Below are 42,712 nucleotides of genomic sequence, written 5' to 3'. Positions count from 1 at the left end.
GCCCCCGCCGGCTGGAGCACCGCCCGCCACGGCGACTGGCTCCACGTCTTCCCCGCCGGGGAGGACGGCGGTCCGCGCCCCGGGCAGCCCCTCCAGGGATGGAAGATCCACGTCTCGGCCACCGCCGACACCGCGGACAAGACCGCCGCCGACGTCTGGGACTACTGCGTCGCCCGGGACATCCCGTTCAAGTTCGTCCCCGGCGCGCACCTGCTCCACCTGCGCAACAGCAAGTACGCGGAGCGAGGCCACAGCGGGAAGTTCGTCACCGTCTACCCCTCCGGCGAGGAGGAGCTGCACGCCACCCTCGCCGGGCTGCAGGAGATCGTCGGCGGCCGCCCCGGTCCGTACATCCTCACCGACCTGCGCTGGCACGAAGGCCCCCTCTACGTCCGCTACGGCGCCTTCACCCGCCGCTTCTGCATCGACGGCCGCGGCGCCCTCGTGCCCGCCGTCGAGGACGGGGACGGCAAGCTCGTCCCCGACTCCCGCAACCCCGCCTTCCAGATCCCGCCGTGGGTGACGCTGCCGGACTTCCTGGCACCGCACCTCGCCGCCCGCAACGCCACCACCGTCGGCGACCTGCCCTACCGCATCGAGAAGGCCCTGCACTTCTCCAACGGCGGCGGCGTCTACGCCGGCACCGACACGCGCGACGGCCGGAAGGTCGTCCTCAAGGAAGGCCGCCCCCACGCCGGGCTCGCCGCCGACGGAGCCGACGCCGTGGCCCGCCTGGAGCGCGAGAAGGACGCCCTGGAGCGGCTCGCCGGCCTCGGCGTCGCCCCCGAGCCACGGGACTGGCTCACCATCGGCGACCACCGCTTCCTCGTCATGGACTTCATCGAGGGCAAGCCCCTCAACTCCTTCTTCGCCCACCGCCACCCGCTGCTCGCCGCGGAACCGGAGCCCACCGCCACCGCCGACTACACCGCGTGGGCGCTGCGCATCCACCGCGCCGTCGAGGAGGCCGTCGAGAAGGTCCACGCCCGCGGCGTCGTCTTCAACGACCTGCACATGTTCAACATCATGGTCGCGCCCGACGAACGCTCCGTCGTCCTCATCGACTTCGAGGCCGCCGCCCCCGCCTCCGAGCACGGTCGGCAAGTCGTCGCCCACCCCGGCTTCTTCGCCCCGCCGGACCGCCGCGGCGCCGACGTCGACCGCTACGCCCTGGCCTGCCTGCGGCTCGCGCTCTTCCTGCCCATCACCACGCTGTTCGTGATCGACCGGGCCAAGGCGGCCCACCTGGCCGAGGTGATCGCCGAACAGTTCCCGGTGCCGCGGGAGTTCCTCGACGAGGCGGTGGCGGAGATCATGCGGGGGGCGGGGAGCGTGCCGGCCGAAGGAGCCGTACCCGCCGTGCTCGCCGAGGGAGCCGTATCCCCCGTGCTCGCCGAGGGGGCCGAGCCCGCCGTGCTCACCGAGGGGGCCGAGCCCGCCGCCTCCGAAGCCTCGGGAGCGCCCGGGCGGCGCACCCACACCCTCGCCCCCGGCGCCGGCCGCGCCCTCCCGCCGCACGAACTGCCCGACCCCGCCGAGGACTGGCCCCGCGCCCGCGCGTCCATGGTCCGCGCCCTCCTCGCCTCCGCCACGCCGGAGCGCGACGACCGCCTCTTCCCCGGGGACATCGCCCAGTTCGCCGAGGGCGGCGGCCTCGGCCTCGCCCACGGCGCCGCCGGAGTCCTGCACGCCCTCGCAGAAGCCGGCGCGGAGCGCTACGAAGAGGGCGAGCAGTGGCTGCTGCGGCACACGGACCCCGTGCCGTCCGGAACCCCGCTCGGCCTCTACGACGGGCTCGCCGGCGTCGCCTGCACCCTCGACCGCCTCGGCCACACCCGGCGCGCCCTGGACCTGTCCGGGCTCATGCTCGGCGAGCAGTGGCAGCGCCTCACCTCCGACCTGCGCAGCGGCCTGGCCGGCGTCGGCCTCGCCCTCGACCACCTCGCCCGCACCACCGGCGAGCGCCAGCTCCACGACCAGGCCGTCGAGGCCGCCCAGCTCCTCGCCGACCGGCTCGCCGCAGACGCCGCCGACCGGTCCGCTCAAGGGGAGGGCGGCAGCGCGCCCCGCAAGCGCGCCGGGCTCCTGCGCGGCGCGAGCGGCCCCGCCCTGCTCTTCCTGCGGCTGTACGAGCGCACCGGCGCCCCCGCCCTCCTCGACCTCGCCGAGCAGGCCCTGCGCACCGACCTCGCCCGCTGCACCCGCACGCCCAGCGGCACCCTCGAAGTCGACGAGGGCTGGCGCACCATGCCGTACCTCGGTGACGGCAGCGCCGGCATCGGCATGGTCCTGGACGACTTCCTGGCCCTCGCCCCGGACCCCGACCCGTACTTCACGGACGCCCGCGACGGCATCCTCACCGCCGCCCGGTCGCGCTTCTACGCCCAGCCCGGGCTGTTCCAGGGCCGGGCCGGGATGATCCTGCACCTCGCCCGCACCACCGCGCCCGGCGCGAGCGCGGAACACCTGTCCGCGCAGGTCCGCGGGCTGTCCTGGTACGCCATGTCCTACCGGGGCGAACTCGCCTACCCCGGCAGCCAGATGATGCGGCTGTCCATGGACCTCGCCACCGGAACGGCCGGCTGCCTGCTCGCCCTCACCGCCGCCCTCGACGGCGCCCGGCCCGCCGCAGGGCCCGCGCAGCTGCCGTTCCTCCCGCCCCCTCCGGGGCCCCGAAGCCGGCTCCATGCCGTTGTGGAGCCGTAGCAAGAAAACGCAAGAGAAACCCAATCCCCGTCCCCACGGGAATCCCACGAAAGGAACACGACCATGGCGCTCCTCGACCTGCAGAGCATGGAGTCCGACGAGAACACCGGCGGTCACGGCGGCGGCGGTCAGAGCACGGTCAGCCTGCTCTCCTGCGTCAGCACCGCGAGCGTGCTGATCTGTCTGTGATCCGGCACCGGATCCGACGCTGATCCGGCACCGGGCGGGCCCTTCCTGCGACGAGGGGCCCGCCCGGGTCCGCCGTTTCCCCACGGACCTTCCCCACGGATGGTACGGACACGAGGGCCCCCGACCCATGGCACACACCCGCACCGCCACGGCCGCCGCCGGAGACCGGCTGCTGCTCGCCACCGCCCGGCACAGCGCCGCCCGCGCGGTCGCGCTCGCCCTCCTCGCGGTCGCCTCCACCGGAGCGGCCCTGCTGCTGCCCGTCACCCTCGGCCACACCCTCGACCTGCTCCTCGCCCGCCGCGGCGCCGACGCCGGCCGCTGGGTCGTCCTGTGCGGGCTCCTCGTCGCCGGGCCGGCCGCCCTCGACGCCCTCACCGAACTCCTCACCGGCACCACGGCCGCCCGCGCCACCGCCCGGCTGCGCCACCGGCTGCTGGGCCACGTCCTCGCCGCGGGCCCGCAGGTCACCGGCCGCTTCCCGCCCGGCGACCTCGTCACCCGCCTCGTCGGCAACGCCGCCGACACCGGCACCGCGCCCGCCACGCTCGCGCACGCCGCCGCCTCCGTGGCCGGCCCCGTCGGCGGGATCGTCGCCCTCGGTCTCATCGACCCCTGGCTCGCGCTCGCCTTCCTCGCCGGCGCCCCCCTGCTCGCCGTCCTCCTGCGGGCCTTCACCCGCGCTTCAACGGACTGCGTCGCCCGCTACCAGCAGCTCCAGGGAGACATCGCCGGGCGTCTCGTCGAAGCGCTCGGAGGCGCCCGCACCGTCGCCGCGGCCGGCACCGCCGCCCGCGAAGAGGCCCGCATCCTCGAACCGCTGCCCGCGCTCTCCCGCGAAGGGCACCGCATGTGGCGCGTCCAGGGCCGCTCCACGGCCCAGGCCGGCACGCTCGTGCCGCTGCTGCAGATCACCGTCCTCGCCGTCGCCGGCCTCCGGCTCTCCCAGGGGCTCCTCACCGTCGGAGACCTCCTCGCCGCCTCCCGCTACGCCGTGCTCGCCACCGGCGTCGGCATGCTCGTCGGCCACCTCAACGCCGCGGCCCGCGCCCGCGCCGCGGCCGCCCGCTCCGCGGAGGTCCTCGCGGTGCCCGAAGTCCCTTACGGCGAGCGGCGTCTGCCGCCCGGGCCCGGCACGCTGGAACTGCGGGGCGTGAGCGTCGTGCGGGGCGGGCGGACGGTCCTGCGCGAGGTGAGCGTGACGGTGCCCGGGGGAAGTTCCCTGGCCGTCGTCGGACGCTCCGGCAGCGGCAAGTCCGTCCTCGCCGAAACGGCCGGCCGGCTCGCCGACCCCGACGCCGGCACCGTCCTTCTCGACGGCGTCCCGCTGCCCGCCCTCCGCCGCGGCGAACTGCGCCGCGCCGTCGGACACGCCTTCGCCCGGCCCGCGCTGCTGGGCGGCACGATCGGCGGCACGATCGGCTTCGGGGCGGTCGCGCCGGGGCGCGAGGCGCGGGAGGCCGCGGCGCGGGAGGCGTGCGCGCACGACTTCGTCCGGCGCCTCCCGCGCGGCTACGACACGCCCTGCGCAAAGGCCCCCCTCTCGGGCGGCGAGGCCCAACGTCTGGGCCTCGCCCGCGCCTTCGCCCACGCGGGCCGGCTTCTGATCCTGGACGACGCCACGTCCAGTCTGGACACGGCGACGGAACGCCGCGTCACCGCGGCCCTCCACGCCTCGTCCGCCCCCACCCGCGTCCTGATAGCCCACCGCGCGACGACGGCCGCAAGCACGGACCGCGTCCTGTGGCTCCACGAGGGCACGGTCCGGGCGGTGGCTCCGCACACCGCCCTGTGGGAAGACCCGGAATACCGGGCGGTCTTCGATGCGTGAGCGCAACCACGACCGCCGGGCCACCCGGCCGCGGCAGAGCCGCCGCCCTTCTTCCCGCCGCAACGGCGAGTTGTTCAACGGCGCGTTCCGGCGGTGCCGAGCTGGCCGTTCCCGCCGCGGCGGGAGTCGTTCGGCGGCGCTGAACCGTCTGTCGAAGGCCACCCGGCTCCCACCCCTTCCCACCCGCCGCGACGGCGAGTCGCCCCGCGGCGCATCCCGGCGCTGCCCAGCCCACCGCGACCGTCCCGTCCGTTCAGGCCGCCTCAGGAGGTCACCGTGACACCCGTTGAGCCCGGGCTCCTCCGGCGAGGCACCCGGTACCTCGCCGGCCGGCGGCGCGTCGTCGCGGTGCTGCTCGCGTGGTCCGTCGTGGAGGCCGGGCACACCTTCGTGCTGGGGTACGCCCTGGCGCGGGCGCTGGACGGCGGGTTCCTCGCCGAACGGCCCGGCGCCGGGTTCGCCTGGCTCGCACTGGCCGCCGTGGCCGTGGTCGTCGGGGCGTACGGGACCGGGCGCACGTACGGCGGGGTCGCCGGGCTCGTGGAGCCCTTCCGGGACCGCCTGGTGCGGACGGTCGTCGCCCGCGCCCTGCACCGCGGCGACACCGCGGCCGTGTCCCGGCTGACGCACCAGGTGGAGATCGCCCGCGACGCCTTCGCCGGTCTGGTGATGGTCTCGCGGTCGTTCGTCTTCACCGCGGCCGGCGCGCTGACGGGCCTGTTCCTGCTCGCGCCCGCGCTGCTGGCGGTCGTCGCGCCGCCCCTCGTCCTCGGCCTCGCCCTGTTCCTGGCGACGCTGCGCCCGCTCGCCCGCCGCCAGGAGGCGTACCTCGCCGCGGACGAGGCCCTCGCCGCGGCCCTCGGCGAGGTCTTCTCCGGCCTGCGCGACGTCACCGCGGCGGGCGCCGAGCCCCGCGTCCGCGCGGAGGCGGGCGCGCTCGCCGACGCCGCGCTGCACGCCTCCCGCTCGCTCGCCCGCTGGTCCGTCGTGCGGGTCGTGGCCCTGGCCCTGGCCGGGCAGCTGCCGGTGGTGCTGCTGCTGGCGGGGGCGCCGTGGCTGCTGGACCGGGGCGTCACCGCGGGCGGTCTCGTGGGCGCGCTGGCCTATCTGACGCAGTCCCTGATGCCCGCGCTGCAGAACCTCGTCCACGGCCTGGGCACGAGCGGCTCCCGCCTGGCCGTGGTGGTGCGCAGGCTCACGGCACCGGGCCCGCCCGCCGGAGCGCCGCACCTGCCGGAAGCAGCAGGAACACCCCGGGACGACGACACGCCCGCCCTCGAACTGCGCCGCCTCACCTTCGCGTACGGCGAGGGTGCCGACCCCGTCGTCCGGGACCTGGACCTGACCCTGCCCCGGGGCGGGCACCTGGCGGTCGTCGGCCCCAGCGGTGTCGGGAAGTCGACGCTGGCCGGGCTGGTCGCGGGCCTGCTGAGCCCGTGCGGCGGCGAGGTCGTCGTGGGCGGCGCCCGGGCCGGCACGGCGGCCGCCATGGCGCAGCGGGTGCTGATCCCGCAGGAGGCGTACGTGTTCTCGGGGACGCTCGCCGACAACCTGGGCTATCTGCGGGCCGGCGCCGTCCCGGAGGAGGAGATGCGGGCCGCGGCCGAGGCGCTCGGCATGGCGGAACTCGTCCGCCGCGTGGGCGGCTTCGCGGCGCCGCTCGCCCCGGCGGAGCTCTCGGCTGGGGAGCGGCAGCAGATCGCCCTGGCCCGGGCCTACCTGTCGCCCGCTCCCCTCGCCGTGCTGGACGAGGCGACCTGTCATCTCGATCCCGTGGCGGAGGCCCGCGCGGAGCGGGCCTTCGCGCGCCGCCCGGGCGGCACCCTCGTCGTCATCGCGCACCGGGCCGCCTCCGCCCGCCGCGCCGGGCGCGTCCTGGTGATGGACGGCGCGGACACGGTCTGCGGGGAGCACCACGAGCTGCCGGCGCGCTCCCCGCTCTACCGCGACCTCATGGGTGCCGCGGAGCCCGTGAACCGCACCCCCTCACACCCACCCGGCCACCTGCGAGATGCGGATCGCGTCGACCCGGTTGCGCGCCCCGGTCTTCCGGGTGATCGCGGCCATGTAGTTGCGCACCGTGCCGTTCGACAGGTGCAGGCTGTGGGCGATCTCCCCGACGGACGCCCCCTCCGCCGCGAGTGACAGCACGCTCAGTTCCCGTCTCGTCAGCGGGATCTCCGCCGCCTCCAGGAAGCCGAAGCCGAGCGCTTCGTCGATGTACCGTTCGCCCTGCGCCACATGCCTTATTCCTTCCACCAGGCGGTCGGGAGAAGCGTTTTTGCTCAGGTATCCCAGAGCCTTCTCCTCGTACGCCCGGCGCAGTGGCCCCGGCCGTCCCGCACTGGCCAGGGCGAGCAGCGCGGCCCTGCCGTCGCGCGCGTCACCCTGCCCGCACAGCTCCCTCAGGCCGCGCGGCCCGCTCGCCTCCGGGCTGTCCATGTCCACCACGCACACGTGCGGCCGCACCGAGTCCGACAGGGCGGGCGCGCGTTGCCACGACGCCGAGGAGACCTCCAGGTCCGGCTCTCTGCCGATGAGAGCCGCCAGCGCCGCTCGCAGCAGATAGGTGTCATGCACCAGTAGAACCCGGATCACGGTCCCCGCCTTCCCGCTCCCCCGCGCAGCGAGTGCTGCGCCGGACACCGACGCTCATTCATACCGGCGTGTGCCACCGCTCCGGGCGCGTATACCGGACATGGAGGGGGCGCAAGGGCGCATGGATTCCGCCACGTGCGCCCCAAGTTCACTCGAAAGCGCCCCCCATGAATCGGGTGCCGGGGGTAGCGCGTCAGGCCTGTTGTGGGGTAGTGAGCCGGATGAGTCGGCAGACGGTCTCGATGTCGATCCGCACCTGTGCGATGGAAGCGCGCCCCGAGAGCCAGGTGATGAGCGCCGAATGCCAAGTGTGCTCGATGACGCGCACGGCGGAGAGCTGCTCGGGGGAGGGCGGCCCGGCCGGGCCCATGGCGTCGAGGATGATCGCCGTGGTGAGCCGGGAGACGGTGTCGACCTCGGCGCTCACCGAGCGGTCGGCGAAGGTGAGGGCGCGCACCATCGCGTCGGCCAGGTGCGGTTCGCGCTGCATGGCGCGGAAGGCCCGCATCAGCGTCTGCGCCACGCGCGCGGACGGGTCGGCGTCCGTCGGCGGGCGCTTGCGCAACGTCCCGTGCAGGGCCTGCAGCTGGTCCTGCATGGTGGCGACCAGCAGGTGGACCTTGGAGGGGAAGTAGCGGTAGAGCGTGCCGAGCGCGACGCCCGCCGCCTCGGCGACCTCGCGCATCTGCACCGCGTCGAAGCCGCCGCGGCCCGCGAGCTCCGCGGTGGCCTGCAGGATCCGGCGGCGGCGGGCCTCTTGACGCTCGGTCAGGGGCAGGCTGGGCCCGGCGGGCACGGCCCGCGCGGTCGGCGACTTGGGTTCCGTCGTCATATGTCCCATTCCGTGGCAATCCATCCAGGGGTGTCTGTACGGCCCGGACGGCACAGCATGGCAGGGGTCGGGCCGTGGCGCGAATCACCCGATCCGGTCCTGGCGACCGCCTTTCCGGCCGGTAGATTCGAGGCTTCTGGACGACCCAGTCTGAAACTTGTTCTAGATTAGCGCGACCGGTTACGCTCCGGCCGGAACAGCAGCCAGAAGGAGGCCGGGGGAGTGACCGCTGAGGCCACTGAGGCAGCTCTCGCACATGCGGCGCGCGAGGCGCACGCGCGGCAGGACGTACGCGACGCGGGGCCCCGGGACGGGGACGGCGACCGCCCCCTGCGGATCGCACTGCTCACCTACAAGGGCAACCCCTTCTGCGGCGGCCAGGGCGTCTACGTCCGCCACCTCTCCCGCGAACTCGCCCGCCTCGGGCACAGCGTCGAGGTCATCGGCTCCCAGCCGTACCCCGTCCTCGACGAGGGCGTGACCCTCACCGAGCTGCCGAGTCTCGACCTCTACCGCCAGCCCGACCCCTTCCGCACGCCCGGCCGCGACGAGTACCGCGACTGGATCGACGCGCTGGAGGTCTCCACGATGTGGACGGGCGGCTTCCCCGAGCCGCTCACCTTCAGCCTGCGCGCCCGGCGCCATCTCGCCGCGCAGCGCGGCCGGTTCGACGTCGTCCACGACAACCAGACCCTGGGCTACGGGCTCCTCGGCGGCCCCGAGGCGATCGGCGCGCCGCTGGTGACGACCATCCACCACCCCATCACCGTCGACCGGCAGCTCGACCTCGCCGCCGCCGCGGACTGGAAGCGGCGGGCCTCCGTGCGCCGCTGGTACGGCTTCACCCGGATGCAGAAGCGGGTCGCCCGCCGGCTGCCGTCTGTGCTCACCGTCTCCGGCTCCTCGCGCCAGGAGATCGTCGACCACCTCGGCGTGCGCGCCGAGCGGGTGCACGTCGTGCCGATCGGGGCCGACACCGACCTGTTCTCGCCCGACCCGTCCGTGCCCGAAGTCCCGGGCCGCATCGTCACCACCTCCAGCGCGGACGTCCCCCTCAAGGGCCTCGTCCACCTGATCGAGGCGCTGGCCGTGGTCCGCCGCCGCCACCCCGCCGCGCACCTCGTCGTCGTCGGCAAGCGCGCCGAGGACGGGCCGGTCGCCACCGCGATCCGGCGCTGCGGGCTGGAGGGCGCCGTCGAGTTCGTCAAGGGCATCACCGACGCCGAGCTCGTCGACCTCGTGCGCTCGGCGCAGGTCGCCTGCGTGCCCTCGCTGTACGAGGGCTTCTCGCTGCCGGCCGCCGAGGCCATGGCCACGGGGACGCCGCTGGCCGCCACCACCGGTGGTGCGATTCCGGAGGTCGCGGGGCCCGACGGGGAGACCTGCCTGGCCGTCCCGCCCGGCGACCCCGGAGCCCTTGCCTCCGCGCTCGACCGGCTCCTCGCCGACCCCGGACTGCGCCGCCGCCTCGGCGCCGCGGGCCGCGAACGCGTCCTCTCCCGCTTCACCTGGCGCGAGGCCGCGATCGGCACGGCCCGCCACTACCGCGAGGCGATCGCCCTCGCGGGCACCCGGCCCGCCGGACGGCGAGGCTAGTGCGGCGCGGCCCGGCACCCGGCCTCCCCGCCACGCCCCGGCACCGCCACACTCCGCCGCGGGGCGTGCTCGCCGTTGCGGCGGACCGATGTGCCTGCGGCGCGCAGGGGGCCACGGACGTTGCGCTCCGGTGCGGGCACGAACTTTCCGCCGCGGCGGCGCTCAGCCCCTACGGCGCGTCCCGGCGGTGCCCAACCGAGCCCGCCCGGCACCGCCGGATTCCGCCGCGGGGCGTGCTCGCCATTGCGGCGGACCGATGTGCCTGCTGCGCGCGGGGGCTCACGGGTGCCGCGCTCCGGTGCGGGCACGAACTTTCCGCCGCGGCGGCGCTCGCCCCCTACGGCGCGTCCCGGCGATGCCGAACCGAGCCCGCCCGGCACCGCCACACTCCGCCGCGGGGCGTGCCCGCCGTTGCGGCGGACCGATGTGCCTGCGGCACGCAGGGAGCCACGGGCGCCGTGCTCCGGTGCAAGACGGCCGTCGCCGTGGCGAGGAATCCCCGTGGCGCGGCCCGGCGGTGCCCGGCGTGCCGTAATCCGTACGTTCCCGCGAACAACCAAACCGTCCCGCCGGCCGAAGGCAAACACCCGTGCTGACCGTCGATTTCTCCCGCTTCCCGCTCGCCGCCGGCGACCGCGTCCTCGACCTGGGCTGCGGCGCGGGCCGGCACGCCTTCGAGTGCTACCGGCGCGGCGCGCGCGTCGTCGCGCTCGACCGCAACGGCGAGGAGATACGCGAAGTCGCCAAGTGGTTCGCCGCCATGAAGGAGGCCGGTGAGGCCCCCGCCGGGGCCACCGCGACCGCCATGGAGGGCGACGCCCTCGCCCTGCCCTTCCCCGACGACAGCTTCGACGTCGTCATCATCTCCGAGGTCATGGAGCACATCCCGGACGACAAGGGCGTGCTCGCCGAGATGGTGCGCGTCCTCAAGCCCGGCGGCCGCATCGCCGTCACCGTCCCGCGCTACGGCCCGGAGAAGATCTGCTGGGCGCTCTCGGACGCCTACCACGAGGTCGAGGGCGGCCACATCCGCATCTACCGCGGCGACGAGCTCCTCGACCGGATGCGCGAGGCCGGCCTCGTCCCGTACGGCACCCACCACGCCCACGGCCTGCACAGCCCCTACTGGTGGCTCAAGTGCGCCTTCGGCGTCGACAAGGACGGTCAGGACGCTCCGCTGCCCGTCCGCGCCTACCACAAGCTGCTGGTGTGGGACATCATGAAGAAGCCCATGGCCACCCGGGTCGCCGAGCAGGCCCTCAACCCGCTCATCGGCAAGAGCTTCGTGGCGTACGCGACCAAGCCGCACCTGCCCGCCGGGGCGGACGCGTGACCCTCTTCAACCGCGGCTCCGGCCGCACCGAGCGCCTCGTCCTGCCCGGCGTCCTGACCGCCGAGCAGGTCACCGCCACCGTCGCGGGCATCGCCGCCGTCCAGCGCGAGGACGGCGCCATCCCCTGGTTCCGCGGCCACCACCTCGACCCGTGGGACCACGTCGAGGCCGCCATGGCCCTCGACGCCGCGGGCGAGCACGACCGCGCCGAGGCGGCCTACCGCTGGCTGGCCCGGCACCAGAACGGTGACGGCTCCTGGTACGCCGCCTACGCCGACGGCGCCGCCGACGAGCCCACCGACCGTTCCCGCGAGTCCAACTTCGTCGCCTACGTGGCCGTGGGCGTCTGGCACCACTACCTCGCCACCGGCGACGACGCCTTCCTCGACAGCATGTGGCCGACCGTCTACGCCGCCGTCGAGTTCGTCCTGGGACTGCAGCAGGCCGGCGGGCAGATCGGCTGGAAGCGCGAGGACGACGGCACCCCCGTCACGGACGCGCTGCTGACCGGCTCCTCCTCCATCCACCAGGCGCTGCGCTGCGCCCTGGCCATCGCGGAGCACCGCGAGGAGCCCCAGCCGGACTGGGAGCTGGCCACGGGCCTGCTCGCGCACGCGATACGCCGCCACCCCGAGCGGTTCCTCGACAAGGGCCGCTACTCGATGGACTGGTACTACCCCGTCCTCGGCGGCGCCGTCACCGGCGTCGCCGCCAAGGAACGCATAGAGGAGGGCTGGGACCGCTTCGTGGTGCCGGGCCTCGGCGTGCGCTGCGTGCTGCCCAACCCGTGGGTCACGGGCGGCGAGAGCTGCGAGCTCGCCCTCGCGCTGTGGGTGATGGGGGAGTCCGACCGCGCCGTGCAGATCCTGCAGTGGATCCAGCACCTGCGGGCCGGGGACGGCATGTACTGGACGGGCTACGTCTACGAGGACGACGCCGTCTGGCCCGAGGAGCGCACCACGTGGACGGCGGGTTCGCTGCTCCTCGCGGCGGCCGCGCTCGGGGGCGACGAGGCGACGACCGCCGTGTTCGGCGGCGAACGGCTGCCGGCGGGGCTGGAACCGGACTGCTGCGGGTAGCGGCGGGTAGCGCCTCCGGCGGGCCCGGGGCCGGCGGGATGAACCGGAATGCGAACCTCCGGGCTGGTCGGGGGAGTTGTCAGTGGTCGGTTCTACAGTGAGGCCATGACGACGATGCTGAGCCACGACCGCTACTGTTCCGAGATCCTTCACCAGACCGAGCTGCTGCGGGGTGCCCTGGGCGAGGGCGCGGACGTTTCGGTCACGGTGCCCACCTGCCCGGAGTGGACGCTCGGGCAGCTCCTGCTGCACGTGGGGCAGGCCCACCGGATGGCCACCGGGCTCGTGCGCGAGCGGGCCGAGGAGTTCGTGCCGCCGTCCACCGCGGCCCAGGGCGGTCCCCGTCCGGCCCCGGGCGAGCCCTCCGTGGAGGACCTGCCCGCTCTCACCGCCTGGCTCGCCGAAGGTGCCGAGGCGCTGGTGGCCGTCCTGCGCGAGGCGGGGCCCGACAGCCCGGTGTGGACGTTCTCCGAGGACCACCGGTCCGTCTTCTGGGCCCGCCGGCAGGCGCACGAGACGCTCATGCACCGCGCCGACGCCCTGGGCGCCCTCGGCCTCCCCTTCGAGGCGGAGCCCGAGATAGCGGCGGACTGCCTCGACGAGTGGCTGGACATCCTCACCTACCCGGCGGCCCTCGCGTTCAAGCCGCGCCTGGCGGAGCTGCCCGGCCCCGGCCGCACCCTCCACCTGCACGCCACCGACACCCCGGCGGAGCTCGACGCGGAGTGGTTCATCGACCTCACCGGCGAGGGCGTCTCCTGGCGCCGGGCCCACGAGAAGGCCGCCGTGGCCGTGCGCGGGCCGGTGACCGACCTGCTGAGCGTCCTCTTCCGGCGCCTTCCCGCCGACACCGACCGCGTCGAGGTCCTGGGCGACCGCGGCCTGCTCGACTTCTGGCTGGAGCGGGCCGTCTTCTGAGGCGCCGTGAGACCGCTGCGGCCGCCGGCACGGCCCGGGGGCATGTCCTGACGGGGCGCCCGGCAAGTCGGATGAGAGCATGACCGTATGACCGTTGTGCCCAGATCCCCGGTGCCCCGATGGCTGCGGCGGGCCGTGCTGCCCGTCGCCCTCGTGCTCCTCGCGGCCTGCGGTGGTTCCGGTGACGCCGCCTCCCGCGGGGCCGGCGCCCCCGGGGTGGGGGACCCGCTCTTCCCCCGCCTGGGCAACGGCGGTTACGACGTCCGGCACTACGGCCTGACCCTCGACTACGACCCCGAGGGCAACCACCTGAAGGCCACGGCCGTCATCACCGCGCGGGCGACGCAGGACCTGGCGGCGTTCAACCTCGACCTCGACGGGCTGAAGGTCCGCAGCGCCCGCGTCGACGGGCGGCCCGCGCGCACCTCCAGGAAGGGCGCCGAGCTGACGGTCACCCCCCGGGCGTCCATCGGCAAGGGCCACGAATTCGAGACGGTCGTCGTCTACGACGGCACGCCGAAGGAGCTCAAGGACGAGGACGGCGACGTCGCGGAGGGCTGGGTCGAGACCGACGACGGGGCGGTCGGCCTCGGCCAGCCCACCGGCTCGACGACCTGGTTCCCCGGCAACCACCACCCCTCCGACAAGGCCTCCTACGACTTCACGGTCACCGTCCCCAAGGGCTACACCGCCGTGGCCAACGGCGAGCTGCAGCAACAGCGGACCAAGGGCGACCGGACCTCCTTCACCTGGCACAACGCCGAGCCGATGGCGAGCTACCTGGCCAGCGTGGCCGTCTCCCCGTTCAACATCACCACCACCCGCGCCGGCGACCTGCCCGTCTACATCGCCACGCACCCCAAGGAGGCCGCGGCCGCCCCCCGGCTGGAGAAGCTCCTGCCCGAGGCCATCGCCTGGGCGAGCGAGCTCTTCGGGCCCTACCCCTTCTCCTCCGCCGGCGCCGTCGTCGACCACAACCCCTACATCGCCTACGCCCTGGAGACCCAGACCAAGCCGTACTTCGACTCCGCCCCGGACGACGTGACCGTCGTGCACGAAGTCGCCCACCAGTGGTTCGGCAACTCCGTCACCCCCCGCACCTGGCGCGACATGTGGCTCAACGAGAGCTTCGCCGCCTACTCCGAGTGGCTGTGGGAGGAGAAGCAGGGCGGCCGCTCCACCCAGCGGATCTTCGACGACTACTACAGCGGCAAGGATCCGCTGAGCGAGGGCATCTGGGCCTTCCCGCCCGCCGATCCCGCCCCGGCCACCGTCTCCGACCCGCCCGTCTACGGCCGCGGCGCGATGGTGCTGCACAAGCTGCGCCAAGCCGTCGGCGACGAGCGCTTCTTCACCACCGTCCGGGCCTGGGTGAGGGAACACCGGCACGGCAACGCCGACACCGCCGAGTTCGAGCGGTTCTGGCAGGAGCGCACCGGCAAGAACCTCGGCGGCGTGTTCGGCCCCTGGCTCCACGGGCAGGGGCGGCCGGACCGGCCCTGACCGCGCCCCGGGGCCGCCCCGGCGCTCACACCAGCTCCGCCAGCACCCGCAGCGTCTGCGGGTCCGGCGCGGTCACCAGCAGGTCCGTCACCGGCCCGGCCCGCCACAGCTCCAGCCGCTCCGCGATGCGCCCGCGCGGCCCCACGAGGGAGATCTCGTCGGCGAAGGCGTCCGGCACGGCGGCGACGGCCTCCTCCCGCCGCCCCGCCAGGAACAGCTCCCGCACCCGCTGCGCCTCCTCCTCGTACCCCATGCGCCCCATGAGGTCGGCGTGGAAGTTGCGGCGCGCGTGCCCCATGCCGCCGATGTAGAAGCCGAGCATCGCCTTGACCGGACGCAGCCCCTCGGCGACGTCGGCGCACACCCGGGCCTGGGCCAGCGGCGCCACCAGGAAGCCCTCGGGCGCACCGGCGAGGGCCGCCGCGTGCAGGTCCGTCCGCAGCGGTGACCAGTACAGCGGCAGCCAGCCGTCGGCGATGCGCGCGGTCTGCGCGACGTTGCGGGGCCCCTCGGCACCGAGCAGGACGGGCAGGTCCGCGCGCAAGGGGTGGGTGAGGGAACGGAGGGGCCTGCCGAGTCCGCTCGCGCCGGGGCCGCGGTAGGGGAGGGCGTGGTGGCGGCCGTCCAGCGTCACCGGGGCCCGGCGGTGCAGCACTTGGCGGACGACGTCCACGTACTCCCGCGTCGCGGTGAGCGGGCTGGACGGGAACGGCCGCCCGTACCAGCCCTCCACGACCTGCGGGCCGGACAGCCCCAGGCCGAGCAGCATCCGGCCGCCGGAGAGGTGGTCGAGGGTGAGGGCGTGCATCGCCGTGGCGGTCGGGCTGCGGGCGGCCATCTGCGCGACCGCGGTGCCGAGCCGGATGCGGGTGGTGTGCGCGGCGATCCAGGTGAGCGGGGTGAAGGCGTCGGAGCCCCACGACTCGGCCGTCCACACGGAGTGGTAGCCGAGGCGCTCCGCCTCCCGGGCGAGGCCGAGGTGGCGGGGGTCGGGGCCGCGTCCCCAGTAGCCGAGCGCGAGACCGAGTCGCACGCGTGCCCTCCCGGCGGGTCGACTGAGCTGACGGTGCGTCAGGTAAGGGTGCCCCGACTGTAGGCCCGCACCGGGCCCCCGGCAAGACGGCGGGGACCGGACGCCCGGCCACGTGGGCGCCGGCCACGGGGACCCCGGACGCGCAGGCGCCCCGGACACGGCGACGGCCCGCCGGGAAACCCCGGCGGGCCGTCATCGGCTCACTGCGCGCGTCAGCCGCGCTGGATGCCCGTCGTGTCCTGCAGGACGCCGCGACGGCCGTCCTGCGTCTGGGCGACGAGGGCCTGACCGCGCTGCTCCACCGCCAGGTACCACGTACCGGGTGCGAGCTCGGCGATCTGCGACGGCGAACCGTCCTCGCCGTACAGCGGGCGGGGCACCGGCACCGCGAACCAGAACGGGGCGAAGTCCCCGGCCGGAGCGGCCGCGGCCTGACCGGTGGCCGGCTGCGGCGCCGCGGCGGCACCGCCCAGGCTCGCGTCCGGCTGGGCCGGCTGCTGCCCGCCGAAGGACTGCTGGGCCTGGGCGCCGTACGGACCGGCGGCACCGGGCTGGGCACCGCCCGGGCCCGGGTAGCCGTAGCCCGGGTTCGGGCCGGCGCCGTACGGGGACGGCGCCTGCGGGCCGGGGCCGCTGACCAGAGGGGCCTTCAGGGCCGGGATGCGCGGGGTCATCAGCGCCGCGGCGGCCAGGGCCGCGTTGGCGAGGAGGCCGAGGATCTGGCCGACGCCCGGGGACACACCCTGGGCGCCACCGATGATCGTCCACAGCGAGGACCAAGCGGCGAACACGGCGAACGCGGTGCCCCACTGGCCGAGCTCCAGGCCCACGAGCTTGCGCCCCTCGGGCTGGAAGCGCGCGGCGACGATGAGCGCGGCGCCGATGATCCCGGCGAGGAAGATCGACGGCAGGACCGGGAAGAGGCCGGCCTTCCAGCCGTTGGGCTCCGTCGGGCAGATCGTTCCCGCGCAGTCGTACGAGTAGAAGCTCAGGAACGAGGCGATGAACAGCAACACCGCTGCTCCGATCACCACGCCGTCGCCTCGAGTGAGGGAGCGGATGTTCACCTAAAGTCCTTTGTCAGTGTGATCATTAACGTCGCTGTCGCCGGCACGCGAGCATGCGGGGGCGCGGGGGTGGCCCCCCATCGTACGGGTGAACCTATCGCCTGCACGGTCGGGGCGTCCTCTTCGTATCTGCCTCGTGACAAGCGCGCCGCCCCCGGACGCCGCTACGGCCCGTTACCGCCCGCGGAGCCCTACCCGTCCAGGAAGTCCGTGATGCCGTCGGCGATCCCTTGCGCCGCCTTCTGCCGCCACGCACCGTCCGTGAGCAGCGCGGCGTCCTGGGGGTCGCGCATGTTGCCGCACTCGATGAACACCTTGGGGACGGTGGAGAGGTTGAGCCCGCCGAGGTCACCGCGGGTGTCCAGGCCCGTACCGCCGCCGATGTAGTTGGACGCGGCGCTGCGCGTGCTCCGCACGAAGTGGCCCGCGATGCGCACCCCGAGATCCTTCGAGGGGCCGGCGATGGACGAGGTGTCGGCCCGCCCGCCCTTGACGGAAGCGGGCAGGATCACATGGAAGCCGCGGTTGCCGACGGCCGAGCCGTCGGCGTGCACCGAGACGGCGGCGTCGGCGTGCGCGCGGTTGCCGATCGCGGCCCGCTCGTCCACGCACGGGCCGTACGGGCGCTCGCCGTCGTGCGTGAACACCACCTTGGCGCCCTGCGCCCGCAGGAGCGTCCGCAGCCGGTGGGCGACGTCGAGGCTGAACGTGGCCTCGGCGTAACCCGCGTCCGTGGACGTCCCCGTGGTGTCGCACTCCTTGCGGCCGGTGCCGATGTCGACGGAGCGGTTGATCTCGGCGGTGTGCTCGCTGTTGCGGATGTTGTGGCCCGGGTCGACCAGGACCACCTTGCCCTTGAGCGGGCCGTCCGGCAGCGGCCCCTCGTCGGCCGCGGCGGGCGACGCGCCCGACGGCTCGCCCGACGGCGCGGACGATGCGGAAGACACGGACGCCGAGGGCTGCCCGGCGGACGCGGACGGCTGCCGGGACGGGGCCTGCGAGGCGGGGGAGCCGCCGGGCGACGCCGACGACGCGGCGGCCACCGGGGCCTTCTGCCCGCCGTCCGCGTTCGCGTCCCACAGCAGCCAGCCCGCCAGGCCGGCCGGCACCAAGGCCGCGACCGCCACGACGACGGGCGTACGGAGGCCGCCCGGACGGCGGGTCACACGGGAGAAGCTGCCTTTGGACACCCGGCGATGCTACGCCGCCGCCGCGCCGCGCAGGTGCCCTACGCGGTAACCGGTACGCGCCGCAGCACCCGCAGCGAGCGCGTCACCGACACTTCGGTGAACTCCCCGGACTCCAGTGCCCTGCGGTACACGCGGTACGGCGCCTGCCCGCCGTCCGCCGGATCGGGGAAGACGTCGTGGATGACCAGCAGGCCGCCCGGGGCCAGGTGCGGCGCCCAGCCCTCGTAGTCCGCCGTCGCGTGCTCGTCGGTGTGCCCGCCGTCGATGAACACCAGTCCCAGCGGCGCCGCCCAGAGGGACGCCGCCAGCGGCGAGCGCCCCACGATCGCCACCACGTGCTCCTCCAGCCCCGCCTGATGCAGCGTGCGCCGGAACGACGGCAGCGTGTCCATCCGCCCCACGGCCTCGTCGACGAGCGACGCGTCGTGGTACTCCCAGCCCGGCTGCTGCTCCTCGCTGCCCCGGTGGTGGTCCACCGTCACGGCCGTGACCCCCGCCTCGCGCGCGGCGGCCGCCAGCAGGATCGTCGACCGGCCGCAGTACGTGCCCACTTCGAGCAGCGGCAGCGCGAGCCGCGCGGCCTCCTCGGCGGCGGCGTGCAGGGCGAGCCCCTCGTCGAGCGGCATGAACCCCTTGGCCGCCTCGAAGGCGGCGAGGATCTCGGGCTTGGGCGGCATGGTGCGGTCCTCCTGGGGGTACGCGGTGGTCGGCTCATTGTCCTCGCGGCCGCCGTGCGCGGTGCGTGAGGGGTCGATACCGTGGGAAAGCACGTCCGGGGGACGCAGCACGCCGCTGCCCGAACCTGCCGAAAGGGGCGGAAGATGTCCTTCGCCGTATCGCTGCTCGCCGCTTCCCTGGCCGTCGTGTCCCCCATGAGCGGGACCCCCTGCCAAGGGGCCGACGTCAGAGCCGTCTTCGCGGAACCCACGGCCGACGTGCTGCGCGCCGTGACGTTCGACGACGCCGCGGTCCCGCCCGGCGCCCGCGTCGCCGTCGTCGAGCGGACCGGCCACGGCCGCGGCCACCACGGCACGGCCGTCCGGCTGCGCGTGCAGGGCCTCCAGCCGGGCCGCACGTTCGGCGCCCACGTCCACACCAAGCCGTGCGGCACCCGTCCCGACGACTCCGGGGCGCACTACCAGCACGTCAAGGACCCGAAGCAGCCCTCGACGAACCCGGCGTACGCCAACCCGCGCAACGAGGTCTGGCTCGACTTCACCACCGACCGGCGGGGCGACGGCGCGTCCTTCGCGGCGGTCTCCTGGCGCTTCCGCGCCGGCGAGGCCCGCTCCGTCGTCATCCACGAACACGCCACCGAGACGGGCCCGGGCCGGGCGGGCATGGCCGGGGCGCGGCTGGCGTGCGTCAACGTGCCCTTCGAGTAACAGTTCGAGGCACTCGCAAGGGTGATCGTGTGCGCTGCGGGCCCCGGGGACCGTCCCCCGCGCCATAGCCTGCTGCCGCCATGAACGATTTCGTTGACGAAGCACGCTCACGCGTCGCACACCTGCTCCGGATGGCCAACACCACGGACGACCGGGTCAGGGCACGGATCATCGAGTACGCGGACACCACCCCGGAGCCGCCTGTCATGAGCCGGGCCGGGATCGTCACCACCGGATGCGCGCAGTGCCTCAGGACCGCGTGGAGGCAGCAGGACGCCGAAGGGCCCGTATGGGTCTGCGCGTCCTGCGGCCATGTCGAAGGAGTGACCGTGAACTGCCCCCACTGCAAGGTGCCCATGACCCCGCCGCCGCTCGGCGCGCCCGACCGCTGGCAGTGCCCGCGGTGCCCGCGGGTCGCCGCGACGGGTGAGAGTGCGCAGGACATCGAGGAACGGGAGCGGCAACGGGTCGCGGCCGTTGCCGCGTTGGACTCGGCCATGGCCCTGCGGGCCGGCGAGTGAGCGGTTCGCTCCGTGCGGGTGCCCCCGCAGACTGCGCGGTTCTCCGGCTGCGGGCCGTCCGCGGCTGGTCGCGCAGTTCCCCGCGCCCCTTACGGGGCGCGATGCCGCCGGCGATCCGGCCGTGCCGGCGGACGCGCGCAACGCGGTGGTGGTATCGCGCCGCCGCGCGCGGCATGTTCTTCCGCCGCAGCGGCGGGTTGCCACCGCGTGGCTCATCGGCGGTGCCGAACCGGCGCGCGGCAAGCCGCCGCACCCCGGTTCGCCTACCGCAGGTGCGCGGTGTCGTTCAGCAGGCGCAGGGACGCGTTGCCGTCGGAGTAGTAGGCCACCGCGGACAGGGACGCCGCCGAGAGTTCCATGCGGAACAGGGACTCCGGCGGGGCGCCGAGGGCCAGGCGGACGAGGGTCTTGACCGGGGTCACGTGCGTGACCAGCAGCACCGTGCGGCCCGCGTAGCGGGCGAGGAGCTTGTCGCGGGTGACCGCCATGCGGCGGGCGACCGTCGCGAAGCTCTCGCCGCCGCCGGTCGGGGCCGCCTTGGAGGAGGCGAGCCAGGCGTCGAGGTCGGCGGGGTGGCGCTCGCGGACCTCCGCGAACGTCAGGCCCTCCCAGGCCCCGAAGTCCGCCTCGCGCAGCCCCTCCTCGACGCGCACCTCCAGGCCCAGGCGCCCGGCCACCGCGGCCGCGGTCTCCCGGCAGCGCCGCATCGGCGAGGAGACGACCGCCTGGATGGTGCCGCGGGCGGCGAGCGCCGCGGCCACGTGCTCGGCCTGGCGGAGACCGACCGGCGAGAGTTCCGGGTCGCTGCCGCCACTACCGGAGAATCGCTTCTGCGGAGTGAGGGCCGTCTCGCCGTGCCGCAGCAGCACGAACGTGGTCGGCGCCCCGAGGTCGGCGGGGGCGGCCCAGCCCACGGGAGCGGCCTTGGGCTCTTCCAGCGGCTCCGCGACGGGCTCCGCCGCCCGCGCGTCAGCCGTCTGCGCGAGCGCCGCCGAGGAGGCGCCGGCCTCCCACTGCCGGCCCGCCTTGCCCGCGTCCATCGCCTCGTTGGCGAGCCGGTCCGCGTGCTTGTTCCGCTCGCGCGGGATCCACTCGTAGGCGACCTGCCCGGCGGGGTAGAGCGCCCGCGCCCGGGCGGCGAGCGGCCGCATGTCCGGGTGCTTGATCTTCCAGCGGCCCGACATCTGCTCCACGACGAGCTTGGAGTCCATCCGCACCAGGACCTCGGCGCCGGCGTCGAGGGTCTTCGCGGCCTCCAGGCCGGCGATGAGCCCCCGGTACTCGGCGACGTTGTTCGTGGCGGTGCCGATGTACTCGGCGGCCTCGGCGAGCGCCTCGCCGGTCGCGGCGTCCAGCACGACGGCGCCGTAGCCGGCGGGGCCCGGGTTGCCCCGGGAACCGCCGTCCGCCTCGACGATGAAGCGAGGGGCCACGGGGCTTACAGGCCGGACTCGGAGGTGCGGACCAGGATGCGGCTGCAGTTCTCGCAGCGGACGACCGTCTCCGGCGCGGCGGCCCGGACCTCGTTGAGCTCGGTGATGTCCAGCTCCAGGCGGCAGCCCTCGCAGCGGCGGTGGCTCAGGCGCGCCGCGCCGATGCCGCCCTGCTTCTCCCGCAGGCGGTCGTAGAGCTTCAGCAGGTCGGCCGGGACGGAAGCGGCGACGATCTCGCGCTCCTTGGTGACCGAGGCGGCCTCGGCGTCGATCTCGGCGACGGCGGCGTCGCGGCGCGCCACGGCGTCGTCGGCCTTGGCCTGGACGGACGCGACGCGGGCGGTCAGCTCGGTGACCCGCTCCTGCGCGGACTCGCGGCGCTCCATGACCTCGAGGACGACGTCCTCCAGGTCGCCCTGGCGCTTGGCGAGCGAGGCCACCTCGCGCTGCAGGTTCTCCAGGTCCTTGGCGGACATGCCGACGCCGGTGTCCAGGCGCTGCTGGTCGCGGGCGGCGCGCTGGCGGACCTGGTCGACGTCCTGCTCGGCCTTGGTCTGCTCGCGGGCGGTGTCGCTCTCCTCGGTCTGCGCGGCGACGAGGAGGTCGCGGTGCTGGGTGAGGTCGGCCTCGAGGGAGGCGATCTCGGCGTGCTCGGGCAGGCTCCGGCGCTTGTGGGCGAGCTGACCGAGGCGGGTGTCCAGCGCCTGGAGGTCGAGGAGGCGGATCTGGTCGGCGGGCGCGGCGTTCAGTTGGGGGCTCCTGTTAGTGGTGGTGAGTGGTGGACGCCGCGTGGGCGGTCCAGGGGTCGGTGACGATCTTCGAGACGTGGGTGCGCAGACCCCAGCCGTGCCGGTCGGAGACCTCGTCGAGCTGGGCGGCCGCCTGCTCGGCCCAGGGCCACTCGGTGGCCCAGTGCGCCGCGTCGACGAGCGCCAGCGGGCTGTGCTGCTGGGCCTCGGACGCGGGGTGGTGGCGCAGGTCGGCGGTGACGTAGGCGTCCACGCCGGCGGCGCGCACCGCGTCGAAGAGGGAGTCCCCGGAGCCGCCGCAGACGGCCACCGTGCGGATGGTGCGCGCGGGATCGCCGGCGACCCGTACGCCCTGGGCCGTGGCGGGCAGCCGCTTGGCGGCGTGCTCGGCGAAGTCGGCCAGGGACATGGGCGGGTCGAGCTCGCAGACGCGGCCGAGGCCGCGGCGGCCCGCGGGGTCGTCCGGGTCGGGCACGAGCGGGCCGGTGACGCGCAGGTCGAGCGCGCCGGCGAGGGCGTCGGAGACGCCGGGGTCGGCGCGATCGGCGTTGGTGTGCGCGACGTGCAGGGCGATGTCGTTCTTGATCAGTGTGTGCACGGCGCGGCCCTTGAAGGTCGAGGCCGCGACCGTCGTCGTCCCGCGCAGGTAGAGCGGGTGGTGCGTGACCAGCAGGCCGGCACCGAGCTCCACGGCCTCCTCGACGACCTCCTGGACGGGGTCGACCGCGAACAGGACCCGGTCGACCGGGGCCTCGGGGTCGCCGCAGACCGTGCCGACGGCGTCCCACTGCTCGGCCCGCTCGGGCGGCCAGAGGGCGTCGAGGGCGGCGATGACTTCAGACAGTGCGGGCACGGAGGAAAGGCTACCTGTCCGCCGTGCCCGCGCGGCCATCGCTCAGCGGACGGCCGCGCCGGAGGCGCCCGGCCGGGGCGCCCCACCCGTCACCGGGCTACTTCACGAGGAAGCCGCGGAGGTCGTCCAGGACGCTGTTGGCGGCCGTGACGCCCAGGCCCAGGTACCAGGTCTCGTCCTTGACGTCCTTCGCCCGGTCCTCCTTGACGGCCTTCAGGCTCTTCCACAGCGGGTTGCCCTCGGCGGCGTCGCGCTTGGTCTTCTCCGGGGCGCCGTAGACGCCCGTGAAGATCCAGTCGCCGTCGGCCTTGTCGATCTGCTCCGGGCTGATCTCGACGGCGAGCTTGTCCGCCTGCTGGATCTTCGGGCGGGGCAGGCCGGCGTCCTTGAGGATGGTGCCGATGAAGGACTGCTGGGCGTACAGGCGGGTGAACTGCGGCAGGTAGCGCACCATGCTGATGGTGGGCTTGTCGCCGCCGAGGTCCTCGCCGAGCTTCCTGGCCTTGGCCTCGTAGTCCGCGATCTGCTTCTTGGCGTCGTCCGTCTTGTCCAGGGCGGCCGCGTTGAGGAGGTAGTTCTCCTTCCACGTGAAGCCGGGGCGGATGGAGAAGACGGTCGGAGCGATCTTGGCGAGCTCCTTGTAGTTCTTCTCCGCGCGCAGCTTGCTGCCCAGGATCAGGTCGGGCTTGAGCTCGTTGATCGCCTCGAGGTCGAGGTTGTTGATGGTGCCGACGCTCTTGGGCTCGCCGACGTCCTTCTTCAGGTACTCCGGTATCTCCTGGCTGCCCTCGCTGGGGGCCCAGCCGACCGGCTTGATGCCGAGGGAGACGACGTTGTCGAGCTCGCCGACGTCGAGGACGACCACGCGCTTCGGGCGCTCCTTGAGCTCGGTCTTGCCGAGCGCGTGGGTGACGGTGCGCGGGAACTGGCCCGGCTTGGCGTCCGTGCCGAGCTTGGCCGTGTCCTCGGCGGCCTTGCCGAAGTCCTTGCCGCCCTGCGCCACGGACTTCGAGCCGCTCCCGTTGTCCTTGCCCGCTTCGTCCTTGGCGTCCGACGAGCCACAGGCCGCGAGGGAGAGTGCGGCGGCTACGGACAGGGCGACGGCGGCCGGGCCGCGGCGGCGAAGGGACATCACGTACTCCAGGGGTCGGGTCCGCCCGGCCGTACGGGGCCGGCGGGGGTGGTCAAGAGCGCCTGTTCAGCCACCCCCCACGGCAACTTAGGCGCGCCTTACCTTACGTGAACCCCCGCGGCCCGCAAGCACAGCCTGTCCGCCCCTCTCAGGCGAATCGGACATCCGCCACCCATACGCGTGAAGCGGGCCGACTCTCATTGTTCGGCTGGAAGTGCGATAACTACGTTCTGTGCCGGAGGTGACGTTTCTCATGACGGTCTGTGCCCCCCAGAGCACTCCACAGAGCACCCCGCGGAGTGGCTCGATGGACATGAGACGCGCGGCGTTCACGGTCACGGCGAACGGCTCGTACGCCGCCCGGCTGGCCCTCGACGGCGGCACGGGCGGCTGGTTCCCCGAGCGCTGGACGCTCGACGGCCCCGAGCCGTACGCCGTGCCGCTGCCCGGCAGCCAGCCCGAGGAGCCCGACAGCGAAGTGCAGCCGCTCGCCGACGGGCGGGTCCTCATCCGCCGCCGGGTCGCCGAGCGCCACACGCTCTCGCTGCTCTACCCCACCGGGCCCGGCACCGGAGAGCTGGCCCTCGGGGCCGTCGAGTGCGCCCGGCTGACCCTGCTGCCCCCCGCGCCGGGCGGCGCCTCCGCCTACGGGCTCGTGCACGCCGAGCGGACCACCGCCCTGTGGCGGCTGCACGGCGGCGGCTTCGGGCCCGAGCGCGTCGTGGAGGTGCCCGGCCGCTGCGCGGGCGGCGCCTGGCTCGACCGCACCGGCCGGCTCCTCGCCCTCGACCGCGAGCTGGACGGCCGCACCAAGACCGTCGTGGTGGACCTGGAGCGCGGCGGCGAGACCAGCCCGCTGCTGCAGATCACCGAGGAGAGCAACGACCGCCTGCTGCTCGCCGACCCGTACAGCGGCCTGCTGCTCGTCCGGTCGGACGCCCCCGGCCAGGACCGGCTCGGGTGGGGCGTGCTCGGCTCCGCGCGCCCCGTGCGCTTCCCGGAGTGCCTGCGGCCCGCGGGCGCCGCGCTCACCCCCTTCGCCGCCCAGCCCGGACAGGAACTCACGCCCGAAGGATGCGCGGTGGCCTTCCGCGTCGAGGGCGCCACCGGCAGCTGGGTGGGCGTCTGGCGCCCCGCCGGGAAACAGCTCCAGCAGTTCCCGGCGCCCGCCGGCTGGCTCGTCGGCGCGGGCCTGTGGACCACCGGCGGCGAACTGCGCCTGCCGTTCGTGACGCCCTACGTCCGCTGCGGCCTGGCACGGCTGCGGCTGCCGGAAGGCGAGCGGGGGGAGACCCGGGATACCGGCGGGCGCGGTGCGGCGCGGGACGCGGCCTCCGGCGGGCCGCGCACCGCGCCGGGTCAGTCACCGGCGTCTCCCCTCGACCAGGTGCGGCAGCCAGCGCCCCCGCCGGCGGGCGGCCGGCAGCCCCAGGTGCCCCTGCTGCAGCCGCCGCCGGCCGAGGAGCGGCCCACTGCGTCTGCGGCCCCCGCCCGGCAGCCGCTCCTGCACGAGGCCCCCCACCACACTGCAGCGCCGGCAGCAGCCCCTGCTGCACGAGGTGCCCCGCCCCGCCCCGGAGCACCTGCCGCCGGCTCATGAGACGGCTCGTCCGGCGCCGGAGTCCCCGGCGCCCGCGGCGTCGCAGCAGTTGCAGCCGTTGCTGCAGGAGGCCCTGCGCCGGGGGCCGGAGCGGCCGGTTCCTGCGGCGTCGCATCAGGCGGCGCCGCCGCTGCAAGAAGTCCCTCGTCCGGCGCCGGAGCCGGTGTCCGGGGGCGGGGCGCAGGTGCAGCCGCCGTGGGCGCAGGAAACCGCCCGTCCGGCGCCGGAGCGGTCGGCCGCTGCCGTGTCCGTGTCCGTGTCGCCGCAGTCGCAGGCGCAGCCGCCGCTGCAGGAAGTGCCCCACCCGGCGCCGTCATCGTCTGAGGCGACCCACCCGGCGCCGGAGCGGCCGGCGCAGCCGCAGCCGTTGCTGCAGGAAGTTCTTCGCCCGGCGCCGGGGCCGGCTTCTGCGGACGGGCAGTCGCAGGTGCGGTCGCCGTTGGAGCAGGAGGGAGCTCGCCGGGCGGCGGAGAGGTGGGCTCCTGCCGCGTCACGGCAGGAGCAGGCGCAGCCGCTGCTGCAGGGGGTTCTTCGGCCGGGCGCCGCCGTGTCGCCGCAGTCGCAGCCGCTGCTGCAGGAAGTACGGCCCCCCGGGCCGCCCGCGCAGGTGCCGCTGTTGCAGGACGCGTCGCAATTGAGGCACGAGCAGGGGGATTCCGCCGTCCCGCCGCGGTTCCCGCAGACCTTGCCGCACGAGGCGGCCCGCCCGGCGGCGGCGGATCCCGTGGTCGTGCAGGAGCCGGCCCCCGCCGTACGGCCGCAGCAGCCCCTGCTGCAACAGGTGCCGTGCCCGCCGCAGGCGCCGCCGCTGCTGGAGCACCCCCACGAGGGGCCCCCGCCCGGCCCGCCGCAGACGGAGCGCGTCGAGTCGCCCGCTTCCGTGTGGACCGCCGTGCCGCCCACCGGGCTTCCCGGGGCGGGCATGCCGGGCGCCTGGTCCGTGGCGGCTTCCGCGGCCGGTGGGCAGGGGGGCGTGCCACCCAGGCCCGTACCCCTGCAGCAGGCCCCGCTGGGCCGGGAGCACCGGCCCTGACCGGCGGCCGACTCGCGGCCCGGCCGGGTGGCCCGGGCGATCAAGGTCCCGTTAGAATCCGGGCGGGGGTTGCGCAGCTGTGCCGGACGGTGACGTGACGTCGTCGTGAGCCGGACGGCCGTGCGCGGAGGGCGTGTCGGCGTCCGCCGACACCGTGCGCCACTGCCGTGGCAGCCCCCGACGCGCAAAGCACGCATCCCCATCCGACGGAGTGACTTTCCCCATGCCCGACGCCCGAACCGACACGACCGAGGCGCGCCCCTTCGAGGCGTCCCAGGCCGCAGCCGCCGGCTCCGGCAGGCACCGTGGTCCGGCTTCCCCCGACGACGACAGCTCTCCTGCCCACGGCAAGCACCGCCGTACGCCGGAAGGTCACTGACCGGCGTCGCCGACGCTTCCGGTCAGCCCTCGGGCGCCGGGTGGTCCCGCTCCGCGGAGACCCCCGGCGCCCGAGGCGTTTTCGGCGGGCTGTTCAGCCGCCGGGCCCCAGCTGCCACACCTCCGGCGCGGCGAACGTCTCTCCGGGCGGCCGCCCGGCGAAGTGCGGGGTGAGGATCCCGTCCAGTTCGTCGGCGGTGAAGACGCCTCCGGCGGCGCCGAACTGCGCCGCGACCCTCGGCCGCTCCATGACCGCGACCATCCCGCCGTGCACGAGGAGGACCTGCCCGGTCACCCCGGCCGAGGCGGGCGCGGCGAGGTAGCCGACGAGCGGTGCGACGTGTTCGGGGGCCAGCGGGTCGGGCCCGCCGTCCGCGGGCGTGCCGACGCCCGCGAAGATCTGCTCGGTCATGCGGGTGCGGGCCCGCGGGCAGATGGCGTTCACCGTGACCCCGTACTTGCGCAGGGCCTCCGCCGTGGAGGTGGTGAGGCCGACGATGCCGCCCTTGGCCGCCGCGTAGTTGGGCTGCCCGGGCGAGCCGATGAGGAAGGCCTCGGAGGAGGTGTTGACGACCCGTCCGTACACCGGCCGCCCGGACGCCTTGGCCCGTTCCCGCCAGTGCGCGGCGGCGAAGCGCAGGGTGTTGAAGTGGCCCTTGAGATGGACGCGGATCACGGCGTCCCACTCGTCCTCGGCCATGGAGAAGACCATCCGGTCGCGCAGGATCCCCGCGTTGTTGACGAGGACGTCGAGCGTGCCGCCGCCGGCGTCGACGGCGAGCCGGACGAGGTCGCGGGCCGTCTCGTGGTCGGCGACATCGCCGACGTGGGCGGTGGCGAGGCCGCCGGCCGCCCGGATCTCGGCGGCGACGGCCTCGGCGGGCGCGGCCGACGCCTCGCCGGAGCCGTCCGCGCCGGGCTGCCCGTAGTCGTTGACGACGACGTGCGCGCCGAGCCGGGCGAGTTCGAGGGCTTCCGCCCGGCCGAGGCCGCGCCCCGCGCCGGTGACGATCGCGGTCCTGCCGCGCAAGGACACCATGCCGCGTCCTCCTCTCAGATCTCGATGCACGTGCGCAGTGCCTCGCCCGTGCGCATCTGTTCCAGGGCGTCGTTGACGCCGGACAGCGGGACCCGGTGGGTGATCAGGCCCGCGAGGTCGATGCGGCCGGCCCGCCACAGGGCTATGGCCCGCTCGTAGGAGCGCAGGACGTCCCCGCCGCCGTAGAGGGACGGCAGGATCTTCTTCTCGTCGAAGAACAGCTCGAACATGTTGACCTGGAAGTGGTCGTCCATGGCGCCGGCGCCGACGACGCACAGCGTGCCGCCGCGGCGCGTCGCGTCGTACGCGGCCCGGGCGGTGGCGGAGGTGCCGACGACCTCGAAGGCGTAGTCGAAGCCCTCGCCGCCGGTGACGCGTGCCCGGGCGTCGGCGAGCGCGTCGGGCGGTACGGCTTCGGTCGCGCCGAAGCGCAGGGCGGCCTCGCGCCGGGAGGGCACGGGGTCGACGGCGACGATCTGCGCGGCGCCAGCCGCCCGCGCGCCCTGGATCGCGCAGATCCCCACGCCTCCGCAGCCGATGACGGCGACCGAGGAACCGGCGGCGACGTCCGCGGTGTTGAGGGCGGCGCCGAGGCCGGTGGTGACGCCGCAGCCGATGAGGGCGGCGATGTCGTAGGGCAGGTCGTCGGGGATGGGCACGGCGCAGCCGGCGCCGACGACGGCCTCCTCGGCGAAGGTGCCGGTGCCGGCGAAGCCGAAGAGATCGGAGCCGCCGGAGCCGCCCGAGCCGCCGGAGCCGCCGGAGCCGTTCTCGCCGCCCATGCGGAAGTTGGGGGTGCCGGCCTCCATCAGGCTCGCCAGGCACAGCTGGCTCTGGCCGCGCTTGCAGGCGGGACAGCCGCCGCAGGGCGGCAGCCAGCAGACCAGGACGCGGTCGCCGGCCTGCAGTCCGGTGACGCCCTCGCCGACCTCGACGACTTCGCCGGCGCCCTCGTGCCCTGGGACGAAGGGCACGAGCTGGGGCAGCACCCCGTTCATCGCGGAGAGGTCGGAGTGGCACAGCCCGGTGGCCCGCATGCGCAGCCGGACCTTTCCGGGGCCGAAGCCCACCGCCTCGACGTCGTCGCGGACTTCGAGCCGGGGCCGGCCCGTCTCGTGCTGTACGGCTGCGCGCATGACGGACTCCTCTGTCGTAGGACTCTGACGTGGGAGGGACCTCTGCCGATTGCCCTGCGGGTTGCCCCGTGGCCGGTTCGCCGCGGGCTATCCGTGCGTGACGACCGTGTCCGCCAGGACGGGCGCGTCGTCGCGCTCCACGGCGGTGACGGTGACCTGGATCCGGCCGGGCGCCGGGGTCTCCCGCCACATCCGCACGCGCAGCGTCTCGCCGGGGTAGACGACGCCGGCGAATCGGGTGCGGTAGGCGCGGACGCGGGTGACGTCCCCGGCGAGGGCGGTGTCGACGACGGCCTTGAGGGTGATGCCGTACGAGCACAGGCCGTGCAGGATCGGCCGGTCGTAGCCCGCGAGCGCGGCGAACTCGGGGTCGGCGTGCAGGGGGTTCCAGTCGCCGGACAGGCGGTAGAGGAGCGCCTGGTCCTCGCGGACGGGCCGCTCCACGGTGGCGTCGGGGGCGCGGACGGGTGCCTCCAGGCGGGTGGAGGCGCCGCGTTCGCCGCCGAAGCCGCCCTCGCCCTTGACGAAGATCTCGCTCTCGCCCGTCCACAGCGGGCCGTCGGCGTCCGCGGCCTCCGAGCGCAGCACGATGACGGCCGCCTTGCCCTTGTCGTGGACGGCGGCGACGCGGGAGGTGAGCGTGACGACGCCGCGGGCCGGGAGCGGGCGGTGCACGTCGAGGGACTGGCCGCCGTGGAGCACCGCGGCGAGGTCGATGTCGATGCCCGGGGCGGTGAGGGCGCCGGCCTGCGCGGCGCCTCCGCCGGCGACGGTGGCGAAGCTCGGCAGGACGTGCAGGCGGCTCTCCAGGGTGTAGCGGAGCTCGTCGGGGTCCGTGGCGGGGGTGCCCGCGCCGATGCCGAGGTGGTAGAGCAGGACGTCCTTGTGATCCCAGGTCGGCGAGGTCCGGCGGGGCTCGGCGGCGACCGCCTGGCGTGCGTCGATGGGCATCGGGAACCCTTCCTGGAACGCGTTCTAGCCGGTCCGGTGGACCCCATGTATAGCCCGGCCCGGGACAAATGTCACGGGTGGCTGCCCACACTTGCATCTGCCCAGCTCACGGGCGCCTTCCCTAGAGTTCTGCACCATGAACGACAGCAAGACCGCGTGCGAGCCCGGGCGCGAAGGCGAGCTCGAGGCCGGGCGCAGGACCGGCCGTGCGGCCGCGTGGACGGCCGCGCGCAAGGCCGGACGGAAGGCCTGGCGCCGGGACGAGGGGGACGTCGAGCGGCACAAGCCACCGGGGAAGTTCGCCTTCCTGCCCTGGCTGTTCATGCTCACCGGCGACGTGCAGGACCTGTTCCGGGGCGAGGTGCCCCTGCCCTGGCTCGGCGCGGCGGGCATCGTGGCCTTCGCCGCGCTGTACGCCCTCACGATCTTCACCGGCCTCGACAAGCGGCACAGGACGACCCGCGTGCCGCGCCTCGCACTCGCCGGGCTGGCCGTCGTGACGTACGCGCTGACCCTCGGCTACGGCGGCGACTGGCTGCTGTGCTTCCCGCTGCTGTCGCTGGCCGCCGGCATCGTGCTGCGGCGCGGGCTGACCGAGAGCGGGCGCCGCCTGGGCGTCGTCGTCCTCTCCCTCGCCGGTTCGGCCGGGGTGATCGCGGGCCTGCGCGGCGGCCCCACGGAGTCGCTCACCGTCGCCTACGGGACGCTGCTCTCCGGTTTCGTCACCGCCGCGATCCTCAGCCTCTTCGAGACGGTCGCCCAACTCCGCGCCACCCGCGAGGAACTGGCCCGCAGCGCCGTGGAGCGCGAACGGCTGCGCTTCTCGCGCGACCTGCACGACCTCCTCGGGCACACGATGTCCGTGATCGTCGTCAAGGCGGAGGCCGTGCGCCGGCTCGCCCCGCGCGACCTGGACGCGGCGATCGGGCAGGCCGCCGACATCGAGGCCGTCGGCCGGCAGGCCCTCACCGAGATCCGCGAGGCCGTCACCGGCTACCGCGAGGGCAGCCTCACCACCGAACTCGACCGCGCCCGCTCCCTCCTGGAGGCCTCCGGCATCACCCACGACATCCGCCAGTCCGGGCCCCCGCTGCCCCCGCAGACCGCGGCCCTGCTGGGCTGGGTCGTCCGCGAGGGCGTCACCAACGTCGTCCGGCACAGTGGCGCGGGCCGCTGCACGGTCGAAGTGCGCGGCGAGACCGACCAGGTGCGCCTGGAGATCACCGACAACGGGCGCGGCGTAGGCTCGGAACGGGCCACGCCGGGCACGGGCCTGAAGGGGCTGACGGAGCGCATGGCCGCCGCCGGCGGCCACCTGACCGCCGGCCCGGACGGGCGCAGGGGCTTCCGGCTCGTGGCCGAACTGCCCGTCGACTCGGAGTCCGAGGAGGACCACCGCTCATGATCAAGCTGCTCCTCGCCGAGGACCAGGGAATGATGCGCGGCGCGCTCGCGCTGCTCCTCGGGCTGGAGGAGGACATAGAGATCGTCGCCCAGGTCGGCGACGGCGACGAGATCGTCCCCAAGGCCCTGGAGACGAAGCCCGACGTCGCGCTCCTCGACATCGAACTGCCCGGCCGCAGCGGCCTGGACGCGGCCGCGGACCTGCGCGCCCGGATGCCCGGCTGCCGGGTGCTGATCCTCACCACCTTCGGCCGGCCCGGCTACCTGCGCCGCGCGATGGAGGCCGGAGCGTCCGGCTTCCTCGTCAAGGACGGCCCGGTGGAGGACCTGGCCGCGGCGATCCGGCGCGTCCTGGCCGGGGAGCGCGTCATCGACCCGGCCCTGGCCGCCGCCGCCCTCAGCGCCGGCCCCAACCCCCTCACCCAGCGCGAACGCGACGTCCTCGCGGCCGCGGTCGACGGGGCGACGGTGGCCGACATCGCGGCGAAGGTCCACCTGTCGCCCGCGACGGTCCGCAACTACCTGTCGGCGGCCATCGGCAAGACCCAGACCCGCAACCGCATGGAGGCCGTCCGCGCGGCCCGGCAGAATGGCTGGCTGTGACCCCCTCGCCGAACGGACCGAGCCCCTCTCCACCCGCGCGACGGCGGGCGGAGAGGGGCTCGTGCAAGCCGGGCGGCGGACGAGTCGGCCTGTACGCCGGGTTCTGTCTCCCGGGGGCCTCGCGGCCCTCGGGGAGGCGGTCATCCATCTAGGCCTGCCGTTGCCGGCAGGCTCGTGCGGTCTACCCGCGGACTCGGGCGGGCAGCCCTCGATCGTCCGCGCAGGACCGCCGTGAAGCGGCCCCTCTTGACCTTGCTCCGGGTGGGGTTTACCTAGCCGCCTGGGTCACCCCAGGCGCTGGTGGTCTCTTACACCACCGTTTCACCCTTACCGGAAGCCTTGCGGCCCCCGGCGGTCTGTTTTCTGTGGCACTGTCCCGCGGGTCACCCCGGGTGGGCGTTACCCACCACCCTGCCGTGTGGAGCCCGGACGTTCCTCGGGGGATCCGAAGACCCCACGCGACCGCCCGGCCGGCTCGTCCGCCGTGCCGACCATGCTACCTGGCGGGGGCTGCCACGATCGCCGCCAGGCCCTAGGCCGGGGCGAACCACACCTTGTCGCGGCCGGGGTCCGCCTCGATGACGCGGACCCGCATGCGGTGGCCGAGGGCGAGCGGCGGGCCGTCGCCGTCGCCCTCGACGTGGCCGATGACCGCGGGCTCGTAGAGGTGGACCGTGCCGGCGGTCGGGCGGTCCTCCTGGACGTCCACCACGTAGGCGTCGAAGACCTGGCCGATGCGGTCGCGCAGGAGGGCCGCCTCGATCAGGTCCACGCACTCCCGTTCCACCTGGCCGGCGCGGCGCGCGCCCGCCTCCATCTCGCCGGGGAGGGCGTCGAGCGCGGCGCGCACCCACTCGGGCGGGTCGGTGCCCGCGACCGCGGCGAGGCACAGCTCGCCGGTGTAGCGGTCGACCAGGCGGCGCAGGGGGGCGGTGCAGTGGGCGTACGGGGCGGCGAGGGCGGCGTGGCCGGGGTCCGCCGGGGCCGGGCGCTGCGCGGGCCGTTCGCGGTCGAAGACGGCGTAGCCCGCGCCGCGCAGGAGCGCCGTGCACTCCTGCAGGAACGCCGCGTGCTGGGTATGGGAGGGGTCGAGCGCGCGGATCACGACCGCGTACGGCATGCCGTCCGGCCAGGTGACGCCGAGGGCGCGCGCCACGCGCCGCAGCCGCTCGACGGCCCGCTCGGGCGCGGCGGGCAGGGTGCGCAGGATGCCGGTGCCCGCGCGCAGCATCAGGTCGGCCGCGACCATGCCGGTCATCAGGGATATTTGGGCGTTCCAGCCGTCCGCGGGCAGGGGCGTGCGGTAGGCGAGCGCGTAGTGGCTGCCGCGGTGCACGACCTCCTGCTCGGGGACGTTGAGCGAGACCCCGCCCCGGGCGCGCTCCAGGGCCTCGCGCCGCATCCCGATCTCGCGCAGCAGGGCCAGGGGCTCCTCGGCCCTGCCGGAGTCCACGGCGGCCTGGACGGCCGCGTAGTCGAGCCGGGCCCGGCTGCGCACGAGCGCGCGCCGCAGGTCCGCCGTCTCCACGCGGCCGTCCGCGTCGAGGTCGAAGCGCCACAGCAGCGCGGGCCGGCTGTGGTCGGGGAGCAGGCTCGCGGCGCCCTCGCCGAGGACGTCCGGGTGGAGGGGGACGCGCCCGTCGGGGTAGTAGAGGGTCATGACGCGGCGGTGCGCCTCGGCGTCCAGGGCCTGGCCGGGGCGGACGAAGGCGGCGACGTCGGCGATCGCGTAGTGCACGCGAAAGCCCCCGCCGTGGCGCCGCCGCAGGTGCATGGCCTGGTCGAGGTCCTTCGCGCCGGGCGGGTCGATCGTGAACAGCGGCAGGTCGGTCGCGTCGTGCGCCGGGAGGCGGGGGTGCCGCGCGGCCTGCTCGGCCTCCGCGAGGGCGTCGGCGGGGAACTGCTCGGTCACCCCGGTGTCCTCGCGCAGCCGGCGCAGCGCGGCCCGCAGGGGACTGCCGTCCGCGTCGGTCACGTGCATCTTGCGGCGGGGCATGGGACGAGCGTATTTCCGGTGCGGGCGCGGGGCACGGCGAGCGTGGCGGGCGGCGTTAGGCTCGTCGGGGCGCGCGTGCGGCCGTCCGGTCCGGTCGTGCCGTCCGCCCCCGCGTCCTTACCGATGTCCGTACCGATGGGAGAAGACACCGTGCTCGTGCTGTTGCCGCCGTCCGAGGGGAAGGCCGCCGCCGTCGGTTCCGGCGCCGGGGCCGCGCTGGAGGTCGGTGCGCTGTCGCTGCCGGGGCTGGCCGGGGCGCGGGAGACCGTGCTGGCCGAGCTGGTGGAGCTGTGCGCGGGCGACGAGGACAAGGCCGCGGAGGTGCTGGGCCTCTCGCCGGGGCTGCGGGGCGAGATCGCGAAGAACGCGGCGCTGCGGACGGCGGGCACCCGCCCCGCGGGCGAGGTCTACACGGGCGTCCTCTACGACGCGCTCGGCCTGGCCTCGCTGGACGCGGCGGCGCGGGTACGGGCGGAGCGCTCGCTGCTGGTCTTCTCGGGGCTGTGGGGCGCGGTCCGCGTGGGTGACGCGATCCCGTCGTACCGCTGCTCGATGGGCGTGAAGCTGCCGGGCCTGGGCGCGCTGGGCGCCTACTGGCGCGGGATCATGGACGAGCACCTGCCGCAGGAGGCGGGCGAGGGGATGGTGCTCGACCTCCGCTCGGCCGCGTACGCCGCCGCGTGGAAGCCCAAGGGCGCGCTCGCGGAGCGGACGGCGACCGTCCGGGTGCTGCAGTCGAAGATCGTGGACGGGGTCGAGAAGCGGTCCGTCGTGAGCCACTTCAACAAGGCCACCAAGGGCCGGCTGGTCCGGGACCTGCTGACGGCGGGCGCTAAGCCGCAGGGGCCCGCGGAGCTCGCGGAGGCGCTGCGCGGCCTCGGGTACGCGGTGGAGGGCGAGGCGCCCGCGAAGGGCGGGAAGCCGTGGGCGCTGGACGTGGTGGTGACCGAGCTCTGAGGCGGCGGGGCGCCCGGCGCCCGTCACCGACGGCCCTCCCGGCCCCTCGTTGCACATAGTGCAACGATCGTTGCGTTAAGTGGCGGGGGCGCGCAGGATGGCCGTGTGACCGCCGCCGCGCCCGTCCCGGCGCCCGCCTCCGTCCTTGGCCTCGCCGCCCCCGTCCTCCCCGTGGCCGTCCTCGACGACGCGTCCGACGCCGTGCCCCTCGCCCGCGCGCTCGTCGCGGGCGGGCTGCCGGCGATCGAGGTGACGCTGCGCACGGACGCGGCGCTCGATGCCATACGGGCCGTCGCCGCGGAGGTTCCCGAGGCGGTCGTGGGCGCGGGAACCGTCCTGTCCCCGGTCCTGGCGGACGCGGCGGCCCGCGCCGGGGCCCGCTTCCTGGTCAGCCCCGGCTGGACGGACCCGCTGCTCGCCGCCCTGCGGGAGACGGGGCTGCCGTTCCTGCCGGGCGTCTCGACCGTCTCGGAGGTCATGGCCCTGCTGGAGCGCGGGGTGAGCGAGATGAAGTTCTTCCCCGCGCAGGCCGCGGGCGGCGCGCCGTACCTCCGCTCGCTGGCCTCCCCGCTCCCCGGCGCCCGCTTCTGCCCCACCGGCGGCATCGCCCCCGAAACGGCCCCGGCCTACCTCGCCCTGCCGAACGTCACGTGCGTGGGCGGCTCCTGGATGCTCCCCCCGGCCGCCCTGGCCCACCGCGACTGGCCCCGCGTCACCGAACTGGCCCGCCGGGCAGCGGAGCTGGGGCGCGCCGCGCCCGCTGCCTGACGGATCGGCCGCCGCTGTAACGCCCGCTGTCCGCCGCCGGCGATGGCTCGCAGCGCCGCGCAGTGGGCGGTGAATGCCGCCCGGCCCGCGTCGGTCAGGGCGAGCCACGTGCGCGGCCGCTTGCCCGTGCCGGCGACCGAGCCCGCGCCGGCCGACCGGTTGCCGGTTCGCCCATATGCCGAGGGTCGTCATCGCCGCCGCCCGGAGCACGGCGAAGGTGATCGCGCTCGCCGGTCCGTCGATTTCGGCAAGTACTTTCCGGCCTGCCTCCGGCGGGGTACGCCCCCCGCCGCCGCTACGAGCCGAACGTGAAGTTGGAGTGGTTCGTGGCCAGTTGCCTGCCGTCCGGGCCGTAGGCCGTGACCTGCAGCTGCCAGCGCACCGTCGGGGTCGGGACGAGGAAGGTCGGGTGCCAGTCCGTGCTGTCCCAGCCCAGGACCGGGGAGCCGATGACGCTGTCGGCGCTCATGCTCTGCTTGGTGACGTCGTTGTAGGTGTGCCACCTGATGGAGGCCGTCCTGCCCTTGAGGCCGGTGAAGGTCACGTTCACCTGGACCTTGGTGACGGTCGGGGTGACCGCGCCCTGCGTGAGGACGCTGACCACCCGTGCGGACACGGCGGGCGCGGAGGATGCCGGGGTCCGCGAGGGCGTGACCGTCGGAGGCCGCGTGGCCGGGTTGCCGGAGCCGGACGAGCTCCCCGTGCCGCCCGTGCTGCCCGATCCGCCCGAGGCGCCGGAGCCCCCCGAGCCCCCCGATCCGCCCGACGTCGCCGGCCCCGGCGGGCTCGTCGCCGGCGGGGGAGCGGTCGTCGGGTCGCGCCCGCCCGCCTCGTCCGCCTCGAAGGGGCCCGCCTTGAACAGCACCGGAAGGACCGCCGCGAGCACCACGGCCAGGCCTGCGGTCACCCAGTACTTCCACACGTGGGACCAGAAGCGGTTCTCGGGCGGTTGTGGTTGCGGTTGTGGCGGATCTCCGTCGTGGCTCACCGCGCCACCTCCCCCGTGGTGTCCGGCCTCGCCTCCTGGGACGGTACACCCGGAACGAGCCGTTCGGGCGGGTACGGACCCGGTGGCGGGGAACTGCCCGCGAAGGCCGTGACGCCCCTCTTCACAGCCGCCCCAACCGCGCGCAATCTGAACGGCATGACCCCCCTCTCCGAAAACCCCTTCACCCTCGGAGTGGCCTCCGGCGACCCCCTGCCGGACTCCGTCGTGCTGTGGACCCGGCTCGCCCCCCGGCCCCACGAGCCGGGCAACGGCCTGCCCGCCGAGGGCGGCATCGCCGTCCAGTGGGAGCTCTCCGAGGACGACACGTTCCGCCGCGTCGTGCGGAGCGGCACGGCCGCCGCACCGGCCGCCGACGGCCACACCGTGCACCTGGACCTGTGCGGCCTCGACCCCGGCCGCACCTACTGGTACCGCTTCCGCGCCGACCGGTGGATCAGCCCCGTGGGCCGCACCCGCACCGCGCCCCGGGCGGACGCGGCCGTCGCCGCCGCCCGCTTCGGCCTGATCTCGTGCCAGCAGTACGACGAGGGCTACTACACCGCCCTCGGCCACCTCGCGCGCGAGGACCTCGACGCGGTGTTCTTCGTCGGCGACTACATCTACGAGAACGCCATCGACGCCCGCGCGGGCGCCCGCAACTACACGGAACCCCTGCCGGAGTTCTACAACCACTGGACGTACACCCTGGAGGACTACCGCCAGCGGTACGCGCTCTACAAGACCGACGCCGAGCTCCAGGCCGCCCACGCCGCCCACCCCTGGTACGTCACCTGGGACGACCACGAGGTCGAGAACAACTACGCGGGCGACGTCTCCCAGCACGACGACCCCGTCGACCGCTTCCGCGCCCGCCGCGCCGCCGCCTACCGCGCCTACTGGGAGAACATGCCGTTGCGCAGCCCCCAGCGCCCCACCGGCCCGGACCTGCGCCTCTACCGGCGCTTCGCGTACGGCCGCCTCGCGCAGTTCGACCTCCTCGACACCCGCCAGTACCGCTCCGACCAGGCCTACGGGGACGGCTGGCACACCCCCGGGCCCGAGTCGCAGGACGAGGCCCGCACGATCACCGGTGAGGCGCAGGAGAGCTGGCTCCTCGACGGCTTCCACGCCTCCACCGCCACCTGGAACGTCGTCGCCCAGCAGGTGTGCTTCTCCCAGCGCAAGGAGTCCCCCGGCGACTCCTCCCGGGTCAGCATGGACACCTGGGACGGCTACCCGGCCTCGCGCGCCCGCGTCCTGGCCGGCGCCCGCGAGGCGGGGATCCGCAACCTCCTGGTCCTCACCGGCGACGACCACACCCACTGCGCGTACGACGTGAAGGCGGACTTCGAGGACCCGGACTCCGCGACGCTCGGCGTGGAGTTCCTCGGCACCTCCGTCTCCAGCGGCTTCGACGGGCAGGAGCGCCCGGACGACTGGCGGGCGGCGATGGAGGCGAACCCGCACCTGAAGTACTACGACGCCCGCCGCGGGTACGTCGTCGTCTCGCTCGACCCGGAGCGCGTGCGGGGGGACTTCCGGACGGTGTCCGGGGTCACCGCGCCGGGGGCGCCGGTCTCGACGGCCGCGTCGTTCGTATCGGAAGCGGGGGCTCCGGGGCTGCGCGAGGCGTGAGGGCCGGTGGCGCCGTCCGCACGGACGGGGGAGCGGACGGGGGAGCGGACGGCGTACCGGAACCAGTGCATCCCGTCACACCCGCCCCCCGAATAACGTGTAAGGCCCACCTATGGGCCGTGGTCATGACACCATGGTTGAACAGAAGACGACCACGGACCCACCGAGCACGGAGCGCGACGCATGACGGACCCCGGCCAGAACACGGCCGAGCAGCACCCCGCCCGCCCTGCCGAACGCCACCCCGCGGGCCCCGGCACGCCCGGGACCCGCGCCGCCCGCACCACGAGCCTGATCGTCACCCTCGTCCTCGGCGGCCTGACCGCGCTGCCACCGCTCTCCATGGACATGTACCTCCCGGCCCTGCCGGAGGTCACCGACGCGCTGCACAGCCCCGCCGCCACCGTCCAGCTCACGCTCACCGCCTGCCTGCTGGGCATGGCCCTCGGCCAGCTCGTCGTCGGCCCCATGAGCGACAAGTGGGGGCGCCGCCGCCCCCTCCTCGCCGGCATGGCCGTCTACGTCGTGGCCACCGCCGCCTGCGCCCTCGCCCCCAACGCCGGACTGCTCACCGGCTTCCGCCTCGTACAGGGCCTCGCCGGCGCCGCCGGCATCGTCATCGCCCGCGCCGTCGTGCGCGACCTCTACGACGGCGTGGCCATGGCCCGCTTCTTCTCCACCCTCATGCTGATCTCCGGCGTGGCCCCCGTCGTCGCACCGCTCATCGGGGGCCAGATCCTGCGCCTGACCGACTGGCGCGGCGTCTTCGTCGTCCTCACCGCCGTCGGCCTGCTGCTCACCCTCGCCGTGTGGCGCTTCCTCCACGAGACCCTCCCGCCGGAGCGGCGCCAGGCCGGCGGCCTCGGCGCGACCCTGCGCACGATGGGCGCCCTCCTCGCCGACCGGGTCTTCACCGGCTACATGCTCGCGGGCGGCTTCGCCTTCGCCGCGCTCTTCGCCTACATCTCCGCGTCGCCCTTCGTCGTCCAGGACATCTACGGGGCCTCCCCGCAGACCTTCAGCCTGCTCTTCGGACTCAACTCGATCGGCCTCGTGCTGGTCGGCCAGATCAACGGCAAGCTGCTCGTCGGCCGCGTGAGCCTCGACAAGGCCCTCGGCGTCGGCCTCACCGTGATCGCCCTCGCCGCCGTCGCCCTGCTGCTCATGGCCTCCGGCGCCTTCGGCAAGGCGGGCCTCGCGCCCATCGCGGGCGGGCTGTTCGTCCTGATGTCCGCCATGGGCCTCGCCATGCCCAACACCAACGCCCAGGCCCTGATGCGCTCCCGCGACGCCGCGGGCTCCGCCTCGGCGCTGCTGGGCACCTCCACGTTCCTGCTGGGCGCGCTCGCCTCGCCGCTCGTGGGCATCGCGGGGGAGGGCACGGCGGTGCCGATGGCCGCGGTGCAGCTGGGGTGCGCGCTCGCGGCGGCGGCGTGCTTCCTGGGCCTGTGCCGGCCCTGGCAGAAGCGCGGCTGAGCCTGCCGCCGGTGCCGGGCCTGCCGTCCGCCGCGGCCGCTTAGACTTTTCCGAATGCACGCCCCCCATTCCCCCCGGTCCGGCGACGAACTGCGCACCGCGCTCGCCGGGCTCCTCGACGGTCTGCCGCCGCGCAAGGCCGCGCAGGCCGTCGACCGGCTGATCGCCAGCTACCGGGGGCTGACCCCCACCGACGCCCCCGTGCTGCGCGACCGCTCCGACGTGGCCGCGTACGCCGCCTACCGCATGCCGGCCACGTTCGAGGCCGTGCGGTCCGCGCTGGAGGCGTTCCGGGACCGGCTGCCGTCCTTCGTGCCCGCCTCGCACGTGGACGTGGGCGGCGGCACGGGCGCGGCGACGTGGGCCGTGGCCTCCGCCTGGGAGGGCGAGAGCCGGGAGACGACGGTCCTGGACTGGGCCGCGCCCGCCCTCGCGCTCGGTGCCGAGCTCGCCGGGGAGGCCTCCGAGCCGGCCCTGCGCGCGGCCCGCTGGGAGCGGGGGATCATCGGCGACGGCCTGCGGGTGCCGCAGGACACGGACCTCGTCACCGTCTCGTACGTGCTGAAGGAGCTGACCGACGCCGCGCGCGCCGCGGTCGTGGCCGAGGCCGCCCGCGCCGCGCGGGCGGTCGTGATCGTCGAGCCGGGCACGCCCGACGGCTACCTGCGGATCATCGAGGCGCGGGACCGGATGATCGCGGCCGGGTTCCGCGTCGTGGCGCCCTGCCCGCACAGCGCGGCGTGCCCGATCGAGCCGGGCGCGGACTGGTGCCACTTCTCGGCCCGGGTCAGCCGCTCCTCGCTGCACCGGCAGGTCAAGGGCGGCTCGCTGCCCTACGAGGACGAGAAGTTCTCGTACGTGGCGGCCGTGCGGGGTGACCTGCCGGAGGCGCCCGCGCCCGCGGCCGCGCCCGCGCGCATCGTCCGCAAGCCGCAGATCCGCAAGGGCCAGGTCCTCCTCGAACTCTGCACGCCCGAGGACGGCCTCACCCGCGAAACGGTCACCAAACGCCACGGCAACGCGTACAAGCACGCGCGGGACGCGACCTGGGGCGACGCCTGGCCTCCGGCCGGGCCCTGACGATCGCGTCGCCGGACACCCGCCGAGGCACGGCGATACCCTCTTCCGCCGGACCCTCGCCGCGGCGGTCACCCGCCGCGGCGGCGGCCTTTGGGGGAGGGCCCTCGCCGGAGGCCGGCAGCGCCCTCCCTTCCGCCGCCGCGGCGAGCAACCCCGCCGCACCGTCCCGGCGGTGCCAGGCTCGCCCGCTGCGGCTGTGTGCAGAGCCTGCCGCGGCAGCGGCCTCGCTTCCGCCGCCGCGGCGAGCAACCCGGACGCACCGGCCCGGCGGTGCCGGACTCGCCCGCTGCGGCTCTGCTCAGAGCCCGCCGCTGCGGCAGGTTCGTTTTCCGCCGCCGCGGCGCATGCCCCCGACGCACCGCCCCGGCGGGGCCCCGCAGCGCAAAGGCATGCCCGCCGGACCGGTCGGCCCCGGTGCTGTCAGCACGCAGGAGCTGCGCCCCGCAGCTCCTGCGTGCAACATTTCACGCTGCCGCCCCCCTTCAGCAGCTCGCCCAGGTCCATCCCGATCGGCTCGTACCCGCGTGCGCGCAGTGGTGCGAAGAGGCCCACCGCCGCTTGCGGCAGCAGGACGTGCCGGCCGTCGCACACGGCGTTGAGGCCGAGGGCCGCCGCGTCTTCCTCGGTCGCGATGAGCGCGTCGGGGAAGAGCCGTCTCAGCACTGCGCGGCTGCCCGCCGAGAACGCGCCGGGGTAGTACATGATCTCGCTGTCGGTGGTGTCGTCGAGGACGCACAACGCCGTGTCGAGGTGGTAGTAGCGGGGGTCGACGAGGTCGAGGCCGATCACCGGCCGGCCGAAGAACTCCTGCGCCTCGGGGTGGGAGAGCGGGCTGCTGCGGAAGCCGCGTCCGGCGAGCAGCCAGGAGGCGGTGACGGCGAAGTCGCCCTCGCCTTCGTTGATGTGCTCGGGTTCGAGCACGTCGGTGTAGCCCCGGTCCCGGAACCAGGCCGCGTGCACGGCGGCCTCGGCGGCTCGTTCGGGGTGGGCGAAGCGCGCGCCGAGCACCCGGCCGTCGACGACGGTCGCGCCGTTGGCGGCGAAGACCATGTCGGGGAGTCCGGGGCGGGGTTCGAGCTCCTCGACGGTGTGCCCGAGTGACAGGTAGCGGTCCCTGAGGTCTTCCCACTGCGCGAGGGCGAGCGGCAGGTCGACCGGTTTGGCCGGGTCCATCCAGGGGTTGATGGAGTAGGTGACCCTGAAGTGGGTCGGGGGGCACATCAGATAGCGCCGCGGAGTGGCCGCGCGTGGGGCTGTACTACGCAAGGAGTGCTCCTCACGGTGGTGTTGGGCACGCACGCAGTCGTCGTGCGTGCCCAAATCGTCCACGCTCCACGGGCTTTGGCGCATGAACCGTACGGGTGGTTTACCGCTGGCTCACTCACGCGCCGGTGGTTCCGCTTCGCCCTTCCCGCAACTTGCGCAGCAGCTCCCTCTTCTGTGTCACCGCATCGGCCCCGCCGCCCGCGCGCCCGCCCCGGTTGCCACCGCGCAGGGCGTTGCGGGAGAGGTTGCTGCGGGTGCCGCCGACGCCGAGCATGCCGCCTGATCCGCTTCGGGTCATGGGGTTCTCCCTTCCTTGAGCGAGACGCTCCGTCTCGCTTCGACTTCCGGGATTCAACAACGAGACGTCTCGTCTTGTCAAGACGATACGTCTCGCTTCATGCGCCGTTAGGATGCCGCCATGACCGACGTCCCGACCCCGCCCCCGGCCCGGCCC

Annotated in this window: 38 protein-coding genes, 1 other RNA gene and 1 pseudogene; 21 read left to right on the top strand and 19 right to left on the bottom strand. The window is 74.9% G+C overall.

Annotated features, from left to right (window positions below; all coding sequences use genetic code 11):
• The 4 genes from lanKC to ACSNOG_RS13180 form a co-directional block, all read left to right on the top strand.
• A partial coding sequence (gene lanKC / locus ACSNOG_RS13195; RefSeq protein WP_436752811.1) for a class III lanthionine synthetase LanKC occupies positions 1-2,706 on the top strand: 2,706 nt, incomplete at its 5' end.
• A gap of 63 nt (positions 2,707-2,769) precedes the next feature.
• A complete protein-coding gene (locus tag ACSNOG_RS13190) occupies positions 2,770-2,895 on the top strand; it encodes a SapB/AmfS family lanthipeptide (RefSeq protein WP_436752810.1) in 126 nt (41 codons plus the stop codon).
• A 127-nt stretch (positions 2,896-3,022) separates the two neighbouring features.
• Positions 3,023-4,726, top strand: a complete 1,704-nt coding sequence (locus tag ACSNOG_RS13185) for an ABC transporter transmembrane domain-containing protein (RefSeq protein WP_436752809.1) — start codon at positions 3,023-3,025, stop codon at positions 4,724-4,726.
• A 276-nt stretch (positions 4,727-5,002) separates the two neighbouring features.
• Positions 5,003-6,871 (top strand): ATP-binding cassette domain-containing protein, encoded by a 1,869-nt coding sequence (locus ACSNOG_RS13180; RefSeq protein ID WP_436752808.1) that lies wholly within the window; start codon positions 5,003-5,005, stop codon positions 6,869-6,871.
• Here the strand turns inward: ACSNOG_RS13180 and ACSNOG_RS13175 are convergent.
• Together ACSNOG_RS13175 and ACSNOG_RS13170 are read right to left on the bottom strand one after the other, a co-directional pair.
• Positions 6,797-7,168 (bottom strand): annotated as a pseudogene (locus ACSNOG_RS13175) (LuxR C-terminal-related transcriptional regulator); the annotation flags it as partial. The gene ACSNOG_RS13180 and the pseudogene ACSNOG_RS13175 overlap by 75 nt on opposite strands.
• 349 nt (positions 7,169-7,517) lie before the next feature.
• Positions 7,518-8,156 carry a TetR family transcriptional regulator gene (locus ACSNOG_RS13170; protein WP_436752807.1) on the bottom strand — a complete coding sequence of 213 codons (639 nt, stop codon included), beginning with the start codon at positions 8,154-8,156 and terminating at the stop codon, positions 7,518-7,520.
• Positions 8,157-8,378: 222 nt separating this feature from the next.
• Between ACSNOG_RS13170 and ACSNOG_RS13165 the strand changes: the two genes are divergently transcribed.
• The 5 genes from ACSNOG_RS13165 (at position 8,379) to ACSNOG_RS13145 (ending at position 14,585) form a co-directional block, all read left to right on the top strand.
• Complete coding sequence (locus ACSNOG_RS13165) at positions 8,379-9,752, top strand: glycosyltransferase family 4 protein (RefSeq protein ID WP_436752806.1); 1,374 nt, start codon at positions 8,379-8,381, stop codon at positions 9,750-9,752.
• Positions 9,753-10,341: 589 nt separating this feature from the next.
• Complete coding sequence (locus tag ACSNOG_RS13160) at positions 10,342-11,085, top strand: methyltransferase domain-containing protein (protein ID WP_436752805.1); 744 nt, start codon at positions 10,342-10,344, stop codon at positions 11,083-11,085.
• Positions 11,082-12,164 carry a prenyltransferase gene (locus ACSNOG_RS13155; protein WP_436752804.1) on the top strand — a complete coding sequence of 361 codons (1,083 nt, stop codon included), beginning with the start codon at positions 11,082-11,084 and terminating at the stop codon, positions 12,162-12,164. The genes ACSNOG_RS13160 and ACSNOG_RS13155 overlap by 4 nt, the downstream gene beginning before the upstream one ends.
• Before the next feature lie 105 nt (positions 12,165-12,269).
• Positions 12,270-13,082 (top strand): maleylpyruvate isomerase family mycothiol-dependent enzyme, encoded by an 813-nt coding sequence (locus tag ACSNOG_RS13150; protein ID WP_436752803.1) that lies wholly within the window; start codon positions 12,270-12,272, stop codon positions 13,080-13,082.
• 87 nt (positions 13,083-13,169) lie between these two features.
• Positions 13,170-14,585 (top strand): M1 family metallopeptidase, encoded by a 1,416-nt coding sequence (locus ACSNOG_RS13145; protein WP_436752802.1) that lies wholly within the window; start codon positions 13,170-13,172, stop codon positions 14,583-14,585.
• Between the two features lie 25 nt (positions 14,586-14,610).
• Here ACSNOG_RS13145 and ACSNOG_RS13140 read toward each other — a convergent pair whose 3' ends face one another.
• From ACSNOG_RS13140 to ACSNOG_RS13125, 4 genes are all read right to left on the bottom strand, one after another.
• Positions 14,611-15,618 (bottom strand): LLM class F420-dependent oxidoreductase, encoded by a 1,008-nt coding sequence (locus tag ACSNOG_RS13140; RefSeq protein ID WP_436752801.1) that lies wholly within the window; start codon positions 15,616-15,618, stop codon positions 14,611-14,613.
• Between the two features lie 212 nt (positions 15,619-15,830).
• Entirely contained in the window at positions 15,831-16,685 is an 855-nt protein-coding gene (locus ACSNOG_RS13135) for a hypothetical protein (protein WP_436752800.1), read from the bottom strand.
• Positions 16,686-16,876: 191 nt separating this feature from the next.
• A complete protein-coding gene (locus tag ACSNOG_RS13130; protein WP_436752799.1) occupies positions 16,877-17,875 on the bottom strand; it encodes an N-acetylmuramoyl-L-alanine amidase in 999 nt (332 codons plus the stop codon).
• Positions 17,876-17,913: 38 nt separating this feature from the next.
• Complete coding sequence (locus ACSNOG_RS13125) at positions 17,914-18,552, bottom strand: class I SAM-dependent methyltransferase (RefSeq protein ID WP_436752813.1); 639 nt, start codon at positions 18,550-18,552, stop codon at positions 17,914-17,916.
• Between the two features lie 144 nt (positions 18,553-18,696).
• On the opposite strand from ACSNOG_RS13125, the gene ACSNOG_RS13120 reads away from it, so the two are divergent.
• Both ACSNOG_RS13120 and ACSNOG_RS13115 read left to right on the top strand, forming a co-directional pair.
• Positions 18,697-19,260, top strand: a complete 564-nt coding sequence (locus ACSNOG_RS13120; RefSeq protein ID WP_436752798.1) for a superoxide dismutase family protein — start codon at positions 18,697-18,699, stop codon at positions 19,258-19,260.
• A gap of 80 nt (positions 19,261-19,340) precedes the next feature.
• Entirely contained in the window at positions 19,341-19,781 is a 441-nt protein-coding gene (locus ACSNOG_RS13115) for a hypothetical protein (RefSeq protein WP_436752797.1), read from the top strand.
• 263 nt (positions 19,782-20,044) lie between these two features.
• On the opposite strand, the gene ACSNOG_RS13110 is transcribed toward ACSNOG_RS13115, so the two are convergent.
• From ACSNOG_RS13110 to ACSNOG_RS13095, 4 genes are all read right to left on the bottom strand, one after another.
• Positions 20,045-21,214, bottom strand: a complete 1,170-nt coding sequence (locus tag ACSNOG_RS13110; RefSeq protein WP_436752796.1) for a bifunctional RNase H/acid phosphatase — start codon at positions 21,212-21,214, stop codon at positions 20,045-20,047.
• Between the two features lie 5 nt (positions 21,215-21,219).
• Complete coding sequence (locus ACSNOG_RS13105; protein WP_436752812.1) at positions 21,220-21,963, bottom strand: zinc ribbon domain-containing protein; 744 nt, start codon at positions 21,961-21,963, stop codon at positions 21,220-21,222.
• Between the two features lie 13 nt (positions 21,964-21,976).
• A complete protein-coding gene (locus tag ACSNOG_RS13100) occupies positions 21,977-22,816 on the bottom strand; it encodes a Nif3-like dinuclear metal center hexameric protein (protein ID WP_436752795.1) in 840 nt (279 codons plus the stop codon).
• 97 nt (positions 22,817-22,913) lie between these two features.
• Positions 22,914-23,948 (bottom strand): ABC transporter substrate-binding protein, encoded by a 1,035-nt coding sequence (locus tag ACSNOG_RS13095; RefSeq protein WP_436752794.1) that lies wholly within the window; start codon positions 23,946-23,948, stop codon positions 22,914-22,916.
• A 253-nt stretch (positions 23,949-24,201) separates the two neighbouring features.
• Here ACSNOG_RS13095 and ACSNOG_RS13090 point away from each other — a divergent pair, with 253 nt between their 5' ends.
• The gene (locus ACSNOG_RS13090) at positions 24,202-25,548 is read left to right on the top strand and encodes a hypothetical protein (protein ID WP_436752793.1); all 1,347 of its coding nucleotides are present in this window, start codon (positions 24,202-24,204) and stop codon (positions 25,546-25,548) included.
• Positions 25,549-26,038: 490 nt separating this feature from the next.
• Here the strand turns inward: ACSNOG_RS13090 and ACSNOG_RS13085 are convergent, their stop codons facing one another.
• Positions 26,039-26,182: a hypothetical protein gene (locus ACSNOG_RS13085; RefSeq protein WP_436752792.1), complete on the bottom strand. Its 144-nt coding sequence runs from the start codon at positions 26,180-26,182 to the stop codon at positions 26,039-26,041.
• Here ACSNOG_RS13085 and ACSNOG_RS13080 point away from each other — a divergent pair, their 5' ends adjacent.
• Positions 26,183-26,581, top strand: a complete 399-nt coding sequence (locus ACSNOG_RS13080) for a hypothetical protein (RefSeq protein WP_436752791.1) — start codon at positions 26,183-26,185, stop codon at positions 26,579-26,581. It begins immediately after the preceding gene.
• A gap of 223 nt (positions 26,582-26,804) precedes the next feature.
• A complete protein-coding gene (locus ACSNOG_RS13075) occupies positions 26,805-26,960 on the top strand; it encodes a hypothetical protein (protein WP_436752790.1) in 156 nt (51 codons plus the stop codon).
• Between the two features lie 93 nt (positions 26,961-27,053).
• Here the strand turns inward: ACSNOG_RS13075 and ACSNOG_RS13070 are convergent, their stop codons facing one another.
• From ACSNOG_RS13070 to ACSNOG_RS13060, 3 genes are all read right to left on the bottom strand, one after another.
• Complete coding sequence (locus tag ACSNOG_RS13070; RefSeq protein WP_436752789.1) at positions 27,054-27,998, bottom strand: 3-oxoacyl-ACP reductase; 945 nt, start codon at positions 27,996-27,998, stop codon at positions 27,054-27,056.
• 14 nt (positions 27,999-28,012) lie between these two features.
• On the bottom strand, positions 28,013-29,134 hold the full coding sequence (locus ACSNOG_RS13065) for a zinc-binding dehydrogenase (RefSeq protein WP_436752788.1): 1,122 nt from the start codon (positions 29,132-29,134) through the stop codon (positions 28,013-28,015).
• A gap of 87 nt (positions 29,135-29,221) precedes the next feature.
• A complete protein-coding gene (locus ACSNOG_RS13060) occupies positions 29,222-30,085 on the bottom strand; it encodes a MaoC/PaaZ C-terminal domain-containing protein (RefSeq protein ID WP_436752787.1) in 864 nt (287 codons plus the stop codon).
• 136 nt (positions 30,086-30,221) lie between these two features.
• Between ACSNOG_RS13060 and ACSNOG_RS13055 the strand changes: the two genes are divergently transcribed.
• Both ACSNOG_RS13055 and ACSNOG_RS13050 read left to right on the top strand, forming a co-directional pair.
• Entirely contained in the window at positions 30,222-31,490 is a 1,269-nt protein-coding gene (locus tag ACSNOG_RS13055) for a sensor histidine kinase (RefSeq protein ID WP_436752786.1), read from the top strand.
• Positions 31,487-32,092, top strand: coding sequence for a response regulator (locus ACSNOG_RS13050; protein ID WP_436752785.1), 606 nt, complete (start codon positions 31,487-31,489; stop codon positions 32,090-32,092). Before ACSNOG_RS13055 ends, ACSNOG_RS13050 begins: the two co-directional genes overlap by 4 nt.
• Before the next feature lie 76 nt (positions 32,093-32,168).
• Here ACSNOG_RS13050 and rnpB read toward each other — a convergent pair.
• Together rnpB and ACSNOG_RS13040 are read right to left on the bottom strand one after the other, a co-directional pair.
• Positions 32,169-32,570: RNase P RNA component class A (gene rnpB / locus ACSNOG_RS13045), an RNA gene on the bottom strand.
• A 54-nt stretch (positions 32,571-32,624) separates the two neighbouring features.
• A complete protein-coding gene (locus tag ACSNOG_RS13040) occupies positions 32,625-34,088 on the bottom strand; it encodes an RNB domain-containing ribonuclease (protein ID WP_436752784.1) in 1,464 nt (487 codons plus the stop codon).
• Positions 34,089-34,238: 150 nt separating this feature from the next.
• Between ACSNOG_RS13040 and yaaA the strand changes: the two genes are divergently transcribed.
• Both yaaA and eda read left to right on the top strand, forming a co-directional pair.
• Positions 34,239-35,045, top strand: coding sequence for a peroxide stress protein YaaA (gene yaaA, locus ACSNOG_RS13035; protein WP_436752783.1), 807 nt, complete (start codon positions 34,239-34,241; stop codon positions 35,043-35,045).
• A gap of 105 nt (positions 35,046-35,150) precedes the next feature.
• On the top strand, positions 35,151-35,813 hold the full coding sequence (gene eda, locus ACSNOG_RS13030) for a bifunctional 4-hydroxy-2-oxoglutarate aldolase/2-dehydro-3-deoxy-phosphogluconate aldolase (RefSeq protein ID WP_436752782.1): 663 nt from the start codon (positions 35,151-35,153) through the stop codon (positions 35,811-35,813).
• A gap of 295 nt (positions 35,814-36,108) precedes the next feature.
• Here the strand turns inward: eda and ACSNOG_RS13025 are convergent, their stop codons facing one another.
• Positions 36,109-36,801, bottom strand: a complete 693-nt coding sequence (locus ACSNOG_RS13025; RefSeq protein WP_436752781.1) for a hypothetical protein — start codon at positions 36,799-36,801, stop codon at positions 36,109-36,111.
• A 156-nt stretch (positions 36,802-36,957) separates the two neighbouring features.
• Here ACSNOG_RS13025 and ACSNOG_RS13020 point away from each other — a divergent pair, with 156 nt between their 5' ends.
• From ACSNOG_RS13020 to ACSNOG_RS13010, 3 genes are all read left to right on the top strand, one after another.
• Positions 36,958-38,436, top strand: a complete 1,479-nt coding sequence (locus ACSNOG_RS13020) for an alkaline phosphatase D family protein (protein ID WP_436752780.1) — start codon at positions 36,958-36,960, stop codon at positions 38,434-38,436.
• A 183-nt stretch (positions 38,437-38,619) separates the two neighbouring features.
• Positions 38,620-39,912: a multidrug effflux MFS transporter gene (locus tag ACSNOG_RS13015; RefSeq protein ID WP_436752779.1), complete on the top strand. Its 1,293-nt coding sequence runs from the start codon at positions 38,620-38,622 to the stop codon at positions 39,910-39,912.
• Positions 39,913-39,966: 54 nt separating this feature from the next.
• Positions 39,967-40,992 (top strand): small ribosomal subunit Rsm22 family protein, encoded by a 1,026-nt coding sequence (locus ACSNOG_RS13010; protein ID WP_436752778.1) that lies wholly within the window; start codon positions 39,967-39,969, stop codon positions 40,990-40,992.
• Positions 40,993-41,412: 420 nt separating this feature from the next.
• On the opposite strand, the gene ddaH is transcribed toward ACSNOG_RS13010, so the two are convergent.
• Both ddaH and ACSNOG_RS13000 read right to left on the bottom strand, forming a co-directional pair.
• Positions 41,413-42,258 carry a dimethylargininase gene (gene ddaH, locus ACSNOG_RS13005; protein WP_436752777.1) on the bottom strand — a complete coding sequence of 282 codons (846 nt, stop codon included), beginning with the start codon at positions 42,256-42,258 and terminating at the stop codon, positions 41,413-41,415.
• A gap of 115 nt (positions 42,259-42,373) precedes the next feature.
• On the bottom strand, positions 42,374-42,556 hold the full coding sequence (locus ACSNOG_RS13000; protein ID WP_436752776.1) for a DUF6243 family protein: 183 nt from the start codon (positions 42,554-42,556) through the stop codon (positions 42,374-42,376).
• Positions 42,557-42,712 lie beyond the last annotated feature (156 nt).

The organism is Streptomyces sp. URMC 124, assembly GCF_051386455.1.
GTDB lineage: Bacteria > Actinomycetota > Actinomycetes > Streptomycetales > Streptomycetaceae > Streptomyces.
Note: the sequence above shows the minus strand (reverse complement) of the source record. Positions and strands in the feature narration are given on the sequence as shown.

Coding starts and splice junctions, on each gene's coding strand:
- ACSNOG_RS13190 (WP_436752810.1), top strand. CDS start 2,770: ATGGCGCTCCTCGACCTGCAGAGCATGGAGTCCGACGAGAACACCGGC.
- ACSNOG_RS13185 (WP_436752809.1), top strand. CDS start 3,023: ATGGCACACACCCGCACCGCCACGGCCGCCGCCGGAGACCGGCTGCTG.
- ACSNOG_RS13170 (WP_436752807.1), bottom strand. CDS start 8,156: ATGACGACGGAACCCAAGTCGCCGACCGCGCGGGCCGTGCCCGCCGGG.
- ACSNOG_RS13150 (WP_436752803.1), top strand. CDS start 12,270: ATGACGACGATGCTGAGCCACGACCGCTACTGTTCCGAGATCCTTCAC.
- ACSNOG_RS13145 (WP_436752802.1), top strand. CDS start 13,170: ATGACCGTTGTGCCCAGATCCCCGGTGCCCCGATGGCTGCGGCGGGCC.
- ACSNOG_RS13125 (WP_436752813.1), bottom strand. CDS start 18,552: ATGCCGCCCAAGCCCGAGATCCTCGCCGCCTTCGAGGCGGCCAAGGGG.
- ACSNOG_RS13120 (WP_436752798.1), top strand. CDS start 18,697: ATGTCCTTCGCCGTATCGCTGCTCGCCGCTTCCCTGGCCGTCGTGTCC.
- ACSNOG_RS13115 (WP_436752797.1), top strand. CDS start 19,341: ATGAACGATTTCGTTGACGAAGCACGCTCACGCGTCGCACACCTGCTC.
- ACSNOG_RS13095 (WP_436752794.1), bottom strand. CDS start 23,948: ATGTCCCTTCGCCGCCGCGGCCCGGCCGCCGTCGCCCTGTCCGTAGCC.
- ACSNOG_RS13090 (WP_436752793.1), top strand. CDS start 24,202: ATGACGGTCTGTGCCCCCCAGAGCACTCCACAGAGCACCCCGCGGAGT.
- ACSNOG_RS13075 (WP_436752790.1), top strand. CDS start 26,805: ATGCCCGACGCCCGAACCGACACGACCGAGGCGCGCCCCTTCGAGGCG.
- ACSNOG_RS13070 (WP_436752789.1), bottom strand. CDS start 27,998: ATGGTGTCCTTGCGCGGCAGGACCGCGATCGTCACCGGCGCGGGGCGC.
- ACSNOG_RS13065 (WP_436752788.1), bottom strand. CDS start 29,134: ATGCGCGCAGCCGTACAGCACGAGACGGGCCGGCCCCGGCTCGAAGTC.
- ACSNOG_RS13060 (WP_436752787.1), bottom strand. CDS start 30,085: ATGCCCATCGACGCACGCCAGGCGGTCGCCGCCGAGCCCCGCCGGACC.
- ACSNOG_RS13055 (WP_436752786.1), top strand. CDS start 30,222: ATGAACGACAGCAAGACCGCGTGCGAGCCCGGGCGCGAAGGCGAGCTC.
- ACSNOG_RS13050 (WP_436752785.1), top strand. CDS start 31,487: ATGATCAAGCTGCTCCTCGCCGAGGACCAGGGAATGATGCGCGGCGCG.
- ACSNOG_RS13040 (WP_436752784.1), bottom strand. CDS start 34,088: ATGCCCCGCCGCAAGATGCACGTGACCGACGCGGACGGCAGTCCCCTG.
- ACSNOG_RS13020 (WP_436752780.1), top strand. CDS start 36,958: ATGACCCCCCTCTCCGAAAACCCCTTCACCCTCGGAGTGGCCTCCGGC.
- ACSNOG_RS13015 (WP_436752779.1), top strand. CDS start 38,620: ATGACGGACCCCGGCCAGAACACGGCCGAGCAGCACCCCGCCCGCCCT.
- ACSNOG_RS13010 (WP_436752778.1), top strand. CDS start 39,967: ATGCACGCCCCCCATTCCCCCCGGTCCGGCGACGAACTGCGCACCGCG.
- ACSNOG_RS13000 (WP_436752776.1), bottom strand. CDS start 42,556: ATGACCCGAAGCGGATCAGGCGGCATGCTCGGCGTCGGCGGCACCCGC.